We start from the raw sequence: 57671 nt of genomic DNA, 5'->3' as shown, positions 1-57671 counted from the left end.
AACTACCCGCACGCGATCCTGGGCCTGGCCCAGATGGTCGCCCCGGTGGGCGCGTGGCTCGCGGTGACCGGCACCTTCGAAGGCTCGGCCCCGTCGATCGTCCTCGGTGCGGCCGTTGGACTCTGGATCGGCGGCTTCGACCTCATCTACGCCTGCCAGGACATCGACATCGACCGCGAGATCGGCGTCCACTCCACCCCGGCCCGCTGGGGCGTCAAGGCCGCTCTCCACGCTTCCACCGTGACCCACGTCATCGCCTGGGGAGCCTTCGCCTGGTTCGGCGCCTTGACCGGCTTCGGCTGGATCTACTGGACCGGCCTCGCAGTGGTCGCGATCGCCCTCGCCTACGAGCACGCGGTCGTGAAGCCCAACGACCTCTCGAAGGTCAACCGTGCCTTCTTCACCGCCAACGGCTTCGTGGCAGTGGCCCTCTTCGCCTTCGCCCTGGTCGACCTCCTCCTCCGCTGAGCTATGCAGCTCATAGACATCCAGAAGCACGAATACGGTTTCTCTCTGGATCCGACGCGATACCTGGATTGGCTTGAACGGTTCGGTGATCAGCTCCCCCGCGGGGCCGCCGCGTTTGCGAGCGATCCGGGGCATTACGCGTTCGGCGACCGGTGCCTCAAGTCCCTGGTGCTGGATTCGGTGAGTCTTGGCCCTGGCGACGGCCGCTCCGGCGCTCAACTGGTCTTTCGAGCGTTCGCGGGCGGCGGCGAACCGATACTGGTCATCCGCTATCTCGGTATCACCGAGTTCTCGGTGAAGCTGGATCCTGAAGCTCAATCGAACCTGGAAGTACTCCTCGATGAGATCCTCCCGGCCGATTCGGGCTGTTCCCATGAGATTCGGTTGACTGTCGGCTCCATCCTGATTTCCTGCCGTGACCTGGACGCCGAGTGGCACGTTGACCCCTTGCGGAGTAGTCCAGGCGTAGATCGTGATCTTCATGGGTGAAGGGCGAATTGGCGGCGGTGCCACACCCTTGCACATGACTGACCATCCTGTCCAAGGACGACCTTGTCGGCGGGCGGGCGCGCTGTCCTCCTCGAAACTCAGCGAGATTGAAGACGCCCTCCCACTGAACTAGTCCATGAAACTATGGTTCATGCAAGTATACTTGCATGAACCATAGTTACATGAAATGAGGGACAGTAGTGGACAAACCTTCCTCCCTCTTCGCGCGCGACCGCGAATGGGGCGCCCTCGACCGGTTCGTGAACAGCCCCGAACCCGACCTGACCTTGGGCATCCTCAGCGGCCGCCGCCGCCAGGGCAAGACCTTCCTTCTCCAATCACTGACCCGGGCCACCGGCGGGTTCTATTTCGCGGCGGAGGAGGCGACCGAGGCCGAATCGCTCGCCCAGTTCGGCCAGGCGCTTTCCGACTACCTCCAGACCCCTGGTTCCTTCACTTTCACCTCGTGGAGGGAAGCCTTCGACCAGGTCTTTGACCACTGCCGCGGCCGCACGGTCGTCATCGACGAGTTCCCCTACCTCCTCAGCGCTTCCCCCTCCCTGGCCTCAGTGATCCAGCACCAGGTCGACTCGCGCCAGCAGCCGTGGAACGACGGCGGCCGCACCCGCCTCATCCTCTGCGGCTCGGCGATGTCGGTCATGGGCGGGCTTCTGAACGGCAACGCGCCCTTGCGAGGCCGCGCCTCGCTCGAGATGGTCGTCAAACCGTTCGACTACCGCACCGCCGCCCGATTCTGGAACGCCGACGACCCGCGCCTGGCGATGCTCCTGCACTCGATCACCGGCGGCACGCCCGCGTACCGGACCCGCTTCGTCGGACACCAGGCCCCGGAATCACTCGAGGGATTCGACCAATGGGTGATCGACAGGGTCCTCGACAGGGAATCGCCGCTCTATCGCGAAGGGCGGTACCTCATCGCCAGCGAAGGCGGCGTGCGGAACGCCTCGCTGTACCACGCGGTCCTCGGCGCGATCGCCGCCGGCCGCCACACCCGCGCCGGCATCGCTGAACACTGCGGACGCCAGGCATCCGACCTCACCCACGCGCTGTCGGTCCTGGAAGACTGCGACCTCATCCGGATCGAGCCCGATGCCTTCAAGGCGAACCGGCACCTTTTCCGCATCAGTGAGCCGCTGATCCTCTTCTACGAAGCGGTCATGCGCCCAGCCTGGTCGCGGCTCGAACTCGGCCAGGCCGAAGCGGTGTGGCGCGAGAGCGCACCGAAATTCGACAGCCGGGTCATGGGGCCGCACTTCGAACAACTCTGCCGTGCCTACGTCGCCACGACCGACCGCTTCGGCGCCTACCCCGCCGAAGTCGCCTCGGGAACCTTGACCGACAAGGCGACCAGGACCCCGATCGAGGTCGATGTCGTCGCAACGACAGCGGCCGACGCCAATCGGCCCAAGCGACTACTGTGCGTCGGCGAGGCCAAGTGGGGCACGCGCATGGACTTGCACCACCTCGCGCGCCTCGCCCGGGTCCGAGACCTGCTCGCGGCCAAGCACGATATGTCGGAGACCGCATTGGCATGCTTCAGCGCCAAGGGCTTCAGCGACGACCTCGTCGCGGCCGCGTCGAAAGACGCGCGAGTTCACCTGATCATGCTCGAAGACCTCTACCGCTAACCCCCCGCTCTGCGGAGCCAGTCGGCGAGCGCTTCGAGATCGCGGTGAGTAATGCCCCGGGAAGGGTCGACGGGGTGCAGCAGTGCGCGGTCATCGTGACGTGCGGCGACCCAATCGATGTCAGCGTCAGTGATCTCGTCGTCGACCCAGGCGAACGGACGCCCGCTTGCCCATGCGGCCAGCGGGCGAGTCTTCCAGTGCAGGCTGAACCACCGGTCTTCGAGCTCTTTCTCAGTTGACGGTTCTGGCCAGTGCACCACCCGCAATCGAGCGAGACCCAGCAATGGCGCCAGCACCGTGTTGGCCTCGTCTTCCCAGGTTGTGGCCCAGACCAATTCGCATGGTAGCGCTGCCAGTCGATCTCCCAGGTCGGAGCGCATCGCTGCGAGGTACGGGTCTGAAGCGCCCGCCGCCGATCGGTCTCCGCCCTGCCGGCTGAAAGGGACCACGGTCCCATCGACATCGAGGAAGAGGAGCGGCTTCTCAGCAATCCCGGTCATGTCCTGCTCATCGTAGGTGCCGCAACGTGATCGGTCTGCCTGGACAACCAGCCTAGATAGTCGCGTTGTACTCGAGCTCGTAGGCGCTGCTGTCGAGGACCATTTCGGTGACTTCGACGCAGCGGTCTTCGGTGTCGAAGGCCGTGCGGAGGATCGCGATGATCGGTGTGCCGCCCGGGAGTTCGAGGGCCGCGACTTCGGCTGGGAGCGGCATTCGCGAGCGGAGGCGCTCGGCGAAGCGGACCGGTTCGCGGCCGATTTCGGCGAGGCGCGCGTAGACGCCGCCGGGTCCGGTGTCGGTGTAGACGATCGCGGTGGATCGGACTACGTCGAGCAGGTAGTAGGAGTCGGCGAGCTGGACTAGACGATCGTCGACCGCGAACCGGCGCGAGCGGCGCAGGACCGGATCGCCTGGTGCCAAGCCGAAAGCGGAGGCGAAGGCTTCGTTCGCGGCGGTCTCATCGACGGTTACTTCGACGATGCGGGCGCGCTTGCCGGTGTCGGAGTCCTGGATCGCCTGGCCTCTGCGCCAGGCGCGCATGCGGGTTGGGAAGGATCGAACGATCGGATCGAAGGTTCGCATGTTGCCCCCCCAGCTAGACGGTTACGGAAAAGGCGCGCTTCCCCTTGCAGTGGGAAGCGCGCCGTGTCTTGCGGGCCGGGTGGTCTAGGCGATCTCGCCGGACTTGATCCCGGCGAGCAGGCCGCCGAGGTCGGCGGTACTCACGCGGAGGTGAGAGTAGGTGTCGGCGACGGGAGTCTTGGTGTCCCCCACCGCAACCTCGCTCCCCGAGACGGCCACAGCCACGCATTGACCGCTGCCGCCCCCGTTGCTGCGACTGCTCTTCCGGAACACATCACGAGCCCAGCGACCATCGGTGCCAGCACCATGACTCATCGTTCCACTTCCTTCAACTTCTCCGATAGATAGGCGGATGTCTGCTTTTCATCCATCGCATCCTGCCAAAGCCGCTCGTAGATACCAGTAAACGAGTCTATGTCAGGGGTCTCAGCGACCACCGCGCCCACGGGCGTCTCGACATGCACCAGGGTTGGCCAGGACTCATCCATCTCCAGGATGGTGAATCCCCCGTTGACCTCGTAGATCGTAGGACTGGGTGATGTCAGAGGCAGGAGCCGCAGCTGCACATTGGTATACGCAGAGACTCGCAGCAGGTGTTCGAGTTGAGCCGTATGCACTTCGTCCGGTACACCAGGGAGCCGGTGGAAAAGCACCGCTTCATGGATGACGAACCTTGCTGTCGGACCCGACTGCTTGCGGAGTAGCTCGGCGCGCAGCAGTCGCGCTTCGATGAACTTCGCAGCCTCGGCCTGTGAATCTCCTGGCAGGCCTAGCTTGATCAGCGCAGCGGCATAGTCCGGGTGCTGGAGGAGGCCTGGGTAGAACGAGACCTGGTAATCGGCGATCCGGCGCGAGTTGTGCTCGGCCCAAAGGAAATCGGCGAAATCCTGATCCGATACCAGCGTGTCCCACCAGCCACGTTGGGCGACGTTCTCGGCGATGTGGACGAGCTTTGCGCGCTCGCCCCGCTCGGCCACACCGTACAAGTTCATCAAGCTGAGCAGTGCATCGCTCTTGACAGGGAAGGTCCCGATCTCGAAGCGGTTCACCGTGGTTGTGCCGCATTCGAGGTAATCGGCGACATCCTTGATGCTCAGGTCCTTGTTCTTCCGCAGATCACGGAGCTTCTGCCCGAGCCATTTCGCCCGCCAAGTGGGGCCTTTCGGTTCCGTCATCGTCGTCCTTCCGCCCATGCAGCTCCGGGGGTCTTGGCCGCCTCAGCGCGACTGTAGCACCCAAAAACCTCGAAACACGCGCGAGTTGGTCTTGACACTGATAGTGGTACTACACCATTATTGTGGTTATCGCGTCGCAAGACGCGGGACGAGACCTAATTCGGGCGCTCGGGCGGGCAGACTTGCAGGGCAGGGTCCTGCTGGTGGGGCAGGACTGCTGCCGCCCTCTTGAGCCAGCCCGCCCGGCCCGGTGATGATCATCGACGCGGCTGGGTCGGGCGGGCATCTACAACTGCACCAACCAAACAGCACAAGGCCGCACACAGACAGCGGCCCGCCGGTCATAAAACTTTGGCGAGTTCTCCGGCGGGCCGCGCTACCTAGAGAAACCGAGGCTTCTCATGGGTCTTCTCAGCGTACCCGTCGATCGCGTGCCCGCCTGGGCCAAGATCGACCTGCAACTTCACCAGCCGTATCGAACCTTCCTCGGCCTCGGCCGTCTTCGCTGCGACTGGTGCGGCGAGCGGTGGGGCCGTCACGGCTGCCTCATCCGCGAGTCAGCCGCCAAGCTTTTCGTCTACACCGCCAGCGAGGCCCAAAAACAGGCCGCGCTCGACTCCGGCGACCTCACCTCCGACGATCTCAAGCTCCGGCGTCGCCGACCCGCCCGACACCGCCGCAAACCGCGCCCGTATCCGGTCGCGGCATTCGGGCAGGTGGCGTGACCATGCCCGACACCGCTTCGACCGATCGCTCGGTCGTGATTCGCCGTGGCGGGCATTGCTTCCGCTTCATCCCCGACCTCGCCGCTGGCGAAGTTCGCATCATGCTGCTGTTCAGCGCGGAGACTGCTCCCGTGGGAGTCATTCGGTCCCTCCGGGAAGCACCGACAGCGGAGTTGGCGGAAGGGTGTCCGGCCGAACTGCAAGACGATGCACTGCGGCTCGCCCGCGAGGTGTTCTTTCGGGCCGATTTCCAGCAGACCTGTTTTGACCAAGCTCTCGCCGGGATCAGGGCGCGGGTGAACCGGCCTGAGTCCGCTTTAGATCAGGCGCCTTTCTGGCTGTGAGCCAAGGCCGAGGGGGTCTGGGCTCCGACGATCGCCGGAGCCTCCTGGATCAGGTTGTCGTCGTTGGCGGCTTCGACCATGAAGAGGGCGAAGTCGGTGCGGCGGGTGATGTTGCTGTCGAGGATGGGGTCGCCGACGTGGCGGCTCCATACCGGGAGTCCCTGGCTCGGGCCCTCTTCGAGGTCGGAGCCGCGCACGACCGTCCAGCGGGTGCCGCTGTTGAAGATCAGGTCGGTGGCGCGGTACTGGTCGTCGAGGTCGATGAGGCGGGTGACCTTCATGAAGCGGGCGAAGGCGACCTGGGCTTTGAGCAGCCGGGAGTACTTGTCCTGGCCGTCGCGGGTGATGTGCCAGCCGCACGAGAAGATCAGGCGCGCATCGGGTTTCGCGAAGTCAATCACGGCTTTGGCGGTGCCCGAGGAGTAGTCCTGGACGCCCCACGGCACGAGCACGGACAGGACCGCGTCGCAGCCCTCCACGGCCTTCTTGATGACCTCGCGGTCGTTCGTCTGGCCGCCGTGGATGGTGATGCGGTCGGCGTAGTCGGCGAGCTTCGGGATGCTCTTCTCGCGGCAGACGCCGACGACCTCGTAGCCGCGGTCCAGCGCGTGCTGCACCATATAGCGCCCCAGCTTGCCGGAGGCGCCGACGATGCAGAGCTTCTTCCCCGTGTGCTGCTCGATGGGTTCCATGACTTGCTCCTAAGGGTGAAGGGTGGTTCTTCCTTTACACTGTACAGGAGAACTGTACGGTGTACAGTACGGCGGGAAGTTTTCTTGGAATGGAGCGCTGGATGGCGGAGGACGCTGCACCTGCCCGTGGTCGCGGCTCGTTGAGCAGGGAGAAGGTCCTGCGCGAGGCCGTCGCGATGGCCGATGCGGCGGGCGGCGAGGTGCCGAGCACCCGCAAGCTCGCCGAGCGGCTCGGGGTGCGGGCCATGGCGCTCTACCACCACTTCAAGAACAAGGACGAACTCCTCGACGGCATGGTCGACCTCGTGTTCGCCGAGATCGAGCTGCCTGAGGACGGCGTCGCCTGGGACGAGGCGATGCGGCGTCGCGCCTCCTCGATGCGCGACGCGCTCAACCGGCATCCGTGGGCCGTCGCACTCATGGACTCGCGGGCCAACCCCGGCCCGGCGACGCTGCGGCACCACAATGCGGTGATCGGCTGCCTGCTCGCGGGCGGGTTCACGATCGCCGGCGCGGCGCACGCGTTCTCACTGCTCGACAGTTACGTCTACGGGTTCGCGATCCAGGAGCAGGCGCTGCCGTTCGAGGACGGCGCCGACATGGAGGAGGTCGCTGCGGGCCTCGTGACCGAAGAGGCCGCCGCAGCGTTCCCGCACCTCGCGGCGATGGCGCTCGAGCTCACCCTCAAGCCGGGGTACCGGTACGGCGACGAGTTCGCGGTCGGTCTGGGGCTCATCGTGGACGGGCTCGCCGCACGCCGCGAATCCTGGTAGGGCGAGACGGGAGGGCATATCGGCGGGCAGGGCCGCCGCGGCGGCGTCCATTCGTTCCCTGCCGCGCCTGCTGGTTTTTCGACCGCATCGACACGGCCCCGGGTCTGGACTTTCGCAGGCCGCGTGGTCCAAGATGGGGCCATGTGGCCCCGATCGACCGATCCCTTCCCCTCGGGGAGGATCCAGTGCACCCGCTTATCGGGTTCCTGATCGCCGTGGGGCTGTTCGCGATCGGCCTCTACGGAGTCCTCACGCGCCGCAACGCCGTCCTCCAGCTCGCCGCCGCCGAACTCATGCTCGGCGGCGTGCACCTCGTGCTCGTGACCGCCGACCTCGTCCACAATGCCTACACCGGGCAGAGCTTCGCACTGTTCATCGTGGTCATCGCCGCCGCCGAGGTCGGGGTCGGGCTCGCGCTCATCCTCAACCTGTGGCGCGAGCGCGCCACGATCGACACCGACGACCTCCCCGAAGAACCACCGCACGACACCGGGAGCGGCCGATGACCCCCGGACTGCTCCTCATCGGCGTCCCCGCCGCGGCGGGCCTCGCCGGGCTGCTCGTCCGCCCCCGCGGCCTCGCGCGCGTCCTCGCGGTCGCCGGCCCCGCGGTCGCGCTGCTCCTGGCGGCCTGGTGCGCCGTCGTCAACCCCCGGTTCGCCTTGACGCTCGCGGACTTCGACTCGATCCAGGTCGACCTCGCGCTCGACCTGTCAGGGACGGCGAGCGCGGTGGCGCTCGCAAGCGCGTTCGTGACGCTCCTCGTCCAGGTCTACTCGGCCGCTTATCTGCGCGACGACCCCCGGTATGCGCCGTTCGCGGCGCAGGTCAACCTGTTCTGCGCCGCCATGCTCCTCGTGGTCGCCGCCGACGACCTCGTGTTCCTCCTCATCGGATGGGAGGTCATGGGCGCCTGCTCGTACCTGCTCATCGCCCACTACGCGAAACTGCCCGAAGCGCCGGGCGCGGCGGCGAAGGCGTTCCTGGTGACGCGGTTCGGCGACGTCGCGTTCGTCCTCGGCGTGATGGTCCTCGGCGCGGCCGCCGGGTCGTTCCGGATCGAAGCGGTCGCGGCCGTGCCCGAAGGGGCCGCGACGGCGGGGATGCTGCTGATCCTGTTCGGCTGCATCGGGAAGTCGGCGCAGTTCCCGCTGCAGATCTGGCTGCCCCCGGCGATGGCCGGCCCGACGCCGGTGAGCGCGCTCATCCACGCGGCGACGATGGTCGCGGCGGGCGCGTACGTGCTGACGCGGCTGGCGCCGGTCTGGCCCGAGCCGCTGCTCCTCGTGGTCGCCCTGGTGGCGGCGGTGACCATGGTCGGGGCGGGGCTGTGCGCACTGGCGGCGAGGGACCTCAAGGGCGTGCTGGCGTGGTCGACGGTGAGCCAGGTCGGGTTCATGTTCGCGGCCGTGGCGGTGAGCGCCGGCGACGCGGCGCTGTTCCATCTCGTCTCGCACGCGGCGTTCAAAGGGCTGCTGTTCCTCACTGCGGGCGTGATCATCGCGGTGGCGGGCACGAACGGCTCGCTGCTGACGACCCGGCTGCGGCCGGGCGACGCGCCGCTGGCGTTCGCGGCCATGACGATCGGGCTCGGAGCGATGGCGGGACTGCCGCCGCTGGGCGGCTTCTACAGCAAGGAGGCGGTCCTCGGCGCGGCGTACGAGGCCGGGAGCCCGGCCGGAGTGGTCGTGTTCTGGGCCGGGGTCGGGGCGAGCATCCTGACGGCGGCGTACTCGGCCCGGTTGTGGCTGCTGCTGTTCTGGCGCGGCGCGCCCGAGCGGGAGGCGCGGGCGGCCGTGCCGGGCGCCGAGTCGTTCAGCTTGTGGGCGTTGATGATCGCGACCGTGGCGGTCGGGGCGGTGTACTACGCGGGGCCGTTCGAGGTGCCGGAGCTGCACCTGGACCTGATGGCGCTGCTGCTGCTCGTGACGGCCGGCGGGTTCGCGGTCATCGCGGACGCGTGGCGGCGACGGCGGCGGGCGACCGGGATCGACCGCGACCCGGCGGGCGTGCTGGGCCGGACGCGGCCCGCGTTCGCGGAAGGCTTGTATGCGGAGCGGTTGGCGGGCAGGGCGACACGGGCGCTGGCGCGGGGCGCGAGCGCGGCGGCGCGGGTGCTCGATGAGCGGCTGGTGGACCGGACGGTCGTCGAGGGGTCGGCGCGGGCGACGCTCGCGGCCGCCGAGGACACCGCGGCCGGGCACCGGGGCGGGCTGGTGCGGTACCTGCGGTTGAGCGCGGCGGGGACGCTGCTGGTCGCGGTGGTGGCGATCGGGGTGAGCCTGTGGAACTGATGCTGGTGCTGGCGGTGGCGGCGCCGCTCTTCGGGGCGGTGCTGGTGTGGGCGTGGCGCGAGCGGGCGGCTGCGCATTGGGTGGGAGTAGGTGCGGCGGCTGCGGCGCTCGTGGCGGTGGCGGTGCTGCCGATCGGGCGCGGCAACGGCAACTGGATGACCTACGGGGCGAGCCTCGAGGGCGGCTGGTGGCACCAGGTCGATTTCGCCTGGGCGCCTTCGCTCCACCTGGACTTCGCGATCGCGGTCGACGGCATCTCGTGGCCGCTCGCCCTGCTGACGGCGCTGCTCGGCCTGTTGTGCTGCCTCCACAATGCCTTGGGTGCGGAACGGCACACTTCAGGTTCCCTTCAGGTCGGCGCGGCTAGCGTTGGAACCGGGGGCCCTTCCCTAGCCGCGGGCGATGCTTCCAGGGTGCCCGGCGAACCGTTCGCTTCCGGTGCACCCGGCGAACCGCTCGCACCCGGCGCGCCCGGTGCGCTCGGTGTGCCAGGCGCGCCCGGGGGATCGGCGCCCGGCGCGGCAAGCGCTGAAGCCTCAGGCGGATCGGCAGGCGGTGCGGGAAGTGCCGAAGCCTCAGCCGGATCGGCACTCGGTGCGGGAGCCGAACCTCACGCTTCAGCTGCGCTTCAGGTTCCCGCCGATAGCGTTGCAACCGGGGGCCCTTCCCTGGCGCCGAGTGGGACGGTCGGCGTGCCCGGGAAACCGTCGCCGATGTTGACCGTGCTGCTGCTGGCGGTCCAGTTCGCCTCGACGCTCGTGTTCTTCGCGGACAACCTGATCCTGTTCTTCATCGCGTTCGAGGCCGTGCTCCTCCCGATGTGGGCGATGATCCGCCGGTACGGCGATCCGGCCGCGCGGCGGCATGCGGCCGCGAAATTCGCGCTGTTCACCGTCGCCGGGTCGCTGCTCATGGCCACCGGCCTGTTCGTCGCCGTCGCCGACACCGGGACCGCCGATCTCGGGGCGATCATCGTCGCCGGAGGCGTCAGCCCGGGCCTCTCGGTCCTCGTGTTCGCCTTGCTGGCCATCGGGTTCGCGGTCAAAGCCCCGCTCTGGCCGCTCCACTCGTGGCTCCCCGACGCGCACACCGCCGCGCCCACGGTCGGCTCCGTGCTCCTCGCGGGCGTGCTCCTCAAACTCGGCACCTACGGCCTCATCCGCGTCGCCGGCGGCATCGCCCCCCAAGGCGCGGCCGACGCCTCACCCGTGCTCGCGGTGCTCGCCGCGCTCGGCATCCTCGTCGCCGGCCTCGTGTGCCTGAGCCTCCCCGAGCTCAAGCGGCTCATCGCGTACTCCTCGGTGGGCCACATGGGTTTCGTGGTCCTCGCGTTCGCGACCGGCACCGAAGCCGGCGTCAACGCCGCGCTCTTCGGGAACCTCGCGCACGGCCTCATCACGCCCCTCCTGTTCTTCCTCGTCGGCGCCCTCAAAGCCCGCACGCGCACCGGCCTCCTCGGCTCCCTCGGCGGCCTCCGGCTCGCCGCGCCGATACTCGCCGGGGTGCTGGGCTTCGCGGCGCTGGCATCGCTCGGGCTGCCGGGCCTCGCGGGATTCTGGGGCGAGGCCTTCACCGTCTACGCGGCGGCCGAGCGCGGCGGCGCGTGGTTCGCGCTCGCCGCCGCGGCGGCGTTCGGGGCGTTCCTGGCCGCGGCGTACCTGCTGCGGATGCTGCGGCGCGTCAGCCACGGCCCGGTCGCGCCCGCGACCACGGGCATCGGCGATGTATCCACTGTGGAACTCGTGGTGTGGGCGCCGCTCGTGGCGGGGACGCTGCTGCTCGGCCTCATGCCGGGGCCCCTGCTGGACCTGTTCGCGGAGGGGCTGCTGTAGATGCGGGTGCAGGCGATCGACCACGTGGCGCTGCTGCCGCTCTACCTCGCGGCCGGAGCGGCCGTGCTCGCGCTGTTCGCGGGCCGGGCCTCAAAGGGCTGCATGATGATCGGGCTCGCGGCGGCCGCGGTCGCGGCGCTGTGGGCGGGCGGTGGCGAGGACCGGTCGACGTTCGCGGTCGGCGCCTGGCACTCGTTCGTCGCCGACGACGCCGCGATGGGCGCGGCGGCCCTGTTCGCCGGGTTGAGCGTCCTGGTCGCGGCGGTGAGCGGGCGGCAGTCGGGCGAGTACTGGTTCCTGCTGGCGGTCTCGGCGGCGGGCGGGATCACGCTCGCGGGGGCGCGGGACCTCATCACGCTGATCGTCGCGCTCGAGACGCTGACCGTGCCCCTGTACGTGCTCGTCACCAAACCCGGCCGGGACGGCGCCGAGGCGGGCGTGACGTTCCTGATCGCCTCGATCGCGTCCTCGGCGACGGCGCTCATGGGCGCGGCGTTCCTTTACGCCGCAGCGGGAACCGTGCACCTCGAAGGGCTCGCGGCGGGCCTGGCGGAAGCGGACCCGGCGCTCGTGGCGGCCGGGGCGGCGCTGCTGCTCGGCGGGCTCGCGTTCAAGCTCGCGGCCGCGCCGCTGCACGCCTGGGCGCCCCTGGTGCTCGAGCGGGCGCCGCTGCCGATCGCGACGTACCTCGCGAGCGCCTCGAAGCTCGGCGGCGCGATCGCGATCATCTGGGTGGTCTTCTTCGGACTCGAGGCCGGCGCGGGGAGCGCCACCGGGATCGTGGTCGCGGCACTGAGCGTCGCCTCGATCGCCATCGGGAACCTGGGCGCGCTCGTGCAACGCCGGACGGTGCCGCTGCTCGCCTGGTCCGGCATCGCCCACGCCGGCTACGCGCTCGCCCCGCTCGCGGTCGTCACGACGGCGGCCGGCCGCGAGGACGCCGCGGCCGCCGCCTCGGCGGCCCTCGCCTACGCGGTGTTCTTCGTGCTGCTGGAGGCCGGCGCGTTCGCTTCCTTGACGGCGGTCAGACCGGCCTGGACTTCGGACCGGGCCGCCGGGGTGGAAGCACTGGCTGTCGGCGGGCACGGCACGGAAGAAAGCCGAGATGAGCTCGCTATCGGCGAGCGTCGCACCCCTCTGGAAGCATTGAAAACGGGGGGTCCCAGTCTCGGCGAAGCTCGCGAGTCGTCAATCAATGGAGTGTCCGATTTGAAGGCTGGCGCCGGGAATGTCCCCGACCAGGAGTCGGGTGAAGGCGGGACTATCGCTGAACTCTCCGGGCTTTGGCGCTCCGCTCCCCTGCCCGCTTCGCTCTTCCTCTTCTCGGTGATCGGGCTCGCCGGGCTGCCGCCCGCACTCGCAGGGACGTTCGCGAAGGTCGCGATCCTGGAGGTGCTGGCCTCGTCCGCGCTCTGGCTGGCCGTGATCGTCGCCGCAGGGGCGGTCCTCGGGCTCGCCTACTACCTGCCGCTCGCGCGCACCGTCCTGCTCGGCCGCGGGCCGTCGACCGCCAAGGGCCGCTTCGCGATCGCGCTCGCCGCGGTCGGGCTCGCGCTCCTCGCCGTCACGCTCGCGCCGCAGGTCGTGTTGGACTTCACCGCCGTTTCTCGGTAAATTCCCAGCTCACAAGGAAATACTGGCCGTAACCAGGATGTTGCATTTCCCACAAGGAGGGAAACCAACCACCATGAAGCACCACAACGGCCTCAAAACGGCGGTGCTGCTCGGCGCGATGTCGGCGCTCGTGATCGCCGTCGGCTACCTGCTCGGCGGCTCGACCGGCATCCTCATCGCCGGTGTCATCGCCGTCGGCATGAACGCCTACGCCTACTTCAACTCCGACAAGATCGCGCTGCGCGCCATGCGCGCCCGGCCCGTCGCCGAAGCGCAGGCCCCGCAGCTGTACGCGATGGTGCGCGAGCTCGCGCACCGCGCCGGCCAGCCGATGCCGCGCCTGTACCTCTCCCCCACCATGCAGCCGAACGCGTTCGCCACGGGCCGCAACCCCGAGAACGCCGCGGTCGCCGTCACCGAGGGCATCCTGCAGCTGCTCACCCCCGCCGAGCTGCGGGCCGTGATCGGGCACGAGCTGTCGCACGTCTACAACCGCGACATCCTCATCTCCTCGGTCGCCGGGGCGCTCGCCGGCATCATCACGATGCTCGCGAACCTCGCGATGTTCCTGCCGTTCTTCGCCTCCGACGACGAGGACCGGCCGAACCCGCTCGTGCTGCTGCTGACGATGATCCTCGGCCCGCTCGCGGCCGGGCTCATCCAGATGGCCGTCTCGCGCTCGCGCGAGTACGAGGCCGACGCCGACGGCGCCCGCCTCACCGGCGACCCGCTCGCGCTCGCGAGCGCGCTCGAGAAGATCTCGGCCGGAATCGACCGGATGCCGGCGCGCGCCGACAGCCGCATCGCGGAGCAGTCGCACCTGATGATCGAGTCGCCGCTGCGCGGCGGCGGTCTCGCCAGCCTGTTCTCGACCCACCCGCCGACGGCGGACCGGGTCAGGCGGCTGCGGGAGATGGCCCGCGGCATCGTCCGCTAAAAGGCGCAGCACCGAAGCAGGGCATGGCGAAAGCCGCGTCGACGGATGTCGACGCGGCTTTGTCACGGGTGCGGGCGGCACCGCTCAGTACGAGGAGCCGCCACCGTGAAGGTCCTTGAAACCGGTCCGCACGTCCAGGAGGTACACCAGCGCCGCGGCGATCGCCACCAGGGTGAAGATGAGCCCCGATCCGGGGCTCGTCAAGCCGAACAGCAGGGACAGGCCCAGGCTGACCGCCAGGATGCCGAGCCAGGCGCCCTTCGAGAGGGTGCCGACGGCGTTGAACGCGTCGGGCTTCTGCACCGCGCAATGGGTGAGAGCGATCACCGACAGCAAGGCAGATCCAAGTGAGATCGCCAAGTAGACGTAGGCGCGTACATCGAAGGCGAACGCTGCTGCGAACTCTGGCATGCGAACAGCCTACCCGCAGGTACTCGGGAGCCGGTCGACTCGGTTACTTGCCGAGCTTGCGACGCTGCACGCGGGTCTTGCGGAGCAGCTTGCGGTGCTTCTTCTTCGCCATGCGCTTGCGCCGCTTCTTGATGACCGAGCCCATAGAGCTTCCTCACAGATGTTCACTAGACAATTTTTCGAGCCCGACCAGCCTAACGCGCCCATCCGGCGGCCCCCGCGCCGGGCGAGCGGAACCGCAGGCCCCGTCACAGCTGGCGCGTGGCGGGACCTGCCGGGCCGAGGGGGATCAGTCGTCGGTCTGGAGCGCTTCGGAGAGGTAGGACTTGACGGCCGACTCGGGCACGCGGAAGGAGCGCCCGACCCGCACCGCCGCGATCTCGCCGTTGTGGACGAGCCGGTACACCGTCATCTTCGAGACGCGCATCAGCTCGGCCACCTCCGTCACCGTCAAGAACTTGACCTCGTCGAGGAGGTCCCCGGGTTCGCTCATGTGTCTCACCGTTCTGTCGAGGGCTGTTGCGAGCACTGCTGCAAGGACGTGGGGTTGTGTGATGTGTTTGAGGTGCGGCGGACGCGAATGCCCATATGAACCGAAACAAGTCGGTCGTCACAGACTGTGACGTTGATGTCTTTCGATTGGGATGAGGCTCATGTTACGGCAGTCCGGGCCACCCGGCAACACCCGATCTCACACGGTCTGGGCAATGAAGGCCGTAATCTCCTCCATCAGCTCCGCATAGCTCTTCCCGTAGATCTCGGGCGCCATGTCCACCGCCGGCTCGCCCTCACGCGCCGTCGCCCCGAAGAACTCGGTGAACTTCTCGACCCCGTACTCGTCGATCATGTAGTGCACACCGAGGAACCCGCACCCGTACTTGCCGGAGCCGGCGAGCGTGTCGTCATCCCCGTCGGGCGGGAGGATGTCGGTCTCGCAGCCGCCCTGCTCGACGTAGTCGCGCACGTCGAGCGCGCGGTCGTACTCGTCGAGCGAGCGGTCGCCGTGGTCGATGTACTCGGCGACACCCTCGACCATCCACCACGTGTCGTCCGCGTACCGCTCCGACGGCGCGGCCCACAGCGTCACCGCGTGCCCGAGCTCGTGCCGGATCACCGAGGTGAGGCCGTAGCCCCAGCCGGTGCGGTCGACGCCCATCACCGTGGCGTAGGTGGAGGGCTGGCGCTCGCCGTTCACCGTGCCGTTGAGGGGCAGCGCGAACCCGAGCACGTCCTCGGAGTCCCAGAACCCCCCGAACCACGACTCGAACTCGGCGTCGCTCGCGATGTAGACGACGTACCGGTCGGGCTTCTCCCAGTACGCCCACTTGTCGGCGTTCACCGCGGCGGCCTCGGAGACCTCCAGGGCCTCGTCGAGGCGGTCGGCCATCTCCAGCGGCACGGCGGTCACCGTGCGTTCACCAACGGCCGCAACGAGATCGGTGACCTCCCACGGGTGCGGGCCCTCGCCGTACTCGGAGTTGGCGACCTCGACCATGACCAGCCCGTCGTCGCCGGCGCGCCAGCGCGAGTCGAAGACGATGTCCGCGGCCTTGCAGGTCTCGGCCGGTTCGACGAAGCAGTAGGAGAGCGCGACGGAGATGTCGTAGAGCGGGACGGCGCCGGACGCGTCCTCGATCGGGCCCGAGGCGATCTGGTAGTCGAAGCGGGAGACCTGCATCGAGGTGAGCGAGTCGAAGCGGCGGGTCATCTGGTCGTGGATCGTCGGGTCGTACGCGGCGAGCCAGCCGTCGAGGCTGTTGTTGAGCAGCGACTCGCTCTGGGCGTCGAGGACGAGCTGCGCCTGCTCCTTGAGGTAGGCCAGGATCTCCGCTTCGGAGGCGTTCGGGCCGGGGCTGGGGACGGTGCCCTCGCCGGGCTGGACCGCGAGCCCCTCGATGGTGCCGGTCTCGGCGGCGGGCATGCCCGGGCGCCAGCCGTTGACGAGGGCCCCGCCGAAGACGGAGCCCGTGACAAGGAGGAGGACGACGAGGATCGTGCCGAGCGGCGATCGTCGCCGGTCGGGCCGCGGCGGGGGGAAGTGGACGTGGCCGCCGGGCCAGGGCGGCATGGCGCTGACCGGGATCGGGCCGGGCGGGACCTGGCCGGGCGGGACGGCGCCGCCCTGGTGCGGGACGGCCGCGTACGGCGCGGTCGGGTACCCGGGCGGCATCGGGCCGGGCATCTGCCCCGGCATGGGGGCCCGGGGCGGGACGGCGCCGGGCGGGAGCATGTCGACCGGGAGCGCCGAGGGCGGGGCGGTCGGCTCCGGGAGGGGAGGCATCGGGGCGGCCTGCGGGATCGCCGCGTTCCCCGTGTCCGCTTGCGGCAGCACCGGTTCCGGTGAGGTGCCGAGCGGCGTCTCGGACCCGGAGCGCTGACCGGGCACGAGCGGGGCCGAGGCGGCCTGCCCGGGGCGGGGTTCGCCGGGGCGGTCATTCTCGGGGGTGTCCGGGGTGAAGTCCTCGGGGGCTTGAGTCACGTTCGCAACTGTAGTCGCCGATCGCTACCCGTGCGAGACCCGAACTGCGGGTGTGGCCTGGGCGTCCAGGGCTTGGCCCGTGGGTCGGGGCGAGGCGGTATCCGAGTCCGTTCGTTCTCTCGCAAGGCGGAAGGTCCTCCGAATACCGGTGTTGTACTCGGAGGACCGACAACGCAGCGAGCGAGCGAACGGGCCGGATACCGGCCGGCCTGACCCACGGGCCAAGCCCTGACTGTGACCAGGACGGGGCCGGGGCCGCTCTGGTACGGCACGGTTCCTCAGAGGACTCCAAGGGACGCGGCGGGCGCGTCTCCGGCGGAGGGGCGCCCGCGGCGGCTTCGAGCGCGCCCTAGGACTTCGTCCACAGTGAGCGGGCGAAGACGGCGAGGTTCGCGGGGCGTTCGGCCATGCGGCGCATGAGGTAGCCGTACCACTGGTCGCCGTAGGGCACGTAGACGCGCATGCGGTAGCCCTCGGCGGCGAGGCGCAGCTGCTCGGTGGGGCGGATGCCGTAGAGCATCTGGAACTCGAAGGACTCCTTGCCGCGGTCGTACCAGCGGGCCCGGTCGATGCCGATCTCGATGAGGCGCGGGTCGTGGGTGGCGAGCATGGGGTAGCCCTCGCCGGCCATGAGCGCGTTGATGCAGCGCACATAGGACCGGTCGACGTCGAGGCTGCGCTGGTAGGCGACGGACTCGGGCTCCTTGTAGGCGCCCTTGCAGAGGCGGATGCGCGAGTCGGCGACGGCCTGGGACTTGCAGTCGTCCTCGGTGCGGCGCAGGTAGGCCTGGAGGACGGCGCCGGTGGAGGCGTGCGTCTCGCGCAGGCGCTGCACGATCTCCAGGGTGGAGTCGGTGACGGTGTGGTCTTCCATGTCGACGGTGACCGTGGTGCCGGCGTCGGCGGCGGCGACGCAGATCTCGCCGGCGCGCTCGTAGGCGAGTTCGGGGTCGATGCGCTGGCCGAGGGCGGAGAGTTTGACGCTGACCTCGGCGGAGGCGGAGAGGCCTTCGGCCTTGAGGGCGGCGAGGAGGCCGAGGTATTCGTCGCGGGTGGCGTCGGCCTGTTCGACGACGACGGTGTCCTCGCCGAGGTAGTCGAGGGTGGCGAGCAGTCCGTCGGCCGCGAGGGTCCTGGCGGTGGCGACGGCGTGGGCCGTGGTCTCGCCCGCGACGTAGCGGCGGACGAGCGATCGCGTCACCGGCGCGGTGCCGACGAGCCGCTCGATCTTCGATGACCGGGCGGCGGCGAGAATGACAGAACGCAGCATGCCTGCAGCGTAGCCGCCCGCGGCGCGCGGCCAGGTCACGGTGGCGTAACACGTGCGCCGCAACATTGGAAACCGCGCCTCAGGACGAGAATGATCGTCTCATTCCAAGGTTCTGAGGCGCGGATACCTGTGTTCGTGTCGAGTATTGGGTGGGTTTCAGGTGGTTCGGGGGTTTCGCGGGTCTTAGAGCTGGCGGTAGGGCCGGGGGGCGGCGGGGCGGTCGGGGCCTTCGGGGACCGGGGCGATCACCGGGCGGTCCTGGTAGGGGCCGAGGTGGAGGGAGCGGGTGACGTCGAGCCGGGGGTGGCGTTTGGCGAGGGCCCAGCCGAGGGGGACGGCGGCGTCGTCGGCGAGGACGAGGCGGGCGGCCGTGTCGAGTTCGAGCGGGCCGAGCCGGCGGAGGGCGGCGCGGCGGACCGCGTGGGACCGCAGCGGCCGGTAGACCGGCCAGAACACGCGGCGGCGGAGCTTCCCGGCGATCGTGCGCTGCGCCCGGCGCGCTTTGCCTGCGGCGCGGCCGAGCGGGCCGGGCAGGCGCTCGAGGCGGCGCAGGGCGCCGCCGGGGAGGCGTTCGACGAGCGCGGTGTACGTCCACACGAAGGGCCGGCGGGTTTCGGCCCGCCCCAGGGAGTAGACGTCGACGCCGGCGGGGAGCGGGGGCGGGTTGTGCCAGCCGAGGCCGTCGGCGACGAGGGCGCTCACCCGCACGCCGCGGGAGGCCACGGCGTCGATGAAGGGCACGGCGCGGCGCACGGAGTTCTTGTGGAAGAGGACGAGGACCACCCGGTCCGGGCCGGCTGCGAGGGGATCGGTCATCGGGGCTTCCTCTCGGCCACGGTGTCGCGGGCCCACTGCTCGAACCCTTCGAGGGCTTTGCCGCGGGTGAACGCGGCGGCGTGGGCGCGGGCCTGGGCGGTGACGGCGGGGTCGGCTTTGCGGGCGGCGTCGCCGGCGTCGGCGAGGGCCGCGGCGATGTCGGCGGGGTCGAGGCTGGCGGGGACGAACCACAGCGGGTAGCCGCGCAGCACTTCCTCCGCGGCGCAGCCGGGTTCGTGGATGGAGACGATGGGTTTGCCGGAGGCCATGTACTCGAAGACCTTCCCGGTGGTCACGTACTTCGAGCCGCCGGTGACGAACAGCAGCACGTCGGTGGCGTCGTAGGCCTCGGCGATGCGGGGCTTGGGGACCGCGCCGCGGTAGTTGACGCCGTCGACGGGGTCGGCGAGGCCGAGTTCGGTGCGGAGCACGGTCTCGCCGCCGGCGAAGAATCCGTAGTGGCCGTAGAGGTCGAGGAAGGCGTCGGCGTGGCGGCCGGACTCGCGCATGAGCCGGAAGGCCTCGAGCATCTCGCGGATCGGCTGCACGAGGGTGATGGTGCCGATGAAGGAGAACGCGAGCGGCCGGTGCTCGTCGGCGGGCGCGGGGTCGGCGGTCTCGGCGAAGACCTCGGGGTCCCAGCCGTTGAGGACGACCTGCATGCGGTCGGCGGCCTCGGGGTACCGCTCGGCGTACCAGTCGAGCATGTTCCGGTTGACGTGCAGGGAGGCCGCGGCCGTGCGCAGGATGCGCCGCTCCCACTTCCACGCCGGGTGGTCGGGCGGGAAGGCGGGCTCGTTCTTGAACTGGCTGAGGGTCCACGAGTCGCGGTAGTCGACGACGAAGGGGCGGCCGGTGAGCTTCCCGAACGCCCACGCCGCGCCGAAGGCCGCGAACGGGTTGCCGGTGGCGACGACCATGTCGAAGGGGCGCTTGCGGTGGCGGCGCAGGGCCTCGCGCAGTGAGGAGAGGCCCCAGGACAGGTAGTTGTCGGGGAAGACCTTCAGGTGCAGGAAGTCGTTGAGGCGGCGGGCGAGGACCGGGAAGTTCCCGCGGAAGCGCCCGTAGCGGCGCACGTCCGTCTCCCACTTGAAGTGGCTGACCGGCGGGGCCGCGATCTCGACGCGGGGGTCGACGGACGCGGCGAACTCGGGGTCGATGGAGCCGGTGACCCGCTCGTAGTAGTCGTCGGGGGCTTTGAAGACGGTGACGTCCCAGCCCTTGGCGGCGAAGTGGTCGGCGGTGGCGCGGGCGCGGAAGACGCCGCTGGCGCGCGAGGGCGGGAAGAAGAACGCCAGGTACAGCAGGCGGGGGCGGTCAGATCGCATGGGGGGCTCGCGGTTCGTAGGAGAACGTGGTGGTCAGCGCGGGCTTGGCGTCGAGCACGGCGGGGAGCCAGTCGACGGCGAGCTCGACCGCCTGGGGTTCGCACAGGACGATCCAGTCCGCGTCGTACTCGGCGACGGCGGCGCTGATGCGCTCGATGCGGCGGGCGACGCGCAGCGCCTCGGTGGCGCGGCGGCGGTCCTTGTCGCGCGGGTCGATGACGGTGCGCTTCCAGCGGCGCGCGACCTTCTCGGCCGGGCGGCGCAGCGGGCCGCGGCCGATGCGGCGCAGGCCGCCGAGCGGCAGGCGGCGCAGCAGGAGCCGCTGCAGGCGCGGCTCGGGGGTGTGCAGTTCGCCCGCGCTGATCCAGCGGACCTCCACGCGCGGGTCGAGCGCGAGCCCCGGGTGCTCCTCGGCGACGACGCGCACGGTGTGCCCCTCGTCGAGCGCGAGTCGGGTCTCGAGGGCGAGGGCCTTGCGCCACACGCTCCTCGGGGCGATGAACAGGAGCTTCACCGGTGGCCTCCGTCGGTCCGGTCCCAGATCTCGAAGTGGCGCTCGGCCACCGTCGCATAGGAGTACTTGCCGCGCAGGTGGTCCCGCGCGGCCTTGAGGTCGGTCTTCTCGGGGTGGCGCTCGCACAGGTCGCGGTAGGCGGCGACGAGCACGTCCGGGTCGTCGTCCACGTCGTACATGCCGCCGGCCTCGGTCTCGATGCCCTGCAGCACCTGGTCGGAGCCGCCGCAGCGGGACACGAGGACGGGCAGGCCCGCGGCGACCGCCTCGACCACGACCACACCGAACGTCTCGTACCGGCTGGTGTGGACGAACAGGTCGTGCGAGGCCATGAGCGACGGGACCGCCTCGGGGGCGACCGCGCCGAGGAACCGCACCGCGTCGGCGACGCCGAGTTCCTTCGCGAGGGCCTCCATCTCGGCGCGCTGCTTGCCGTCCCCGGCGAGGGTGAGGGTGAGCTGCGGCCGCTGTTCGCGGCAGCGGCGGAACGCCTCGAGCAGGTAGTCGATGCGCTTGCGCTCGGTCATGCCGGCCACCGACAGCCAGCGGTCGAGCGAGACGGGGGGCGCGGCGCGCGGCCCGTCGAACGCGATCGGGTTGGCGATGTACTCGAGCTTGTGCGCCAGGTGCGGGAACGCGGCGGCGATCTGGTCGTGCAGGGGCTCGCCGACGACGAAGAACCCGTCCGCGCGGTCCAGGACCTCCTCGTACCGGGCCCGCGCCTCGGGCTGCTCGAGGACGCGGTCGAGGAAGGACGAGTGCTCGGTCATGTAGACCTTCGCGTCCGGGAGGGCGTTCTCGAGCGCCGCCCAGCCGCCGGTGATCGGCACGTGCGCGTGGACGATCGGCGCGTCGAGCGGTTCGCCGCGCAGGGCGGCGGTGAGCCACCGCGCCGAGGCGTCGGAGTGCGCGATCCACGCCGGGTCGCGCGGGGTGAGCGTTACGACCCGGTGCAGGACGGCCCCGCCCGCGGTCGCCAGCGGCGCGTCGGTGCGGCCCAGGAGCCGGGTGTGCAGGTCGATGAGCGCCGGGTTCGCGTCGAGCGCGGCCCGCGGCGTCCCGACCGGCCAGGACTTCAGGTGGTAGACGGTGAGCTCGTCGCAGCCGTGCGCGACGGCCTCCACTTTGGCCTGGACGAACGCGCCGCCGTAGGCCACCTCCGGGTCGGGGTACCAGGGGGTGACGACCGCGACCCGCCGCCCGCTCACGCCCGGCCTCCCACGAGGCCCCGGTACACGCCGTCGAGCACGCGGGCCTGCGCGGCCCAGGTCCACTCCTCGAGCGGGACCTTCTCGGCGTACGCCCGCCGGTACGACTCGGGGTCCTCGAGGACCTTCGCGACCGCCCTGACGAAGTCGGCGGTGTCCTCGGCGCGGAACACCTCGCCCTGGCCGGTGCGGCGCACCTCCGCGGCGATGGTCTTCACGTCCGAGACCACCAGCGGGAGCCGGGCGTGGGAGTAGTCGAAGAACTTGGTGTTCAAGGAGATCTCGTGATTCTGGTGGTGGTGGTTGGGACTGACGCCGATGTCGGCGGCCGCGACGAACCGCACCACCTGGTGGTGCGGGACGTGGTCGAGCAGGTGGACCCGGTCGGCGACCCCGAGCTCGTCCGCGCGGGCCATGAGGGACCGCACGTACGCCCAGTGGTGCTTCGAGAGCACCAGGGCCGCATGCACTTCCGGCAGCTGCGGCAGCGCCTCGACCATGATGTGGATGCCGCGCTGGACGAGCGGGACGCCGCTGTAGATCATGAGCGGCACCGTCTTCCCGATCCCGCACAGCTCGCGCAGGTCGGGGACCTCGTCCGCGTCCGACCAGTCGCCCTGCGCGGGGATGTCGGGGGTGTTCATGACGACCGCGGGCCGCGTCGCGAGGCCGTGCTCGGCGACGAGGAGGTCGGCGAGGGGTTCGGAGACGGTGACGACCGCGTCGGCGAACGGCGCGAACTCGCGCTCGTGCGCGACCTGCGCGGCGTGCCACCACGGGTGGTCCTTCCACGGCTTCATGCCCGGCAGGAACTCGTGCGCGTCCCACACGAGCTTGACGTCCCGTCCGGCCGCGGCCGCGCGCGCCTTGGCGCGGGCGCCGACGCCGAGCATCTGGAAGTCGTTGGCGTGGATGAGGTCCGGCTCGAGCGCGTCGACGACCGGGGCGAACGCGAGCTCGAGGTCCCACAGGGCCGGGTCGAGCCGCCGCCAGGCCCGGTCGCCGAGCGCGGCCTTCCAGAACCGGAACGCGATCCGGTCGACCGGGGCGGTCGCCCGCTCGCGGCGCTCGCGCACCCGGCGGCTGAGCCGGGTGCGGGCCTTGATCCAGCCGCTCGCGACCTTCACGGCGAACGTGCGGCCCGCCAGCGCGAGCGAACCGGCCGCGCTCGGGTCGGCCTTGAGGCGCGCCTTCTCGTACGCGAGGTCGGCGTTCCAGGCCTGGACCTGCTTGCGGCGGTACGACTCGAGCGGCCCGGGCGGGTACGCGAACGGGCTTCTCAGCCAAGGGCGGCGCACTTCGTGGCGGCGCTTGTCGAAGTCGCGCCCGGTGGGCACGAGCCGCACGGTCGCGCCGCCGAGGTCCCATTCCTCGGCGCGTTTGTCGGTGCGTCCCAAGAGGAACACCTCCCAGCCCGCGGCGGCGGCCGAAGCGGCCTCCTTCTGCACGCGGGAATCACCGACGACGCCGTTCTGGACCAGCATCACGATGCGGCCGGCGCGCTGAGCCATCATGTTCCTCCGAGGGTTCCGGCCGGATTCGATCCGGCCGCGTTGCACACCAGATGATACGAAACCACTTGATTCACCTTTCGTTTTCCCGCAGTTGGCCGCCTATGCAAGTGGCGTCCGAATGACGTTCTCTCACATTCGATTGGGTCGGATCCGAATCGGCGATCCGTATAATTCGCCCAGCGGGCGCGCGCCCTCGGCCGCGCCATTTCTCTATCGAAAGCAGCAAATGCCTTACAGGATTCAGGAATCCGCGCAAGTCGACCCGACGGCGAGCGTCGGCGACGGCTCCGCGGTCTGGGAGCTGGCGCAGATCCGCGAGGGCGCGAGCCTCGGCAGGGACTGCGTCGTCGGCCGCGGCGCCTACATCGGCGCCGGCGTGCGCATCGGCGACAACGTCAAGATACAGAACCTCGCCCTGGTCTACGAGCCTGCGACACTCGCCGACGGCGTCTTCGTGGGCCCCGCCGCGGTGTTCACGAACGACCACCAGCCGCGCGCGGTCGCCCCCGACGGCACGCCCAAGCGCGCGGCCGACTGGAAGCCGGTCGGCGTCGACGTCGCCGAGGGCGCGTCGATCGGGGCCCGCGCGGTGTGCGTGGCGCCGGTGCGGGTCGGCCGCTGGGCGATGGTCGCCGCCGGGGCCGTCGTCACGAAGGACGTGCCCGATTTCGCGCTCGTCATGGGCGTCCCGGCCCGGCAGGCGGGCTGGGTGGGCCGCGCGGGCGCGCGGCTCGAGGAGGACGGGCAGGGCCGCTGGCGCTGCCCCGAGACCGGTGCGGTGTACCGGGAGTCGGGCGGCGCGCTGTCCGAGGGCGAGGAGGAGTCGTGAAGGTCGTCAGCATCGTCGGGGCGAGGCCCCAGCTGGTGAAGCTCGGCGCGGTCGCGCAGGCGTTCGCGGGCACGGACCACGAGCATGTCGTCGTGCACACCGGGCAGCATTACGACCCGGAGCTGTCGGACGTGTTCTTCGCCGAGTTCGGCATCCCCGCGCCCGACTACCACCTGGGGATCGGCTCGGGCGGGCACGGCGCGCAGACCGGCGCGATGCTCGCCGCGATCGACCCGGTCCTGGACGGCGAGCGCCCCGACTGGGTCCTCGTCTACGGCGACACCAACTCGACGATCGCGGGGGCGCTCTCGGCGGTCAAGCAGCACCTGCCGGTGGCGCACCTGGAGGCGGGGCTGCGCTCGTTCAACCGGCGCATGCCCGAGGAGCACAACCGGGTCCTCACCGACCACTGCGCGGACCTGCTGCTCGCACCGACCGAGGAGGCCGTGCGGCACCTCGCGGCCGAGGGGCTCGCGGCGCGGGCCGTGAACGTCGGCGACGTCATGGTCGACGTGTGCCACCGCACGCGCGACGCGGTGCTCGCCGCGGGGCTGCGGCCCGAGCTCGGGGTCGACCCGGACGAGCCGTTCCTGGTGGCGACGCTGCACCGGGCCGAGAACACCGACGACCCGGAGCTCCTCGCGGCCCTGCTGGAGTCGATGGCGGGCCTGCCGGTGCCGGTGGCGCTGCTGGCGCACCCGCGGCTGCGCGCGAAGGCGGACCAGTTCGGGCTCAAGCTCACGCAGGGCTCGCTGGCGGCGGCGAAGCCGCTGCCGTACCGGGAGCTCGTGGCGGCCGTGCTGGCCTCCGCGGGGGTGCTCACCGACTCCGGCGGCCTGCAGAAGGAGGCGTACCTGCTGGGGCGCCCGTGCACGACGCTGCGCACGGAGACCGAGTGGGTCGAGACCTTGGAGGACGGCTGGAACGCGCTCGTGCCGCGGCCCGACCGCCTGCCGGTCGCGGAGTGGCACGCCCTCGCGGTGCGGGCGGCCCCGAGCGAGCGGCGCGGTGAGCCGTACGGGGACGGGCACGCCGGCGCCGCGGTCGTCGCCGCGCTGGAAGCGCACTTGCGCTGAGCCGCAGTACGAAGGAGGCCCCGCCGTCACCGGCGGGGCCTCCTCGCGTTCGCGGTCCTGTCGTGTGCACCAGGGAGCGGCGGTATCCGAGTCCGTCGGTTCGCCCGCAAGGCGGAAGGCCCTCCCGGTACCGGGGTGGTATCGGGAGGGCCGACGACGCGGCGAGCGGGCGAACGGGCCGGATGGCGACCGGCTGACGCACCGGACCGGCCCTAGGCGCGTTCGGCGAGCGGGGTCGGCGTCATGCCCAGCAGTTCCTCGTAGAGGCGCTGGTAGTGGACGGCCTGGCGCTCCCACGTGTACTCGGCCATGAGCGCCTCGTCCTGGTAGGAGACCCGGTAGGCGTCGGGGTCGACCAGGACCTTCTCGATGGCGGCGACGAGGCTGCCGAGGTCGCCGGAGGTGAAGACCTCGCCGTTGCCGAGGCGGCGGACCTCGGCGGCCATGGTCTTCACGTCGGAGACGACGAGCGGCAGTCTCGCGTGGCTGTACTCGAAGAACTTGTTGGGCAGCGCGATCTCGTGGTTGATCGGGCCGGTCTCCATCGGGTGGATGCCCATGTCCGCGGTCGACAGGTAGCGCGGCAGGTCGGCGTACGCGACGTAGTCGAGCCAGTGGAGGCGGTCGTCGATGCCGTACTCCTCGCCGAGCGCGACGAGCGACTTGAAGTACGGGTCGTTCGGCCGGCTCGTCAGGAACGCGACGTGCAGCTCGGGGATGAGCCGGGCGGCCTCGATGATCGTCTCGATCTTGCGTTCCGGTGCGACCCAGCCGGAGTAGACGGCGAGCGGCGTCTCGGCGTCGAGCCCGCACGTGGCGCGCACGTTCCCGGGGTCGGGCCGGGAGGCGTCGGCGGCGAGCGGCGCGTTGAGGACCACCGTGGGCAGCCGAGGGAGCCCGTGGCGCTCCTGCAGCAGTTCGGCGAGCGGCCCCGAGACGGTGACGACCGCGTCGGCGTAGGGCATGTAGCGGCGCTCGTACCGGGTCATCCCCTCGAGGCGGTTCGCCGGGAGCGAGTCGCAGCCGGGCACGAACTCGTGGGCGTCGTAGAGGAACTTCACGTCGCTCCCCTTGCGGCGCATGGCGAGCACCGCGCGGGCGCACAGGCCCACCGGGATCATGTCGTGGGCGTGCACGAGGTCCGGTTCGAGCCGCATGATCTCGGGGCGCAGGGCCGCCTCGATGCGGATCGCGTCGAAGTCGAGCTTGCGCCAGACGCGGTCGCCGAGGAGCATGACCCACCAGCGGCGCGAGAGCCGGTCGAGGAACCGGTCGTCGTCCTCGAGGGACCGGGCGCGGGCGCGGGTCTGGTCGATGCGGCGGCCGATCCAGAACCGCTGCACCTTGCGGCCGAGCCGCCGGGCCGGGCGCGGGACGCGCAGCAGGCCGTCGCGGCCGCCGCGCCCGGCCTCGTCGCGGCTCGCCTCGAGCTCGATCCGCTCGACCTTGATGCGGGTCTGGCGGTGGTTGGCGCGCAGCGAACTCGGGTACGCGAGCGGGTACCGCAGCCGCGAGAGCCGGTTGCGCAGGCTCTTGGGGGCGTTCATCTTCGGCACCTGGATCTTGTGGTACTCGACGTCGCCCTGGCGGTAGTGCTGGTGCTTGGTGGTGGTGAGGCCGACGAGGTGGACCTCCCAGCCGTGCTCGGCCATGGACTGCGCGGACTTCTGCACCCGCGAGTCGCCGTCGATCTGGTTGGCGACGACCATGACGACGCGCCCGGGCGCGCCCTCCGGCCGGGGGCCCAGCGGCCCGGTGTTGCGCGTCCCGGCGGCGCCGCTCATGCGCCGAGCACCAGGTGCCGGACGCCCTGCCAGCGCTCGGGGTCGGTGACGCGCCGCCCGTCGAGCAGCACCCGCGCCTCCGGGAAGTCCTCAGAGGACAATCCACGGTACTCGGCGTGGTCGGCCTGGACGACGACGGCCGTGACCGCCTCGCCGCGGTGCGCGGGCAGGCCCTCGCGCTCGAGCTCCTCCACCGAGTACATCGGGTCGGACACGAACGGCACGGCGCCCTTGGCGCGCAGCGACGCCACCAACGGGAACACGCCCGAGAACGCCGTCTCCTTCACCGCGCCCCGGTAGGCCGCGCCGAGCACGAGCACGCTCGCGCCCGCCAGGTCGCCGTAAGCGGCGGCGAGCACGTCGACCGCATAGGACGGCATGGCCGCGTTCGCCTCGCGGGCCGCGCGCACCACCGTCGCCTCAGGGTCGTTCCACAGGTACATCTGCGGGTAGATCGGGATGCAGTGCCCGCCGACCGCGATGCCCGGCCGGTGGATGTGGCTGTACGGCTGCGAATTGCACGCCTCGATGACCTTCATGACATCGAGCCCCTGCTTGTCCGCGAAACGCGCGAACTGGTTCGCCAGGCCGATGTTCACGTCCCGGTACGTCGTCTCGGCGAGCTTCGCCATCTCCGAGGCCTCGGCCGAACCGAGGTCCCACACGCCGTTCGCCCGCGGCAGGTCCTCGCGCTCGTCGAAGTCGAGCACCGACTCGTAGAACGCCACCCCGGCCTTCGCCGACGACTCGTCCACGCCGCCCACGAGCTTCGGGTACCGGCGCAGGTCCGCGAACACGCGGCCCGTCAGCACCCGCTCGGGACTGAACACCAGCGGGAAGTCCACCCCCGCGCGCAGGCCCGAACCGGCCTCCAGCATCGGCGCCCAGCGCCCCCGCGTGGTCCCCACCGGCAGCGTCGTCTCGTACGACACCAGCGTCCCCGGGCGCAGGCCCGCCGCCACGGCCTTCGTCGCCGCGTCCATCCACCCGAAGTCGGGCGTGCCGTCCGCGTCCACGAACAGCGGCACGACGATCACGACCGCCTCCGACTCGGCCACGGCCGCCGTCGTGTCGGTGGTGGCCCGCAGCGTCCCGTCCGCGACCGCCGCCGCCAGGAGCTCCTCCAGGCGGTGCTCGCCCGGGAACGGCTCGCGCCCGGCGTTCACCGCCTCCACCACGGCCGGGTTCACGTCGGCCCCGACGACCTTGTGGCCCTTGGACGCGAACTGGACCGCAAGCGGCAGCCCGATCTTGCCCAGGGCGACCACGCAGATGTTCATGTGATCCATTCTCTCGATAGCGATGTCAAATGCCGGCGGGCGCGGCGTCGGCCAGCGCCACCGTCGAACCGGTCTCGGCCGACAGCAGCATCTGCTCGGAGACCTCCACGGTCGCCAGCCCCTGCCGCAGCCCCACGATGTCGGACTCCAGGCCCAGCACCGCGTCCCGGAAGTGCTCGTGCTCGACCAGCAGCGGCTCGCGCTTGCGGATCGCGTACCGCACCATGTCCCCTTCGGACACGCCGCGGAACGCCCGCAGGGCCTCCCACTCAGTGTCGACCACGCCGTTGGCGTAGAACGTCAGGTCCGCGGTGAGCGTGTCGGCGATGAAGCAGCCCTTGTCGCCCGTGACGACCGCCGTGCGCTCCTTGAACGGGCTCAACCAGTTCACCGAGTGGTTCGCGATCGCCCCGCCCGACAGGCGCCCGATCGCCGACACCAGGTCCTCGTGCTCGCGCCCCGACCGCGACACCGTGCTCGCCGCGATCGACCGGTACGACTGGCCCGTCACCCACGAGGTGAGGTCGATGTCGTGCGTCGCCAGGTCCTTCACGACCCCCACATCCGCGATGCGGTGCGGGAACGGCCCCTGGCGGCGGGTGACGACCTGCAGGATCTCCCCCAGCTCGCCCGCCTCGAGCCGCTCGCGCAGCGACATGATCGCCGGGTTGCACCGCTCGATGTGCCCGACCCCGCCCACGAGGCCCCGCGACTCGAACGCCTCCGCGAGGCGGCGCGCCGCCTCCGTCGTGTGCGCCAGCGGCTTCTCGACGAGCGCGTGCACGCCCGCCTCGGCCAGCGCCAGGCCCACCGGCTCGTGGTACGCCGTCGGGCACGCCACGACCGCGTAGTCCAGGCCGAGCGCGATCAGCTCCTCCACGGTGGCCACCAGCTTCGCCCCCGACGGCACGGCGGAGCCGTCCGCGACCGGGTCGGCGATGCCCACCAGGTCGACCCCGTCGAGGCCGCCCAGGACGCGGGCGTGGTTGCGGCCCATGGCCCCCAGGCCGATCAGGCCCGCTCGCAGCGTGCTCACAGCCGCCCCTCCAGTCCGGTCAGCGCCGCGGCGATCCGCTCGAGGTCGAGGTCCGTCAGCGACGGGTGGATCGGCACCGACAGCACCTCCGCCGCGGCCCGGTCCGTCTCCGGCAGGTCCGCGCTCAGGTGCGCGTACGGCGCGAGCCGGTGGATCGGCGTCGGGTAGTACACCGCCGACCCCACGCCCGCCTCCGACAAGAGCGCCTGCGCGCGGTCGCGGCCTTCGGGGATGCGCACCGTGTACTGGTGGTAGACGTGCCGCGCGCCGTCGGCGACCGGCGGGGCGACGACCGCGGTGAGCCCCTTGAGGGCCGCGTCGAGCCGCGCCGCGTTGCCCCGCCGCGTCTCGGTCCAGCCCTCCAGCTGCCCCAGCTGGACCCGGCCGATCGCGGCGGCCACGTCGGTCATGCGCATGTTCGCGCCCACGATCTCGTTCTGGTAGCGCGTCTCCATGCCCTGGTTGCGCAGCAGCCGCAGCGTGCGCGCGAGCGCGGCGTCGTCCGTGGAGACCATGCCGCCTTCGAGGGCGTGCATGTTCTTCGTCGGATAGAAGCTGAACGTGCCGGTCGTCCCGAAGGCGCCGACCGGCTTCCCGTCGACGGCCGCGCCGTGGGCCTGGCAGGCGTCCTCGATGACCGCGAGCGAGTGCCGCCGCGCGATGGCGGTCAGCGCCGTCATGTCGGCGGGGTTGCCGTACAGGTGGACCGGCATGATCGCGGCGGTCGCGGGGCCGACGAGCGCTTCGACCGCGGCCGGGTCGAGGTTGAAGCTCGCCGGGTCGATGTCGGCGAACACGGGCTCGGCGCCGACGAGGCGGACGGCGTTCGCGCTGGCGGCGAAGGAGAAGGAGGGGACGATGACCTCGTCGCCGGGGCCGATGCCCATGGCGAGGAGCGCGAGCTGGAGCGCGGAGGTGCCGGAGTTGACCGCGACGCAGTGGGCGGTGCCGGCGACGGCGGTGAAGCCCGCTTCGAACGCGGCGACCTCCGGTCCCTGGACGACCATCCCGCTGCGGAGCACCGCGACGGCCGCTTCGATCTCGGCTTCGCCGATGTGGGGCCGGGCCGGGGGGATGACCCCGAGTTCACTTGGCATCGGATCGCGCCTCTTCCTGTCGACGACGGCGTCTTTCGCTCCGTTATCTTTGCCAGGCGAGGGTTACATCGGGGGGAACGCCACCAGAAAAACCCGTGGCACGTGAATGTCGCGGCGGTGGCGACGGTCCATGAAGGATGTTCAACGGCAAGGTTCGGCACCGCGTGTCACGCGGCGGGAGGCCTTGGCGCGGTGCGGCAGACGGGTCGCTCAGGGCCGCTTGTCGGCGTTGAGGGCGTCGCGGGCGAACTTCACCGACTCGTAGAGGTCTTCGGCGCGCCGCGTGCGGTTGCCGCTCTTGCGGGTGCTCACTTCGACGGTGATGGAGCCGTCCCAGTCGGAGGCGCCGAGGGAGCCGAGCAGTTCGGCGCACGGCTGCGTGCCGCGCCCGGGGACGAGGTGCTGGTCGGCGCCCGGTTCGGTGCCGTCGCAGAGGTGGATGTGGCGCAGGCCCTTGCCCATCCGCTCGGCCATGGCGATCGCGTCGGCGCCGGAGGCGGCGCAGTGGGAGAGGTCGAGGGTGTAGGAGTCGTAGCCGTGCCGGGTGGGGTCCCAGTGGGGCCGGTAGGGCACGAGCTTGCGCTTGCCGAGCTTGAGCGGGAACATGTTCTCGACCGCGATGGTCACGTGCGGGTAGCGGGCGCGCAGCCCGTCGAGGACGGTGGAGAACTTCGCGGCGTAGTCCTTCTGCCAGGAGAACGGCGGGTGGATCACGACGACGGGCGAGTCGAGGTACTCGGCGGCCTGCACGGAGCGGCGCAGCCGCGTCCACGGGTCGGCGCTCCACACCCGCTGGGTGACGAGGAGGCAGGGGGCGTGGACGGCGCCGATCTTGACGCCGTAGTGCTTGGCGAGGCTGGCCGCGGCCGCCGGGTCCTGGGAGACCCGGTCGGTGAAGACCATCAGCTCGACCCCGTCGTAGCCGAGCTCGGCGGCGAGCTCGAAGCCCACGGCGGTGGGCTCCGGGTAGACGGAGGTGGTCGACAGCAGAACCGGGACGGACTGGGTCACGAAGTCCAGGGTACGCCGTATGCCCGATCGCGGTCGCGCGTCCCGTTCGAGACGAGTCCGGGCGGGTACCTTGGTGGGATGACCGACGAGGTGGCGCAGGACTTCGACCGCGAATGGGTGGAGTTCCTCGATCCCGACGACCCCGAGACGATGGTCCGGGCCGATCTCACCTGGCTGCTGTCGCGCTGGGGGTGCGTGTTCGGGAAGCATCCGAGCGAGGGCGGCTGCCCCGGCATCGAGGCGGACCAGCCCGCCGACGGCTGCTGCCTGCACGGGGCGTTCTACACCGACGAGGACGACATCAAGCGCACGCGGCAGATCGTGAAGAAGCTGACGCCGGAGACATGGCAGCTGCACCGGCGCTGGAAGGACACGATCGTCGACGACACCCTCGAGAACGAGGACGGCGAGGAGGAGCCGGCGAAGAAGACCGCGGTCGTCGACGGCGCGTGCGTCTTCCACAACCGCGAGGGCTTCCCGGCGGGCGCGGGGTGCGCGCTGCACCAGCAGGCGATGCGCGACGGCGTCCACCCGATGGCGTACAAGCCCGAGGTGTGCTGGCAGCTGCCGGTGAAGCGGGACTTCAAGACCGAGCACCGGGCGGACGGCACGGACGTGTCGGTCACGCTCATCACCGAGTTCGACCGGGCCTCGTGGGGCCCGGGCGGGCACGACTTCGACTGGTGGTGCACCGCCTCGCCGACCGCGCACACGGCGGCGGAGCCCGTATACCTCTCTTATGCGGTGGAGCTGACCGAGCTGCTCGGCCCGGCGGCGTACGAGAAGCTCGCGGACCTGTGCGACGCGCGCGCGAAGCTGGGCCTGGTCGCGCCGCATCCGGCGACGGTCAAGGCCGCGACGGCGCTGGGGATGCCCGTCCGCCTCTGAGACGCCGCGTGAGGTCCCGCGCGCCCGGCGCGGCGGCCGGTTGTGAGCCTGTTCTCGCATCGAAGGCCGGTGCGTGTCGGACAACCGTGCGAGCGAGTAAATTCACGGCAACATCCGGGAAAACGGACATCGTCGCGATGCTAAAATCCACCGCGACCCGGGGCCGTCGGTTTCCGGCGCCTCCCGGCCGCCCCTGATCTCGCGACGCACCGGCCCGACCGCACCCGCGGGCCGTCCCAGGCGGCGACTCGCCGCCCCACCGAGCAACCGTACGAGGCCTCCGGCCGCTCCAGTCCGGCCGGGCCGCACACCAGAGGAGGACTTGACTTGTCGAGTCACGGAGACAGCCGGCGCCCGGGGACCACCGCGGTGATCCTGGCGGGCGGCACCGGCCAGCGGGTCGGGCTGAGCATCCCCAAGCAGCTCATCAAGATCGCCGGCAAGCCCGTGATCCTGCACACTCTCGAGGCGTTCGAGGCGGCCGCCGAGGTCGACGACATCCTCGTGCTCATGGCCGAGGGGTACATCGACGAGGTCAAGGCCATGATCGCCAAGGCCGGGCTGCAGAAGGTCGCCGACGTCATCCCCGGCGGCTCCACCCGCTCCGACTCGACCAAGGCCGCCATCGCGCACGTCGAGGCCCGCCCCGACGCCGACGAGCGCCACCGCCTCGTCTTCCACGACGCGGTCCGCCCGCTCATCTCGCGCCGGGTCATCGCCGAGACCGTCGCCGCGCTCGACCGCTACGACGCGGTCGACGTCGCCATCCCGTCCTCCGACACCGTGATCGTCACCCGCACGCACGGCGACGACGGCGAGTTCATCACCGACGTGCCCGAGCGGGCGCGCCTGCGCCGCGGCCAGACCCCGCAGGCGTTCACCCTCGCGACCATCCGCGCCGCCTACCAGGCCGCCGACAAGGACCCGCAGTTCGAGGCCACCGACGACTGCTCCGTGGTCCTCAAGTACCTGCCGAGCGTCCCGATCCACGTCGTCGCCGGCGACGAGTGGAACATGAAGGTCACCCAGCCGGTCGACCTGTACATCGCCGACAAGCTGTTCCAGCTCGCCTCGACCGCGGTGCCGTCCCCGGACGACGCCTCGTACCGGGAGCGGCTGACGGGGAAGACCCTCGTGGTCTTCGGCGGCTCGTACGGCATCGGCGCCGACCTCGCCGACCTCGCCGAGTCCTACGGCGCGGACGTGTTCCGCTTCGGCCGCTCGACCACCGGCACCCACGTCGAGGACCCCGCCGAGGTCGAGGCGGCCCTGAAGACCGCGCACGGCGAGACCGGCCGCGTCGACTACGTCGTCAACACCGCCGGCATCCTCCAGATCGGACGGCTGAACGAGACCTCGCAGGAGGACATCGACCAGACGTTCAAGGTCAACTACCTCGCGCCCGTGCAGATCGCCCGCGCCGCCTACCCGTACCTGGCCGCCACCCAGGGCCAGCTGCTGCTGTACACCTCCTCGAGCTACACGCGGGGGCGCCGCGACTACAGCCTCTACTCGTCCACGAAGGCCGCCATGGTGAACCTCACCCAGGCCCTCGCCGAGGAGTGGAGCGACGACGGCGTGCAGGTCAACTGCGTCAACCCCGAGCGCACCGCGACCCCGATGCGCACCAAGGCGTTCGGCTCGGAGAACCCGGACACGCTGCTGGCCTCCGAGACCGTGGCCCGCACCTCGCTCGACGTGCTGCTCTCGGCGCTCAACGGCGCCGTGATCGACGTGCGCAAGGACGACCCGACGACCGGCGGCTTCGAGCAGGCCATCGCCCGGGTCCTCGACACCGGCATCGAATAGCCCGACCGCTGCGGCCCGGCGCGGCCAAGCGCCGGGCCGCAGCGACCTCCAGCCAGACAGGAACCGACCAGCCCATGTCAATGCGCGCACTGTGGAACAGCCCCGCGGTCCAGGAGGCCGGGCGAGCCGGGCTCGGACTCACCGTCCTCATGCTGCTCACGTACCCGGCGATGCTCATCGCCGCGCTCGTGCCCTCCCCGGCCGCGTTCGCCGCCGCGCTCGTCGTCAGCTACGCCACCGACATCGTGCTCCACAGCCGCTACCAGGACCTCATCGTCCGGCTGCGGCAGCTGCGCTTCGGCATCTCGAACCGGTTCCTCGTCCGCGAACTCCTCGTCATCCTGCTGGTCAGCCGCCTCGCCGGGTCGCACGGCCTGAGCTACCGGGCGGTCCTGCTCGCCACGCTCGCGTTCGTGGCGCTCGTCGCCGTCCAGGTCCTCCACGGCGGCCTCACCGCGATGGTCCGCAAGACCCGGTCGCTGCCGTTCGCGGCCCGCAACATCGACCTGTCGACCCTGAAGATCTCCGACGCGCCGCCGCCGTGGCTGGAGAACCGCGCGGGCGAGAAGGTCCTGCACACCGACGTGCCGCTCGTCATCGGCCTCGTCGTCTCCTCGTTCACCCTCACGAACACGCCCGGGTACCTCGGCGCGGCCGTCACGTTCGCGCTCGCCCTCGGCTACCTCGCGGTGCTCAGCGTCTGGGCGGGCCCGTACCACCAGGTGCCGAGCCCGGGCCGGGCCATGAAGTGGCTGAACCAGTGGCTCACCGAGGGCTACCGGCCCACGGTCGCGCTCTCGTTCTCCGGCACGAGGGACGCGACCTACCAGGTCAACATGTGGCTCGAGACGCTCGAGCGCATGGAAGGCGAACGGCCCCTGGTGATCCTGCGCGAGATGCACTCCATGCCCGACCTCGCGCGCACCACCGTCCCGGTCCTCGTCGTGCCCAGCGCCGTGGACCTCATGAACATGGACTTCTCCACGGTGCGCGTCGCGCTCTACCCCGCGCACGTGGGCAAGAACCTGCACCTGCTGCGGGTCCCGACCATGAAGCACGCCTTCATCGGGCACGGCGACAGCGACAAGGTCGCCTCCATCAACCCGTTCGGCAAGGCCTACGACGAGCTGTGGACGGCCGGGAAGGCCGGGCGCGACCGCTGGGCCCTCGCCGACGTCGGCGTCCGCGACGAGGACGTCGTCGAAGTGGGCCGCCCTCAGCTCGACGTGATCGCGACCGAGCCGCCGGGCCGCGACCTCCCCACGGTGCTGTACGCCCCGACCTGGGAGAACTGGACCGACGAGCCGGGCACGACTTCCGTGATCGTCCAGGGCGAGATCATCGTCAAGGCGCTGCTCGAGGCCGACCCGCCCGTGCGCGTCGTCTACAAGCCGCACCCGTTCACCGGCACCCGCTCGGCCAAGGCCCGCGCCGCCGACCTGCGCATCAAGGCCCTCATCGAGGCCGCGAACCTGGCTTCCGGGGCCGTCCCGACCGCCGAGGTCCCGCCGCCGCCGGGCCAGGTCGACACCGACGCCGCCGGTCTCAAATGGACGGATGCGGCCGCGTCGCGCGACGCCGTCGCCTCTCCTGAGCACGTCGCCGCCGAACGCGACGCCGCCCGCGCCTGGAACACCGCGTACTGGGCCGCCCAGCCCGCGAACCGGCACCTCGTCGTCACCGGCTCCCAGCCGAACGTCTTCGACTGCTTCAACGAGGCCGACGCGCTCGTCTCCGACATCTCCAGCGTCGTCTCCGACTTCATCGCCAGCGGCAAGCCCTACGCCGTGGTCGACTCCGCCGGCGTCGGCGAGAAGGCCTTCAAGGCCGCCAACACCGCCGTCCGCGCCGCCTACATCCTCGACCCGAAGGCCGAAGGCCTCGACGAGCTCCTCGCCGCCGTCCGCGACCCCGAGCGCGACCCGCTCAAGGCCGAGCGGACCGAGCTCAAGACCTACCTCCTCGGCCCTGCGGAGCCCTCCTCGCAGGAGCGGTTCAACGCCGCCTCCCGCGACCTCGCCCGCCGCGCCGAGCAGCGCAACCGCGCCCAGGACGGCGACACCCCGGCCGACGAGGAGCCGGTGAGCCACGACGCCGAGACCGCCACCGCCCCGGCCACCGAGATCATCGCGCCCGACCCGGCCCCGGCCGAGACCAGCATCGACTAGGACGGCCGTGAACCTGCTCCGCAAGCTCCTGTCCCGCACCGCGACCACCGGCCTCGCCGCCGCCGCGCTCGCGGCCGCGCTCCTCCCGTGGGACTGGACCGCCTGGGCCGCATGGGCGTGCGCGACCGCCGCCCTCGTCCTCGCGTGGCGGGCGCACCCCGAGCTCGGCCCCGACCGGGACCGGTTCGCGCGCGGCGTCGCCATCGCGGCCCTCGGCGTGCTCGCGGCGCAGCAGGGCGCGGTTCCGGCCGCGATCGCCGCGGGCGCGCTCCTCGTCGTCGTCGGCTTCGAACCGCTGCTCGCCGTCGCCGTCGCCACCGGGCACATGACCACCGCGAACCTCGCCGTCCAGCGCGACCGGGCCTGGTTCACGCCGCGCGTCACCGGCGAGGCGATCAGCGCCGGCGGCGGCGTGCTCGCGCTCGCGGCCGCCGGGTCGATCATCACCGGGTCGGCCGGGCCGCTGTGGATCGCGGCGGCCGCCGCGCTCGCCACCGCCGGCACCGCCGCCGCGGGCGCGGCCGGGGCCCTGCTGCACCGCCGCCGCTCCGCGCACGCCGGGGACGGAGCCGTCATCGCGGCCCTCGAAGCGCTCGAGCCGGCGTTCATCGTCCACTTCTCCGGCCCGCCCGGATCGGTCTACCAGCTCGACATGTGGCTGCCCTACCTCGACCGGCTCGGCGACCCGTACGCCATCGTCGCCCGCGAGAAGGTCCACCTCGAGGAGCTGCGCGCCCGCACCGAGGCGCCGATCATCGTCGCCCCCTCCATGTCCGAGCTCGAACGGCTCCTCGTGCCCGGCGTCAAGGCCGCGTTCTACGTCAACGGCTCCGCGCTCAACACGCACCTCGTGCGGTTCGGGCACCTCAAGCACCTGCAGCTGTTCCACGGCGAGTCCGACAAGGCCTCGAGCTTCAACAAGGTCACCGCGATCTACGACGCCGTGTTCGTCGCCGGGCAGGCCGCCGTCGACCGCTACCGCGCCCACGGCCTCGACCTCGACTTCCGCAAGGTCGGCCGCCCCCAGCTCGCCGCCGTCGCCACCGGCCCCCGCACCGCCTCCGGCCCGCGCCCCGTCCTCCTCTACGCCCCCACCTGGACCGGGCTCACCAGCGAATTCGACTACTCCTCCCTCGCCATCGGCAAGCGGATCGTCGAAGAGGCCCTGCGCCGCGACCTCGCCGTCATCATGCGCGCCCACCCCTACACGCGGTTCAACCTCGCCGCCGCCCGCCGCCTCGACGAGATCGAACGCCTCCTCGCCGACGACGCCGAACGCACCGGCCGCGCCCACCTGTGGGGCACCCAGGCCACCGGCCCCAGCCTCGTCGACTGCGTCAACGCCGCCGACATCGCCGTCTGCGACGTCTCCGGCGTCGCCACCGACTGGATCGCCTCCGACCGGCCCTTCGCCGTGACCGACATGGCCGGACTCGGCGAACGCTTCCCCGACGAGGCCTGGATCGCCAAGGGCGCCTACCGCATCGACCGCGACGCCGCCAACCTCGCCGCCGTCTTCGACGAACTCCTCCACACCGATTCGAAGGCCCCCCAGCGCAAGGAGACCCGCGAGTACTTCCTCGGCGCGACCACCGGCGACGCCGCCGTCGAGCACTTCATCGCCGAAGCCCGCCGCGCCTACCGCGGCTAGCGCGCGGCCACCACCGCATATAGACCGTCTTCATTAGGCAGCCGGCGACCCCCGGACCAGGCCGAACTCCAAGTCACCCGGAAGAAATGCAACCTTCCGGGGGTGCTCGCGCGTATGCTCCTTAGGCCCCGCGATCCCGCAGGCCGCGAGCAACCGTACGGGAGAGTCGTGAGACCGCCAGTCGTGTCAGTGATCATGCCGGTGCACAACGCCATGCCATACCTGCACAAGGGACTGTCCTCCGTCACCAGCCAGACCATCGGGGTGCGTAACCTCGAGCTCATCGCCATCGACGACGGCTCCACCGACGGCAGCGGCGAGGCCCTCGACGCCTTCGCAGCCGAGCACCCCGGCCTCGTCCAAGTGCACCACCAGGAAGCCAGCGGCACCCCGAGCGCCCCCCGCAACCGCGGCATCGACCTCGCCCGCGGCGAATACGTGTTCTTCCTCGACGCCGACGACTACCTCGCCGACCGCGGCCTCGAACACATGGTCGCCATGGCCGAGGAGCACCAGTCCGACGTCGTCCTCGGCAAAGTCGTGGGCCACGGCGGCCGCGGCGCGCCGCGCTCGATGTTCCACCACGACCAGCCCCGCGCCGACCTCTACACCTCCCGCGTGTACTGGACGCTCGGCCCCTGGAAGCTCTTCTGCCGCAGCCTCCTCGAAGACCACCACGTCCGCTTCCCCGTCGACCGGCGCACCGGCGAGGACCAGGTGTTCACCTTCCTCGCCTACTTCCACGCCCGCAACATCTCGGTCGTCGCGAGCCACGACTGCTACCACATCGTGCAGCGCGACGACGGCGGCAACCTCACCAGCGGCGGCATGAGACTCCCCGCGCACCGCGAATTCAACTGGCAGACCACCCTCGAACTCATGGCCGACCTCGTCGGCGCCACCGTCCCCGCCGGACCCGGCCGCGACCACCTCATGAAACGCCACTGGGAGGTCGAGGGCGCCAACGAACTCGCCCGCCTCCTGCGCCTGCGCACACCCGAGGAGCAGCAGCGCCACTTCGAGAAACTCCGCGACCTCCTCGAACGCTGGTACACCCCCGGCACCGCCGCCAGACTCCACCCTGACCTGCGCCTCGCCTACCACCTCATCCTCACCGCCGGCCTCGACGACGTCCTCGAAGCCCGCCGCCGCAAGGACGACATGGACCTCACCGGCGCCGCCGGCCGCCTCTGGGCCGCCCTCCCCGGCCGCGGCCCCGACGCCCTCGCCAAAGGCGACACCACCACCGGCCCCTGGGTCGAGGTCACCGACGGCGTCCCCGTCATGCAATGGCTCGACGACGCCGCCGCCCGCGGCACCCGCCTCCACCTGCGCGGCACCGGACGCCTCGACGGCGTCCCCTCCGACCGCCTCACCCTCCACCTGGAACTCGCCCACACCGGCACGGGCGAGACCCACCGCGTCCCCGCCCCCCACGAGGACGGCAAGTTCACCGCCGAATTCGACCTCTGCGACGCGATCGGCCCGCTCGACGACGCCGACGGCGTCTGGGAGGTGCGCCTCAACGTCGCCGTCGGCGGCTACGAGACCACCGTCCCGTACGGGGTCCGGCTCGGCGGCCCCATGCGCCGCTACCGGCGCCTGCGCGTCCACCTCATGCCGCGCTGGCGTGGCCGGTTCGGGCGCGTGCGGGCGGAGCTGGGGTTCGGTCCGGACGGTGCGCTGCAGCTGCGCTGCGGCGACCGGGCGGTCCCGGTGCTGCGCGGCATCGCGCGGCGGCTGCGCGCCACTGGCGAGTCGCCCCACCAGGTCTGATCAGGCAATTCCGGTTATCATCGATAGCCGCCCCCGCCACCCCCCAACGAGGAAAGTACGGAGCCAGGAAGCCCACATGGCCACACCCATCGTCTCAGTCGTCATTCCCGTGCACAATGCGATGCCGTACCTGCTCAAGGGCATCGAGTCGCTGCTGGGCCAGTCCATCGGCAAGGACCGCCTCGAGGTCATCGCGGTGGACGACGGCTCGACCGACGGCAGCGGGGAGGCCCTGGACAAGTTCGCCGCCTCCGAGCCCGACTGCGTGCGGGTCGTGCACCAGGAGGCGAGCGGGACGCCGAGCGTGCCGCGCAACCGGGGCATCGAGCTGGCGCGCGGGAAGTACGTGTTCTTCCTCGACGCGGACGACTACCTCGGGGTCGAGGCGCTCGAGCGCATGGTCGAGATGGCCGAGGAGAACGAGTCGGACGTCGTGCTCGGCAAGCTCGTGAGCGTGAACGGCCGGGGCGTGGCACGCTCCATGTTCGAGCGGGACATGCCGAGCGCGGACCTGTACTCGACGCGCGTGTACTGGAACCTGCCGTGCCTGAAGCTGTTCCGCCGGTCCATGCTGGAGGAGCACGGGCTGCGGTTCCCCACGGACCGGCGGTTCATCGAGGACCTGCTGTTCACGATCCAGGCGTACTACCACGCGCGCAACATCTCCGTGGTGGGCGACTACGACTGCTACTACGTGGTGCTGCGCGAGGACGGCGGCAACCTCACCAGCGGCGGCATGAAGGCCCCCGAGCACTTCCAGCAGTCCGAGGGCACGCACCTGCAACTGCTCGTCGACCTCGTCGGCGACCTGGTGCCGGCGGGGCCGAAGCAGGACTACCTGATGCGCCGCCACTGGGAGGTCGAGGGGCTCAACGAGATCCGCCGCCTGCTCAAGGACCCCACGGACGAGTCGCGGCGGCTGCGGTTCGAGGCGCTGCGCGACCTGGTGCTGCGCCGGTACACGCCGGGCGCGGGCGCGAACCTGCCCGTGGTGCGGCGCGTGTACTACGAGCTCATCATCGAAGACCGGCTCGACGACCTGATGCGGCTGCTGCGCGAGCCCGCCGACCTGGTGTTCGCCGGGCGCGGCGACCGCGTGTACGCGACGCTGCGCGGCTACGAGGACGCCGTCGCGCCCGAGCCGGGCCCGTGGCTCGACCTGAGCGAGTCGCTGGAGGTCCGCCACTGGTTCAAGGGCGTCCGGTTCACGCCCGAGGCGCTGCGCATCGAGGGCACCGGCCGCATCGCGCCGATCCCGTCCGACCTCATCGGGGTGCGGCTCGAGGCGGTCCACTCGGCGACCGGCGAGGTCGTCGCGGTCGACGTGGCGCATGAGGACGGGCATTTCACGGCCGAGTTCGACCGGGCCGCGCTCCTCGCGCACGGCAAGGGCGCGTGGCGGTTCGAGGTCGTGGTCACCGTCGGCGAGACCGAGCGGCGGGCCCCGTTCGGCGGTCGCCTCGGCGGCGGCCTGCAGGGCAAGACCCGGCCGCGCCCCGCGGCCGTGGCGGGCGGGCGCCGCCTCGTGTTGGACTACGCCAAGGGCGCGAACCAGCTGCAGGTGAACGTGGAGGCGCGGTTCACCGCGCGGCGCATCGTGAAGTCGGCGGCGCGCCGGGCGGGCCTGGGCCGCGTGAAGGCCCGGCTCGCGAAGCCGCGGCAGCAGCCGAGCGGCGTGCAGGCCGTGCGGGTCGCCCGGCCGATCTAGGGCCGGTCCGGTGCGTCAGACCGGTCGCCATCCGGCCCGTTCGCCCGCTCGCCACGTTGTAGGCCCTCCCGACACCACCCCGGTACCGGGAGGGCCTTCCGCCTCGCGAGCGAACCGACGGATTCGGATACCGCCGCCCCCTGATGCACCGGACCGGCGCTAGACGGACGCCGCCGCGGGAGGCCGGAGCCCCCCGCGGCGGGCCGCTACGCGTTCAGCTCGGCGTAGTACGCCTGGCAGGCGTCCCACGTCGGGAGCAGTCCCTGGGCCTCGGCTTCGGCCAAGGTCGGGGCGGCGGCGTCCTTGTCGGACAGCAGCGGCTCGAACCCGGACGGCCATTCGATCCCGATCGCGGGGTCGAGCGGGTTGACGCCGTGCTCGCGTTCGGGCGCATACCCTTCCGAGCACAGGTAGACCACGGTGGCGTCGTCGGTGAGCGCCATGAAGCCGTGCCCGAGCCCCTCGGACAGGTACACCGAGTGGTGGTCCTGGTCGTCCAGGCGCACCAGCTCCCACTGCCCGAAGGTCGGCGAGCCGACCCGGATGTCCACGATGAGGTCGAGGATCGCGCCGCGCACGCACTTGACGTACTTGGCCTGGCTCGGCGGGACGTCCGCGAAGTGGATGCCGCGCAGCGTCCCCTTGCTGGAGACCGAGCAGTTGGCCTGGACCAGGTCGAGCTTGTGGCCGACCGCCTCGGCGAAGGCGGGCGCCTTGAACCACTCGTGGAAGGAGCCGCGGCTGTCGCCGAAGACCTTGGGTTCGAAGACCCAGGCGCCGGGGATGTCAAGCTGTCGCATGTGGAGTCACTTTCCGGTTCGGTGGGTTACAGCCGGGCGGCGAGGCCGCGCAGGCGCTTGCGCGCGGAGGCGGGCAGCTTGCGCGCGATCGGGACGCCGACGCTGCGCACGGCCCGCTTGAACAGGTCCTTGCGGCGCTTCGCGGCGATCTCGGCGAGCGTCGCCGGGTCGAGCAGGTCGACGCCGGTCACCGCGAGGCGGCCCGAGCCGTCCACGGTCGCCCCGCACAGCCGCACCCCGGGCTTCTCGGGGTTGGTGAGCAGCGCGGTCAGGTCGTACTCGCCGGCGGGCACGCCGCGGACCTTCCCGGGCAGGCGCAGGTGCGCGCGGTCGAGCGCGGGCACGAGGGACGCCTTGACCCGGTGCGCGCCTTCGGCGTTCGCGAGCTCGACGACGGTGTCGCGGGGCGCGGTGCGCGCCGACGTGTAGATCTCCAGCCGCAGCTCCGCCGGGTGCTCCGCCGCCAGGTGCAGCGGCTTGCCCTCCATGACCTGCGAGAGGTCGCGGGCGCCGCGGGAGACGTCGAGCGTGAGGTTCCCGTACGGGTCGGTGAAGTAGGGGATGACGCGGCGCGCGGGCGAGCCGAGCAGCGCCGGGAAGCATTTCACGTCCAGGGCGGTGTCGCGGTCGGCGCCGATGCGGGCCTTCTTGACGACGCCGAGGCCGCGCACGGGCGCCCACACGTCCCACATGCCCTTGCCGATCCGGCCGCGGCCCTTGACCGCCTCGGTCGGCAGGTAGCCGGTGCCGCGCAGGACCACGCGCTTGCGGCCGTCGGCGGCGTCCTCGAGCTCGGCGGCGAACGTCGCCGGGCACGGCCACTCGACGGCGCTCTCGCGGTTGCGCAGCGACAGCTCGGCGGCGAACCCGTCGAGCTCGCCGGTCACGTCCACCGGCTCGTCCGAGCCCAGCAGCTCCCGGGTGAGGTCGGGCGAGAGGAAGTAGCGGCCGTCCTTCTCCTGGAACTCGAACGGGACCTGCTCCTCGCCGTGCACGAGCTGCGCGCTCAGCGCGACGCGCATGCGCCCGTTCCCGGTCCACTCGGCGTCCTCCAGGCGCGCGGTCGCCTTCACCGAGGCGGAGAACCGCGCGATGCGGATGAGGCCCTCGCGGTCGTTCGAGCGCAGCAGGCTCGAGCGCATCCGCTGGATGGCCCCGAGCCCGTCGTGGACGCCCTCGGTGACGAAGTCCCGCTCCAGGGCCTGGATCTCGTCGATCATCTCGTCGCGGTAGTCGTCCTCGTAGCGCAGGATCGCCGGCTCCGAGATCCGGCCCAGCATCTCCACCCGGTAGAAGCGGCGCAGCAGCTTGTCGCGGAACTCGCCGGGCTCGGTGTTCGCCACGACCACGTCCAGGACCTCGCGGAGGTTCTTGTAGTAGCCCGAGGGCACCAGCTTCGCCGAGCCGGCGTTCTTGCCGTCGTCGCGCTTCGAGTAGTAGTAGCAGGTGTACGAGCCCAGGATCGAGACGACCTTCGCGGGGAAGTACGTCTCCATCATGTACAGCTGGTCCTCGAGGCGCCGCTTGCCCTCGGGGTAGGCGATCTTGTTCTCGCGCAGGAACGCCGTGCGGAACATCTTGTGCGGGGTGAGGCTGTCGTACAGCGGGAAGTTCGTGATGTCGACCTTGTCGCGGTCGGCCTTGAACACCCCGTGCGGCACGCCCCGGAAGTTCGAGGCGACCTTGCCGATGACGATGTCCGAGCCGTTGCGGTGGCCCATCTCGTACAGGCGGCGCAGCGCGTCCGACGCGAGGTAGTCGTCCTGGTCCAGGAACTGCACGTACTCGCCGCGCGCCTCGTCGACGCCGACGTTCCGCGGCTTGCCCGGCCATCCCGAGTTCGGGATGTGGATGGCCCTGAAGTGCGCGTGCTCGGCGGCGAGCTTGTCGAGCATCGCCGGCGTGTCGTCACTGGAGCCGTCGTTCACGAACAGCACCTCGAACTCCGACGCCGGCAGCGTCTGGCGCAGCAGCGAGTCGATGGCCGGTTCGATGTACTTGCCCGGGTTGTAGACCGGGATGATCACGCTGACCTTCACCGTCATCGGTTCGAGTCCTTCCGTTGGCATGGCATGGGTGGCTGCGGCGCCGCGCGCGGGCGCCGAGCGCTAACAGGTTGTCGGGCCCCGCAGGCAGGGCGAGGGCGCCATCCGATCCGATACGGACGGCGCCGAGCGGCAGGGGCGGCACACCGCCCGGGTCGAGGCGCGCGAACAGCCGCCCGTCCCCCGGCGCGAGGCCGGCCACGGGGCCGGGCAGCTCCAGCCGCCAGCGGCCCTCGAAGGGGCGCACGGACGCCGGCACCTCGTACCAGTCCCCCGCGCCGTCCTCGACGAGCAGTTTCGCGCCGACCGGCGCGGTCGACGGCGACGTCGCCGCGTCCAGCAGCAGCGCCCGGTCGCCGTCCCGCGCGACCGCGCGGCCCGACAGGTGGTCGCCCAGGGCGCGGGCCTTCTTGCCGACGTCGATCGTCAGCTCGCCCTTCACCGCGGTGAAGAACGGGAGCACGCCGCGCGCGGGCGCGCCCAGCACCGCCGGACGCAGATCGATGCCCGCCTCGCGGTCGGCGCCGAGCCGCAGGTCGCGGGCGAGCCCGAAGCCGGACAGTTCCAGATGCGCGTCCCACAGGCCGCGCGACAGCCGCTCCCGCGCGCCGTCGGCCTCGGTCCGGATCCCACCGGACACCTTGAACGCCACCGTGACCAGGCCCTCGGCGTCCGCGGCGAGCGTCCGCTCGAACACGGCCGGGCACGGCCAGCGCAGGCCCTCCTCGCGATGCGACACCGACAGCGCGCCGGTGTACGCCTCGAACTCGTCCGTGACATCGAGGAGGTCCGCCTCGAGCGCGAACCGGTCCGCGAGCGACCGGTCGAGGCACACGCGCCCCTCGACCCGCTCGAAGCGGATCGGCGACCCGTCGGCCCACACGAGCCGCGCGGTCGCACCGAGCTCCAAGCCGCCGTCGGCGGACCACTCGGCCCGCTCCAGGTGCGCGTCGACCCGCACCGCCCGCGCCAGCCGGTACCACTCGGCGAGCCGGTCGCGGTCCCCGCGCTCCAAGAGCACGCTCGCGACCCGCCCGAACACGCCCAGGCTGCCGCCCACGGTGGACGGCATGTGGGCGGCGACCGTCTTGCGCGCCGCCTCGAACCACGCGTCGAACCCCTGCCCCGCGTCGACCCAGTCGATCCGCCGCGACAACTGCCCGTGCACCTCGGACTCGTACACGCGCCCCAGCGCCCGGTCCCGCGCGGGACCGGCCTCCAGCTTCGACGCGAACACGTCCGTCAGCGCCGCCACATGCGCGAACCAGGACTCGACCTCGTGCAGGCCGCCCGCGCCGCGCACCGCATGGTGCCGGCTGCGCCACTGGTACACCGGGTAGTCCGCGTACACCGCGATCCGCGCCGTCGCGCAGTACGCCTCGGCGGCGAAGACCGCGTCCTCCAAGACCCGCTTGGACTCGTCGAACCGCAGCCCGCGCTCGGCCAGGAACGACCGCCGGAACAGCTTGTGGTCCGTCAGCGCCCACGCCAGATCCGAGTCCCCCAGCCCGCACCGGCCCGCCGTCCGCCGGTACACCGGGTGCGCCGCCTCAGGGAACCCCGCGACGAGCTTGGGCTGCACGATGTCCGCCTCGTGCTCGACGGCGAACTCGTACAGCCGCCGCAGCGCGTCCGGCTCCAGGAAGTCGTCGTCGTCGACGAACAGCACGAACTCGCCGCGCGCCCGCTCGAGCCCCAGGTTCCTCGGCCCCGCGTACGAACCCGCGTGCTCGGATCGGATCACCTGCAGCTGCGCGTGCCCCGCGGCGGCCTTCTCGAGCCGCTCCGGCGAATCGTCGGTCGACCCGTCGTCGACGTACAGCACCTCGACATCGCTGCCGGGCATCGTCTGGGCCAGCATCGACTTGACGTTCCGGCCGATGTCACCCCCGATGTTGCGCACGGCCACGACGACGCTGACCTTGATCGCCAAGAGCTTCAGTCCTTCGGGAGGGCGGGGAACGCCGCGTCCAGGGCCTCGCGCCAGTCGCGGATCGGGTCGATGCCCGCCGCCTGCCACCGGTCGTGCCCCAGCACGCTGTAGGCCGGGCGCGGCGCCGGGCGCTTGAACGCCTCGCTCGTGGTCGGGCGCACCCGCTCCGGGTCGGCGCCCAGCAGCTCGAAGATCCGCCGCGTCAGCCCGAACCAGGTCGTCTCGCCCGAGCTCGTGCCGTGGTACACCCCGGCGGGGGCCGTCCCGGCGAGCGCGCCCTCCCCGAGCCGCACGAGGCGGTCGGCGAGGTCCGCGGTCCAGGTCGGCTGCCCGCGCTGGTCGTCGACGACGTCGAGGGTGTCCTTGACGCCTTCGAGTCTGATCATGGTGCGCACGAAGTTGCCGCCGCCGGCGCCGTAGAGCCAGGCGGTGCGCACGACGTATCCGGTGTCGGGGAGCAGTTCGAGGACGGCTTCCTCGCCGGCGAGCTTGGTGCGGCCGTAGGCGCTGCGCGGGGCGGTGGGGGCGTCTTCGGCGTAGGGCGCGGTGGCGTCGCCGGCGAAGACGTAGTCGGTGGAGACCTGCAGGAGCACGGCCCCGGTCTCGCGGCAGGCCTCGGCGAGGCGGCGGGGGCCGTCGCCGTTGACGGCGAGGGCGGCGGCCTCCTGCTCCTCGGCGTCGTCGACGGCGGTCCAGGCGGCGCAGTTGACCACGACGGCGGGGGCGTGCTCGGCGAGGGCGGCGGCCACCGACGCGGGGTCGGTGATGTCGAGTTCCTTGCGGGACAGGACGACCGCGCGCTGCCCGGCGGCTTGGACGCGGGCCTCGACGTCTTGGGCGAGCATGCCCGCGCCGCCGGTGATCAGCCAGGTGCTCACAGGGCGGCCTTGTCCTTCAGGGGCTCCCACCACGCGCGGTTGTCGCGGTACCACTGGACGGTCTCGGCGAGGCCGGCCTTGAAGTCGGTCTTGGGCTGGTAGCCGAGCTCGGTGCTGATCTTGGTGCAGTCGACGGAGTAGCGGCGGTCGTGGCCCTTGCGGTCGGTCACGTACTCGACGGACTCGTCCCAGTCGGCGCCGCAGGCGTCGAGGAGGAGCTGCGTGAGCTCCTTGTTGGAGAGTTCGGTGCCGCCGCCGATGTTGTAGACCTCGCCGGCGCGGCCCTTGGTGCGGACGAGTTCGATGCCCTGCACGTGGTCGTCGATGTGGAGCCAGTCGCGGATGTTGCCGCCGTCGCCGTACAGCGGGACCTTCTTGCCGTCCAGCAGGTTCGTGATGAACAACGGGATGACCTTCTCGGGGAAGTGGTGGTGCCCGTAGTTGTTGGAGCAGCGGGTGACGCGCACGTCGAGCCCGTGGGTCCGGTGGTAGGAGAGGGCGATGAGGTCGGAGGAGGCCTTCGCCGCCGAGTACGGCGAGTTCGGGGCGAGCGGGTCGGTCTCGGGCCAGGAGCCCTCGTCGATCGAGCCGTAGACCTCGTCGGTGGAGACGTGCACGAACGTGTCGATCCCGGCGAGGTGGGCGGCGTGGATGAGGGTGTGGGTGCCGACCACGTTGGTGCGCACGAACTCGGCGCCGCCGTCGATGGAGCGGTCCACATGGGACTCGGCCGCGAAGTGGACGACCTGGTCGTGGTCGGCCATGAGCTGCGCGACGAGCTCGGTGTCGCAGATGTCGCCCTGGACGAACGCGAAGCCGGGGTGGGAGCGGACCTCGTCGAGGTTCGCCGGGTTGCCGGCGTAGGTGAGCTTGTCGAGGACCGTGACGGCCACGTCGGCCGGGCCGTGCTCGCCGAGGACGGTGCGCACGTAGTGGGAGCCGATGAAGCCGGCCCCGCCGGTCACGAGGATCTTCGTGGTCATGAGGAAATCTGCACCTTGCTGTAGTCGCCGATGACGAGCCGGTGGGCCGCGGGGACGCGCGGCGCCGGGGTGATCTCGACGTTCCGTCCGATGAGCGAGGCCTCGATGCGGCGGACGCCGACGATCGAGGACTCCTTGAGCAGGATCGAGTACTCCACTTCGGCGTCCTCGATCCGGCAGTCGTCCGAGATGGACGTGAAGGGCCCGACGTACGCGTCCGCGACGACGGAGCCGGCGCCGACGATCGCCGGGCCGACGATGCGGCTGCCGGTGACCTTGGCGGTCTTGTGGATCTGGACGCGGCCGATGATCTCGCTGGCCTCGTCGATCTCGCCGTCGAGGGAGGGTTCGAGGGTCTCGAGCACGGTCCGGTTGACCTCCAGCATGTCGGTGACGTTGCCGGTGTCCTTCCAGTACCCGTGGATGGTGGTCGAGCGGACGTCCTGGCCCTGCTCGATGAGCCATTGGATGGCGTGCGTGATCTCGAGCTCGCCGCGCCACGACGGCTTGATGGAGCGCACGGCCTCGTGGATGTTGGGGGTGAAGAGGTAGACGCCGACGAGGGCGAGGTCGCTCTTGGGCTCTTTGGGCTTCTCCTCGAGGCCGATCACCTTGCCGTCCGCGTCGAGTTCGGCGACGCCGAACGAGCGGGGGTCGGAGACCTGGGTGAGGAGGATCTGCGCGTCGGGCTTCTCGGCGCGGAACTGGTCGACGAGGCCGGAGATGCCGCCGACGATGAAGTTGTCGCCGAGGTACATGACGAAGTCGTCGTCGCCGAGGAAGTCCTTGGCGATGAGGACGGCGTGGGCGAGGCCGAGCGGCGCGTCCTGGGGGATGTAGGTCACCTTGATGCCGAGCTCGGACCCGTCGCCGACGGCTTCGCGGATCTCCGCGGCGGTGTCGCCGACGATGATGCCGACCTCGGTGATCCCGGCCTCGGCGATCGCCTCGAGGCCGTAGAACAGGACCGGCTTGTTCGCGACCGGTACGAGCTGCTTGGCCGAGGTGTGGGTGATCGGCCTGAGGCGGGTGCCCGCGCCGCCGGAGAGTACAAGAGCCTTCATGTCGCCCACCCTAACAGTTCACGCCCAGGCCACCGCTCGTTCCCTCTCTCGTTCGAGCGATATTCACATCCCGTGGATTCCGCAGGTCACCGGTGCCGTGGAGGGTCTTCGGAGGGTCTCCTTAGGGGGTCCGCGGCGGGGTTCGCCGGGGACTGCGGGCGGGGCGGGGCGGCTAGCGGAAGCGGCGGTTGGCCTCGGTGAGGTCCTCGGCGAAGTCGATCTCGATGACGTCGTGGGCGGAGATGTCGATGGCCTCGAAGTGGACGCCGTCGTGCTCGATGGCCAGTTCGATGCCGCGTTCGAAGTAGTCCTGGTCGCCGACCTCGGCGAGCCGCTTGGCGAGGATCGCCCGGTCGCCGGAGGAGACGTAGTTGACGCCGACGGCCTCCCCGAGCGCGCCGTCGCGGACCTCTTTGGACAGGCGGCGGATGTACCCGTCGGGGCCGAGCGTGTACTTGATCTCCTCTTCGGCGACGGAGGCGGTGTTCACCGAGATGAAGGAGCGGTCCATGGCGATGTGCGGCAGGAGCGCGTCGAGGACCCGCGGGTCGAAGACGACGTCGCCGTTGAGCCACAGCACCCCGCCCGGGCCGAGGATGGTGAGGGCCTTGAGGAGGCTCTTCGCGGTGTTGGTGTCCCCGTACGCCTGGTTGTAGATGAAGCCGACGTCGGGCACCTCCTCCATGATGACCTCTTTCTTGAAGCCGACCACGAGGTGAATGGAGTGGCGGGAGAAGCGGGAGGTGAGCAGCCGCAGCGACCGGCCGAGGATGGTCTCCCCGGAGGCGAGCGGCGTCAGGGGCTTGGGGTGCGGCTTCCCGAGGCGGGAGCCGACGCCGGCCGCCAGGATCACGATGTTCGTCGACACGGCGCTCTCATCCGTTTCAGTCACTCTGGCCTCAAACAGCACGAATGGCCCTCACGCTACCAGTGCGGGAGCGGGAGCCGTTCAGCCCACTGTACGGCTCCGCCGTGACTCGGCCGCCCGCCGCAGGAGCGTCTCGTGACGTCCGACCACCGCGTCGGGCTCGTATTCGCGGGCCTTGGCGCGCCCGCCCTCGCCGAGCGCGGCGCGCAGGTCGGGGTCGCCCATGAGCCGGTCGAGCCCGGCGGCGATCGCCGCGGGGTCTTCGGGGGCGACGAGCAGGCCGTTCTTGCCGTCTTCGACGATCTCCAAGGGGCCGTGCGGGACGGCCGTGCACAGCACGGGCAGCCCGGCGGCCATGGCTTCGACGATGACGAGCCCGAACGGCTCGAACCGGGAGGGCACGACGGCGATCGACGCGCCGGCGCGGGCGGCGTCGAGCGGCGCGACCCCGCCTTTCAGCACGATCCGGCCCTGCATGCCGAGTTCCTTGACGCGCGCTTCGAGGCGTTTGCGCTCGCTGCCGCGCCCGTAGAGGTGCAGGGACCATTCGGGTCGGGCCGCGGCGAGGGACGCGAAGGCGTCCACGAGCAGGTCGAAGCCCTTCATGCGGGTGAGGCGGCCGACGGCCATGACGACGGGGCCGCGCTCGGCGGCGGAGGGCGGCGCGGCGGGGATCGAGTTGGGGACGTGCGCGACGATGCCGGCGCGGGCGGGCGCGGCCTCGCGGTAGGCGGCGGCGTCGGCCTCGGTGATGGTGGCGACGGCGTCGAAGCGGCGGCAGTCGCGCAGGATGCGCCGGCGGACGCGGGGCCGGTAATGGTCGAGGAAGAGGTGCTCCTGGGCGACGACGGGCATGCCGCGGCGGGCGTAGCGGGCGAGGTAGGAGTTGAGGTTGGCCTGGGTGCCGATGAGGACGTCCGTGTCGGCGGCCCGCACGTACCGCTTCACGCGGCGGTCGAGGAGCATCGAGACGTCGTCCATGTTGACGGCGCGCTGCCAGTGCAGGAACGACGGGAGCCGGCGGCGGATCCGGTCGGCGCGGGACAGGGTCTCGCCGCCGTGTTCGGGCTTGCGGATGTCCCAGAGGGATTCGACGCGGATGCGCGGGTCGGTGTCGAAGTCGGGCCGGTCCTTGTGGCGGGTGCAGGAGACGATGGTGACGTCGTGGCCGCGCTCGACGAGGGCGTGCGCGGTGTTCAACGTGGTCTTGATCGTGCCGCCGAGGCCCCAGGCGTTGCGGAGGAGAAAGGTGATGCGCACTCACCAAGCCTAGGGCGGCTCGGCAAGGCGCGCTCGGTTCCTCAGTCTTCCTGTGGCGCACCCGTTTGCTTCGCGGCCTTCTTGGCGGCGGCCTTCTTCACCGTCTGCTTCGCCGCGGTCTTCTTCGCGGCGGCCTTCTTCACCGTCTTCTTCGCCGCGGTCTTCTTCACCGTCTTCTTCGCCGCGGTCTTCTTCGCGGTCGTCTTCTTCGCGGCTTTCTTGGCGGTCTTCTTCGCGGGCACGGCCCCGGAGGCGACCTTCTCGCGGCGTTCGGCGAGGAGCTCGGCGGCGCGGTCGATGGTGAGGTCCTCGATCGAGTCGGTCTTGCGGATCGACGCGTTCGTCTCGCCGTCGGTCACGTACGGGCCGAACCGGCCGTCCTTGAGCGTGACCTCCTTGCCGGTGACCGGGTCGGGGCCGAGCTCTTTGAGGAGGGTCTGGGCGCGCTGCTGGCGTCCGCGCGTCTTGGGCTGCGCGAGCAGCTTCTCCGCTTCGTCGAGGGTGAGGGTGAACAGCTGCTCCTCGTTCTCGAGGGACCGGAAGTCGCGGTTCTTCTTCACGTACGGGCCGTGCGGGCCCAGGCCGGTGCGGATCTCCTCGCCGTCGGCGGCCGTGCCGACCAGGCGCGGCAGCGTCAGGAGCTTGACGGCGTCGGCGAGGGTGATCTCGGAGAGCTTCTGGCCGGTCAGCAGGGACGAGGACTTCTCGCCGCTGGTGACGTACGGCCCGTACCGGCCGGTCTTGGCGAGCACCGGCTCCCCGGTCTCGGGGTGGGTGCCGAGTTCGCCTTCGTTCTCGGCGAGTTCGAACAGCTCCTGGCCCCGCTCCGGGGTGAGCTCGTCGGGCGCGAGGTGCTCGGGGATCGAGGGCCGCTTGCCCGGCTCGGCCCCGTCCTCCTGCCCGGGCGTGGTGCGCTCGAGGTAGGGCCCGTACCGGCCGACGCGGGCGACGACGTGGCGTCCCTTGTCGTCGGTGTACAGCGGGATCGAGTTGACCTCGCGGGCGTCGATCTTCGCGAGTTCCTCTTCGATCATGTGCCGCAGCCCGCCGGAGGCGGCGACGGTGCCTTCCTTGTCCTGCCCGCCGAAGTAGAACTTGCGCAGGAACTCCTCGCGGGACTCCTGGCCGGCGGCGACCTCGTCGAGCTCGTTCTCCATGCCCGCGGTGAAGTCGTAGTCGACCAGGCGCGGGAAGTGCCGCTCCATGAGCCCGATGACGGCGAACGCGCGGAAGGCGGGCACGAGCGCCTGGCCCTTCTTGAACACGTATTCGCGGTCCTGGATGGTCTGCATGATCGACGCGTACGTGGAGGGCCGGCCGATGCCGCGCTCTTCGAGGGCTTTGACGAGGCTGGCCTCGGTGTAGCGGGCGGGCGGCTGCGTGGTGTGCCCGGCGGCTTCGAGGCCGCGCTCGGCGAGGTGCTGCCGCTCGGTGAGCTCGGGCAGGCGCTTCTCGGCGTCGTCGGCGTCGCCGTCGTCGATGGACTCGACGTAGGCGAGGAGGAAACCGGGGTTGGTGATGGTCTTGCCGGAGGCGCCGAAGTCGGCCTCTTCCCCGTCGGCGGTGGTGGCGCGGGCGCGCACCGAGGTCGAGTTCCCGGTGGCGTCGACCATCTGGGAGGCGAGCGTGCGCCGCCAGATGAGATCGTACAGCCGGAACTCTTCGGCCGAGAGCTGGCTCTTCAACTGGTTGGGGGTCTTGAACCGGTCCCCGGAGGGCCGGATGGCCTCGTGGGCCTCCTGCGCGTTCTTCACCTTTCGCGCGTACCGGCGCGGCTCCGAGGGCACGTACTGGGCGCCGTAGAGTTCGGCGGCCTGGGCGCGGGCGGCGTTGATCGCGGTGTTCGACAGGTTCGTCGAGTCGGTCCGCATATAGGTGATGTGGCCGTTCTCGTAGAGCCGCTGGGCGACCCGCATGACCTGCGCGCTGGAGAGGCGGAGCTTGCGCCCGGCCTCCTGCTGCAGCGTCGAGGTGATGAACGGCGCGTACGGCTTGCGCCGGTACGGCTTCTTCTCGACTTTGAGGACGGTGAAGTCGCGGCCTTCGAGGCGGTGCGCGAGCCCGCGGGCGCCGGCCTCGTCGAGGTGGACGACGTTGCCCTTCACCTGCCCGGTGGCGGCGTCGAAGTCCTTGCCGGTGGCGACCCGGTCCCCGTCGACGGCGATGAGCGTGGCCTTGAACACCTGGTCGTCGTCGGTCGCCAGATTGGCGGAGACGTCCCAGTAGTCGGCGGCGCGGAACGCCATGCGCGCCCGCTCCCGCTCGACGACGAGCCGCGTCGCGACCGACTGCACGCGCCCGGCCGACAGGCGCGGCATGACCTTCTTCCACAGGACCGGGGAGACCTCGTACCCGTAGAGGCGGTCGAGGATGCGCCGCCCCTCCTGGGCGTCGACGAGGTCCTGGTTGAGCTCGCGCGGGTTCGCGGCGGCCTCGGCGATGGCCTGCGGCGTGATCTCGTGGAACACCATCCGCTTGACCGGGACCTTCGGCTTCAGGGTCTCGAGCAGGTGCCAGGCGATGGCCTCCCCCTCGCGGTCCTCATCGGTGGCGAGGAAGAGCTCGTCGACCTCCGCGAGGTAGCCCTTGAGCTTCTTCACATGCGCGGACCGGTCCGGGTTCACGATGTACAGCGGCGCGAAGTCGTTGTCGACGTCCACGCCGAGGCGCGACCAGGCCTTGTCCTTGAATTTGGCCGGGATCTCCTTCGCGCTGCGCGGAAGGTCCCTGATGTGCCCGAGCGAGGAGTCGACGATGTAGCCGGGGCCGAGATAGGAGGCGATCGTCTTGGCCTTCGCCGGGGACTCCACGATGACCAGGCGCTTGATGTCCGCCACTGCTCCCACCGTTCACTCGGAAAATGCACTCGATTCGTTACGGTAGCTCACGCTTCCGCATTGCGTCCCCTGAGTATGGGTGTGCCCCGGTCCGATCGACCGGGGCACACGCGGACGTGATCCCAGATTCAGCGAAGTTCCGGGCTGGGCGCGCGCTCAGCCGCTAGCCGACGTTGACCGACTCACGCTGCTCCGGGGCGTGGGCTTCCCCCGCCTCCACCACCGCGGAACGCCGCTTGGAGACGAGGATCGCCGCGACGAGGGCGGCGAGCGCGACACCGGCGATGATCCACCGGACCGGGCTGTCGGCCTGGTCGCCGACGCCTTCGACCGTGTACACGACGACGGCCGGGGCGATGATGAGGCTCACCAGGTTCATGACCTTCAGGAGCGGGTTGATCGCGGGCCCGGCGGTGTCCTTGAACGGGTCGCCGACGGTGTCGCCGATGACCGCCGCGGCGTGGGCCTCGGAGCCCTTGCCGCCGTGGTTGCCGTCCTCGACGTCCTTCTTCGCGTTGTCCCACGCCCCGCCCGAGTTCGCGAGCATGACGGCCATGAGCACGCCGCACGCGATCGCGCCCGCGAGGTACGCCGCGAGCGGGCCGACGCCGAGGCCGAAGCCGACCGCGATGGGCGCGGTGATGGCGAGGAGCCCGGGCGTGACGAGTTCGCGCTGGGCGTCGCGGGTGCAGATGTCGACGACGCGGCCGTACTCGGGCCGCTGCGTGCCCTCCATGATCCCGGGGAAGCGAGCGAACTGGTCGCGGACCTCGGTGACGACGGCGCCGGCGGAGCGGGCGACGGCGTTGACGGCGAGGCCGGAGAACAGGAACACGACGCTCGCGCCGATGATGAACCCGACGATGTTGACCGGGTCGGCGATGTTCAACGTCTCGAAGAGCGCGCCGCCGGCGAGGCCCTCGGAGACCACCGCGTCGGTGTAGGAGCCGAACAAGGCGGTCGCGGCCAGGACCGCGGTCGCGATCGCGATGCCCTTGGTGATCGCCTTGGTGGTGTTGCCGACCGCGTCCAGGTCGGTGAGGGTGCGCGCCGCGTCGCCTTCGACGTCGCCGGACATCTCGGCCACGCCTTGCGCGTTGTCGCTGATGGGCCCGAACGTGTCCATGGCGACGATGACGCCGACGGTGGTGAGCAGGCCGCAGCCGGCGAGCGCGACCGCGAACAGGCTCACGAGGAACACGCCGCCGCCGAGCAGGTACGCGCCGAGGACCGCGACCGCGATCGTCAGCGCCGTGTACACGGCCGACTCCAGACCGAGCGAGAAGCCCGACAGGATGTTCGTGGCCGCGCCGGTGCGGGTCGAGGCCGAGACGGTCTTCGTCGGCTTGTACCGCGTGTCGGTGTAGTAGCCGGTGAGCGCCAGGATCGCCGCCGCCAGCGCGATGCCGATGACGACCGCGACGACCGCGAGGACCTGCGGGTTCACGGGGATGCTCGCGATGTCCTCGGCGGCGATCTTCCCGCCGAGCTCCGACCAGGACGAGGGCACGTACCAGAACACGGCGACCGCGGTCAGGGCCGCGGCGACGACCGCGGAGATGTAGAACGCGCGGTTGATCGCGGTCAGGCCCGACGCGTCCGAGGCGCGCATGCGGGTGATGATGACGCCGAGGATCGCGCACACGATGCCGACCGAGGCGACCAGCAGCGGCAGGACCAGGCCGGTCTCACCGAACGCCGCGCGGCCCAGGATGAGGCTCGCGACCAGGACCACCGCGTACGACTCGAACAGGTCCGCGGCCATGCCGGCGCAGTCGCCGACGTTGTCGCCCACGTTGTCCGCGATCGTCGCCGGGTTGCGCGGGTCGTCCTCGGGGATGCCCTGCTCGACCTTGCCGACGAGGTCCGCGCCGACGTCGGCGGCCTTGGTGAAGATGCCGCCGCCGACGCGCATGAACATCGCCAGGAGCGCCGCGCCGAAACCGAAGCCCTCCAAGACGACGGGCGCGTCGCCCTTGTACAGGAACACGACGACCGCCGCGCCCAGCAGGCCCAGGCCGACGGTGAGGAACCCGACCACGCCGCCGGTGCGGAAGGCCAGGTGCATCGCGGCGGTGGGCTTGCCGTCGCGGGCCGCGGCGGCGACGCGCACGTTCGCGCGCGTGGCCATGTTCATGCCGGCCCAGCCGATGAACGAGCTGAACAGCGCGCCCACGATGAAGAAGGCGCTGCGCCCGATCCGGACGTCCGTGCCCCCCTCGGCCGGGAGCAGGAACAGCAGGACCACCGCGATGACGACGAAGACGCCGAGCGCTTTGAACTGGCGGTTGAGATAAGCCGAGGCGCCCTCCTGGACGGCCCCCGAGATCTCCCGCATCTTGTCGGTGCCGGTGCCGGCCGCCAGGATGCTCTTCACGAGCGCGGCGGCGCCGCCCAGGGCGACCAGCGCGAGCGCGGCGGCGACCACGACGAGGCTCAGGTTCGAGCCCGCGAGTTCGCTTACGCCCTCGTCGCCGTTGGCGAGCAACGTATGCATGTAGTTCCTCCATATGCAAGACAGGTCCATGGCCCGGAGCCATGCGTCCCGCGGGGCACCGCGGGACCGGTATCGCAGTCACGTAGGGGGCCGCGGGACGGGTAGGACGGCGCGGCCGGGAGCCGGGCCTGCGGCCCGGCAGACTTAACGTGCGGAGTGTAACGATGTGAGCGCTTTAGCAGTGGGGACGGTCACGCGCGCCCGCGGGCGTGTCCAATCCCTCAGTGATCGGCGCCGGAACCCGATCCCGGCAGCGGCCACGACATGCTGACCGTCGTGCTCCCGTCCGCCCCCGGACCGGTCACGACCAGGTCTTCGACCAGTCCGCCCAGCACGATCAGGGTGATCTCCTCCGAGAGGGTGTCCTCTTCGATCGCATCGTGATCGTTCGCTCGCGCATCGCCGCCGCCCACCCCCGCGGGGACCCGCCCGTCCGAGCGCGCGCGCAGATCCTGCGCGTTATCCGTGATTTTCGCAACAAAACGATCACCGATCGCGAACTCTACGCGCACGAGATCCTCGATCCCCCGGTCCCGATGACGCAGCACCGCGCGCGTGCACGCCTCGCCCACCGCCTGCCGCACCTCGTCCAGCAGCCCCGTCGCCACCCCCGCATGCGCCGCCACGTCGGCCGCCACCAACCGCGCCGCCCGCACATACGCGGCCGCGGGCGTGAACGCGAACCGGACCGTCACCGCCTCGGCCCGTCCCGAGCGGTCGTGCCTCGAGCCGTTCACTCCCCGGGCACCGCTTCCCGGACATCGAGCACCTTGTCGAGA

51 protein-coding genes (2 of these 51 running past the window's edge) are annotated in these 57671 nt (G+C 71.0%); 19 read left to right on the top strand and 32 right to left on the bottom strand.

Annotated elements, in window-relative coordinates:
* From mqnP to AB0K52_RS17185, 3 genes are all read left to right on the top strand, one after another.
* Positions 1-468: the 3' portion of a menaquinone biosynthesis prenyltransferase MqnP gene (gene mqnP / locus AB0K52_RS17195; RefSeq protein ID WP_363532865.1), read on the top strand. The gene continues 420 nt to the left of window position 1, outside the view; the window shows 468 of its 888 coding nt (coding positions 421-888); its start codon lies beyond the left edge, outside the window; the stop codon is at positions 466-468.
* A gap of 3 nt (positions 469-471) precedes the next feature.
* Positions 472-957: a hypothetical protein gene (locus AB0K52_RS17190; protein ID WP_363532862.1), complete on the top strand. Its 486-nt coding sequence runs from the start codon at positions 472-474 to the stop codon at positions 955-957.
* Between the two features lie 200 nt (positions 958-1157).
* Positions 1158-2606: an ATP-binding protein gene (locus AB0K52_RS17185; protein WP_363532859.1), complete on the top strand. Its 1449-nt coding sequence runs from the start codon at positions 1158-1160 to the stop codon at positions 2604-2606.
* On the opposite strand, the gene AB0K52_RS17180 is transcribed toward AB0K52_RS17185, so the two are convergent.
* The 4 genes from AB0K52_RS17180 to AB0K52_RS17165 all read right to left on the bottom strand — a co-directional run bounded on the left by AB0K52_RS17180 (position 2603) and on the right by AB0K52_RS17165 (position 4864).
* On the bottom strand, positions 2603-3106 hold the full coding sequence (locus tag AB0K52_RS17180) for an HAD domain-containing protein (RefSeq protein ID WP_363532856.1): 504 nt from the start codon (positions 3104-3106) through the stop codon (positions 2603-2605). The two genes, AB0K52_RS17185 and AB0K52_RS17180, sit on opposite strands and share 4 nt — an antisense overlap.
* Positions 3107-3158: 52 nt before the next feature.
* Positions 3159-3647: a UTRA domain-containing protein gene (locus AB0K52_RS17175; RefSeq protein WP_363532853.1), complete on the bottom strand. Its 489-nt coding sequence runs from the start codon at positions 3645-3647 to the stop codon at positions 3159-3161.
* Between the two features lie 126 nt (positions 3648-3773).
* A complete protein-coding gene (locus tag AB0K52_RS17170; RefSeq protein WP_363532850.1) occupies positions 3774-4004 on the bottom strand; it encodes a DUF397 domain-containing protein in 231 nt (76 codons plus the stop codon).
* Positions 4001-4864: a helix-turn-helix transcriptional regulator gene (locus AB0K52_RS17165; RefSeq protein ID WP_363532847.1), complete on the bottom strand. Its 864-nt coding sequence runs from the start codon at positions 4862-4864 to the stop codon at positions 4001-4003. The genes AB0K52_RS17170 and AB0K52_RS17165 overlap by 4 nt, the downstream gene beginning before the upstream one ends.
* 401 nt (positions 4865-5265) lie before the next feature.
* Here AB0K52_RS17165 and AB0K52_RS17160 point away from each other — a divergent pair, with 401 nt between their 5' ends.
* Both AB0K52_RS17160 and AB0K52_RS17155 read left to right on the top strand, forming a co-directional pair.
* Positions 5266-5589 (top strand): hypothetical protein, encoded by a 324-nt coding sequence (locus AB0K52_RS17160; protein ID WP_363532845.1) that lies wholly within the window; start codon positions 5266-5268, stop codon positions 5587-5589.
* A gap of 2 nt (positions 5590-5591) precedes the next feature.
* Entirely contained in the window at positions 5592-5933 is a 342-nt protein-coding gene (locus tag AB0K52_RS17155; protein WP_363532842.1) for a hypothetical protein, read from the top strand.
* Here AB0K52_RS17155 and AB0K52_RS17150 read toward each other — a convergent pair.
* Positions 5912-6625 carry an NAD(P)H-binding protein gene (locus tag AB0K52_RS17150; protein WP_363532839.1) on the bottom strand — a complete coding sequence of 238 codons (714 nt, stop codon included), beginning with the start codon at positions 6623-6625 and terminating at the stop codon, positions 5912-5914. The genes AB0K52_RS17155 and AB0K52_RS17150 overlap by 22 nt on opposite strands.
* 101 nt (positions 6626-6726) lie before the next feature.
* Between AB0K52_RS17150 and AB0K52_RS17145 the strand changes: the two genes are divergently transcribed.
* From AB0K52_RS17145 to htpX, 6 genes are all read left to right on the top strand, one after another.
* Positions 6727-7398 (top strand): TetR/AcrR family transcriptional regulator, encoded by a 672-nt coding sequence (locus AB0K52_RS17145; protein ID WP_363532836.1) that lies wholly within the window; start codon positions 6727-6729, stop codon positions 7396-7398.
* A gap of 185 nt (positions 7399-7583) precedes the next feature.
* On the top strand, positions 7584-7904 hold the full coding sequence (nuoK, locus tag AB0K52_RS17140; protein WP_363532833.1) for an NADH-quinone oxidoreductase subunit NuoK: 321 nt from the start codon (positions 7584-7586) through the stop codon (positions 7902-7904).
* The gene (locus AB0K52_RS17135; RefSeq protein ID WP_363532830.1) at positions 7901-9691 is read left to right on the top strand and encodes a proton-conducting transporter membrane subunit; all 1791 of its coding nucleotides are present in this window, start codon (positions 7901-7903) and stop codon (positions 9689-9691) included. The genes nuoK and AB0K52_RS17135 overlap by 4 nt, the downstream gene beginning before the upstream one ends.
* Before the next feature lie 713 nt (positions 9692-10404).
* The gene (locus tag AB0K52_RS17130) at positions 10405-11523 is read left to right on the top strand and encodes an NADH-quinone oxidoreductase subunit M (protein ID WP_363532827.1); all 1119 of its coding nucleotides are present in this window, start codon (positions 10405-10407) and stop codon (positions 11521-11523) included.
* The gene (locus tag AB0K52_RS17125; protein WP_363532824.1) at positions 11524-13137 is read left to right on the top strand and encodes a proton-conducting transporter membrane subunit; all 1614 of its coding nucleotides are present in this window, start codon (positions 11524-11526) and stop codon (positions 13135-13137) included.
* Positions 13138-13210: 73 nt separating this feature from the next.
* Positions 13211-14074: a zinc metalloprotease HtpX gene (gene htpX / locus AB0K52_RS17120; protein ID WP_363532821.1), complete on the top strand. Its 864-nt coding sequence runs from the start codon at positions 13211-13213 to the stop codon at positions 14072-14074.
* A gap of 84 nt (positions 14075-14158) precedes the next feature.
* Here htpX and AB0K52_RS17115 read toward each other — a convergent pair whose 3' ends face one another.
* From AB0K52_RS17115 to AB0K52_RS17070, 10 genes are all read right to left on the bottom strand, one after another.
* Positions 14159-14485, bottom strand: a complete 327-nt coding sequence (locus AB0K52_RS17115) for a DUF2516 family protein (RefSeq protein ID WP_363532818.1) — start codon at positions 14483-14485, stop codon at positions 14159-14161.
* A 43-nt stretch (positions 14486-14528) separates the two neighbouring features.
* Complete coding sequence (locus AB0K52_RS17110; protein WP_081687713.1) at positions 14529-14630, bottom strand: AURKAIP1/COX24 domain-containing protein; 102 nt, start codon at positions 14628-14630, stop codon at positions 14529-14531.
* A 144-nt stretch (positions 14631-14774) separates the two neighbouring features.
* Positions 14775-14978, bottom strand: a complete 204-nt coding sequence (locus tag AB0K52_RS17105; protein ID WP_208496988.1) for a helix-turn-helix domain-containing protein — start codon at positions 14976-14978, stop codon at positions 14775-14777.
* Between the two features lie 198 nt (positions 14979-15176).
* Entirely contained in the window at positions 15177-16964 is a 1788-nt protein-coding gene (locus AB0K52_RS17100) for a hypothetical protein (protein WP_363532815.1), read from the bottom strand.
* A 349-nt stretch (positions 16965-17313) separates the two neighbouring features.
* The gene (locus tag AB0K52_RS17095) at positions 17314-18234 is read right to left on the bottom strand and encodes a proline dehydrogenase family protein (RefSeq protein WP_363532813.1); all 921 of its coding nucleotides are present in this window, start codon (positions 18232-18234) and stop codon (positions 17314-17316) included.
* 183 nt (positions 18235-18417) lie between these two features.
* Positions 18418-19050, bottom strand: a complete 633-nt coding sequence (locus AB0K52_RS17090) for a hypothetical protein (RefSeq protein WP_363532810.1) — start codon at positions 19048-19050, stop codon at positions 18418-18420.
* Positions 19047-20378 carry a glycosyltransferase gene (locus AB0K52_RS17085; RefSeq protein ID WP_363532807.1) on the bottom strand — a complete coding sequence of 444 codons (1332 nt, stop codon included), beginning with the start codon at positions 20376-20378 and terminating at the stop codon, positions 19047-19049. The genes AB0K52_RS17090 and AB0K52_RS17085 overlap by 4 nt, the downstream gene beginning before the upstream one ends.
* The gene (locus tag AB0K52_RS17080) at positions 20368-20892 is read right to left on the bottom strand and encodes a hypothetical protein (protein ID WP_363532804.1); all 525 of its coding nucleotides are present in this window, start codon (positions 20890-20892) and stop codon (positions 20368-20370) included. The genes AB0K52_RS17085 and AB0K52_RS17080 overlap by 11 nt, the downstream gene beginning before the upstream one ends.
* The gene (locus AB0K52_RS17075; RefSeq protein ID WP_363532801.1) at positions 20889-22100 is read right to left on the bottom strand and encodes a glycosyltransferase family 4 protein; all 1212 of its coding nucleotides are present in this window, start codon (positions 22098-22100) and stop codon (positions 20889-20891) included. Before AB0K52_RS17075 ends, AB0K52_RS17080 begins: the two co-directional genes overlap by 4 nt.
* Positions 22097-23611: a glycosyltransferase family 4 protein gene (locus tag AB0K52_RS17070; RefSeq protein ID WP_363532798.1), complete on the bottom strand. Its 1515-nt coding sequence runs from the start codon at positions 23609-23611 to the stop codon at positions 22097-22099. Before AB0K52_RS17070 ends, AB0K52_RS17075 begins: the two co-directional genes overlap by 4 nt.
* Positions 23612-23840: 229 nt before the next feature.
* Here AB0K52_RS17070 and AB0K52_RS17065 point away from each other — a divergent pair, with 229 nt between their 5' ends.
* A complete protein-coding gene (locus tag AB0K52_RS17065) occupies positions 23841-24443 on the top strand; it encodes an acyltransferase (protein ID WP_363532795.1) in 603 nt (200 codons plus the stop codon).
* Positions 24440-25519 (top strand): UDP-N-acetylglucosamine 2-epimerase (non-hydrolyzing), encoded by a 1080-nt coding sequence (gene wecB / locus AB0K52_RS17060; protein WP_363532793.1) that lies wholly within the window; start codon positions 24440-24442, stop codon positions 25517-25519. Before AB0K52_RS17065 ends, wecB begins: the two co-directional genes overlap by 4 nt.
* A gap of 212 nt (positions 25520-25731) precedes the next feature.
* Here the strand turns inward: wecB and AB0K52_RS17055 are convergent, their stop codons facing one another.
* The 5 genes from AB0K52_RS17055 to AB0K52_RS17035 form a co-directional block, all read right to left on the bottom strand.
* A complete protein-coding gene (locus tag AB0K52_RS17055; protein ID WP_363532790.1) occupies positions 25732-27303 on the bottom strand; it encodes a glycosyltransferase family 4 protein in 1572 nt (523 codons plus the stop codon).
* Positions 27300-28583 carry a nucleotide sugar dehydrogenase gene (locus AB0K52_RS17050; protein ID WP_363532783.1) on the bottom strand — a complete coding sequence of 428 codons (1284 nt, stop codon included), beginning with the start codon at positions 28581-28583 and terminating at the stop codon, positions 27300-27302. The genes AB0K52_RS17055 and AB0K52_RS17050 overlap by 4 nt, the downstream gene beginning before the upstream one ends.
* A gap of 25 nt (positions 28584-28608) precedes the next feature.
* The gene (locus AB0K52_RS17045) at positions 28609-29619 is read right to left on the bottom strand and encodes a Gfo/Idh/MocA family oxidoreductase (protein WP_363532781.1); all 1011 of its coding nucleotides are present in this window, start codon (positions 29617-29619) and stop codon (positions 28609-28611) included.
* Positions 29616-30716, bottom strand: a complete 1101-nt coding sequence (locus tag AB0K52_RS17040) for a DegT/DnrJ/EryC1/StrS family aminotransferase (protein ID WP_363532778.1) — start codon at positions 30714-30716, stop codon at positions 29616-29618. Before AB0K52_RS17040 ends, AB0K52_RS17045 begins: the two co-directional genes overlap by 4 nt.
* A gap of 210 nt (positions 30717-30926) precedes the next feature.
* The gene (locus AB0K52_RS17035; protein ID WP_363532775.1) at positions 30927-31727 is read right to left on the bottom strand and encodes a sugar phosphate isomerase/epimerase; all 801 of its coding nucleotides are present in this window, start codon (positions 31725-31727) and stop codon (positions 30927-30929) included.
* 78 nt (positions 31728-31805) lie between these two features.
* Here AB0K52_RS17035 and AB0K52_RS17030 point away from each other — a divergent pair, with 78 nt between their 5' ends.
* From AB0K52_RS17030 to AB0K52_RS17005, 6 genes are all read left to right on the top strand, one after another.
* Complete coding sequence (locus AB0K52_RS17030; RefSeq protein WP_363532772.1) at positions 31806-32615, top strand: hypothetical protein; 810 nt, start codon at positions 31806-31808, stop codon at positions 32613-32615.
* Positions 32616-32942: 327 nt separating this feature from the next.
* Positions 32943-34424: a bifunctional cytidylyltransferase/SDR family oxidoreductase gene (locus AB0K52_RS17025; RefSeq protein WP_363532769.1), complete on the top strand. Its 1482-nt coding sequence runs from the start codon at positions 32943-32945 to the stop codon at positions 34422-34424.
* 74 nt (positions 34425-34498) lie between these two features.
* The gene (locus AB0K52_RS17020) at positions 34499-36592 is read left to right on the top strand and encodes a hypothetical protein (RefSeq protein WP_363532766.1); all 2094 of its coding nucleotides are present in this window, start codon (positions 34499-34501) and stop codon (positions 36590-36592) included.
* A 7-nt stretch (positions 36593-36599) separates the two neighbouring features.
* Positions 36600-38243, top strand: coding sequence for a CDP-glycerol glycerophosphotransferase family protein (locus AB0K52_RS17015; protein WP_363532763.1), 1644 nt, complete (start codon positions 36600-36602; stop codon positions 38241-38243).
* Between the two features lie 183 nt (positions 38244-38426).
* Positions 38427-40019, top strand: a complete 1593-nt coding sequence (locus AB0K52_RS17010) for a glycosyltransferase family A protein (protein ID WP_363532760.1) — start codon at positions 38427-38429, stop codon at positions 40017-40019.
* 76 nt (positions 40020-40095) lie between these two features.
* Complete coding sequence (locus AB0K52_RS17005) at positions 40096-41727, top strand: glycosyltransferase (RefSeq protein ID WP_363532757.1); 1632 nt, start codon at positions 40096-40098, stop codon at positions 41725-41727.
* Positions 41728-41933: 206 nt separating this feature from the next.
* On the opposite strand, the gene rfbC is transcribed toward AB0K52_RS17005, so the two are convergent.
* The 12 genes from rfbC to AB0K52_RS16945 all read right to left on the bottom strand — a co-directional run.
* Positions 41934-42527, bottom strand: a complete 594-nt coding sequence (gene rfbC, locus AB0K52_RS17000; RefSeq protein WP_208496967.1) for a dTDP-4-dehydrorhamnose 3,5-epimerase — start codon at positions 42525-42527, stop codon at positions 41934-41936.
* 26 nt (positions 42528-42553) lie between these two features.
* A complete protein-coding gene (locus AB0K52_RS16995) occupies positions 42554-44554 on the bottom strand; it encodes a glycosyltransferase family 2 protein (RefSeq protein WP_363533005.1) in 2001 nt (666 codons plus the stop codon).
* Positions 44436-46505, bottom strand: coding sequence for a glycosyltransferase family A protein (locus AB0K52_RS16990; RefSeq protein ID WP_363532754.1), 2070 nt, complete (start codon positions 46503-46505; stop codon positions 44436-44438). The genes AB0K52_RS16995 and AB0K52_RS16990 overlap by 119 nt, the downstream gene beginning before the upstream one ends.
* A 5-nt stretch (positions 46506-46510) precedes the next feature.
* The gene (gene rfbD, locus AB0K52_RS16985; protein WP_363532751.1) at positions 46511-47383 is read right to left on the bottom strand and encodes a dTDP-4-dehydrorhamnose reductase; all 873 of its coding nucleotides are present in this window, start codon (positions 47381-47383) and stop codon (positions 46511-46513) included.
* The gene (gene rfbB / locus AB0K52_RS16980) at positions 47380-48366 is read right to left on the bottom strand and encodes a dTDP-glucose 4,6-dehydratase (RefSeq protein WP_363532749.1); all 987 of its coding nucleotides are present in this window, start codon (positions 48364-48366) and stop codon (positions 47380-47382) included. Before rfbB ends, rfbD begins: the two co-directional genes overlap by 4 nt.
* On the bottom strand, positions 48363-49430 hold the full coding sequence (locus AB0K52_RS16975) for a glucose-1-phosphate thymidylyltransferase (RefSeq protein ID WP_208496963.1): 1068 nt from the start codon (positions 49428-49430) through the stop codon (positions 48363-48365). The genes rfbB and AB0K52_RS16975 overlap by 4 nt, the downstream gene beginning before the upstream one ends.
* 172 nt (positions 49431-49602) lie before the next feature.
* Positions 49603-50298: a phosphocholine cytidylyltransferase family protein gene (locus tag AB0K52_RS16970; RefSeq protein ID WP_208496962.1), complete on the bottom strand. Its 696-nt coding sequence runs from the start codon at positions 50296-50298 to the stop codon at positions 49603-49605.
* Positions 50299-50379: 81 nt separating this feature from the next.
* A complete protein-coding gene (locus AB0K52_RS16965; RefSeq protein ID WP_363532744.1) occupies positions 50380-51558 on the bottom strand; it encodes a glycosyltransferase in 1179 nt (392 codons plus the stop codon).
* Positions 51559-51599: 41 nt separating this feature from the next.
* The gene (gene topA, locus AB0K52_RS16960) at positions 51600-54395 is read right to left on the bottom strand and encodes a type I DNA topoisomerase (RefSeq protein WP_363532741.1); all 2796 of its coding nucleotides are present in this window, start codon (positions 54393-54395) and stop codon (positions 51600-51602) included.
* A gap of 163 nt (positions 54396-54558) precedes the next feature.
* Positions 54559-56892 carry a sodium-translocating pyrophosphatase gene (locus tag AB0K52_RS16955; protein ID WP_363532738.1) on the bottom strand — a complete coding sequence of 778 codons (2334 nt, stop codon included), beginning with the start codon at positions 56890-56892 and terminating at the stop codon, positions 54559-54561.
* Between the two features lie 221 nt (positions 56893-57113).
* Entirely contained in the window at positions 57114-57587 is a 474-nt protein-coding gene (locus tag AB0K52_RS16950; protein ID WP_363532735.1) for an ATP-binding protein, read from the bottom strand.
* A 38-nt stretch (positions 57588-57625) separates the two neighbouring features.
* Positions 57626-57671 carry the final stretch of an STAS domain-containing protein gene (locus AB0K52_RS16945; RefSeq protein WP_363532732.1) on the bottom strand. 269 nt of this gene lie beyond the right edge of the window, so 46 of the gene's 315 nt are visible here — the last part of the coding sequence; its start codon lies off the right edge, out of view; the stop codon is at positions 57626-57628.

Origin of the sequence: Glycomyces sp. NPDC049804, from assembly GCF_040674615.1 — a bacterium.
GTDB lineage: Bacteria > Actinomycetota > Actinomycetes > Mycobacteriales > Micromonosporaceae > Glycomyces > Glycomyces niveus.
Note: the sequence above shows the minus strand (reverse complement) of the source record. Positions and strands in the feature narration are given on the sequence as shown.

Bases quoted from the DNA above. Each gene is read 5' to 3' on its own strand.
- AB0K52_RS17050 (WP_363532783.1), bottom strand. From the start codon at position 28,583: ATGAACATCTGCGTGGTCGCCCTGGGCAAGATCGGGCTGCCGCTTGCG.
- rfbB (WP_363532749.1), bottom strand. From the start codon at position 48,366: ATGACCACGAAGATCCTCGTGACCGGCGGGGCCGGCTTCATCGGCTCC.
- AB0K52_RS17105 (WP_208496988.1), bottom strand. From the start codon at position 14,978: ATGAGCGAACCCGGGGACCTCCTCGACGAGGTCAAGTTCTTGACGGTG.
- AB0K52_RS17180 (WP_363532856.1), bottom strand. From the start codon at position 3,106: ATGACCGGGATTGCTGAGAAGCCGCTCCTCTTCCTCGATGTCGATGGG.
- AB0K52_RS17175 (WP_363532853.1), bottom strand. From the start codon at position 3,647: ATGCGCGCCTGGCGCAGAGGCCAGGCGATCCAGGACTCCGACACCGGC.
- AB0K52_RS16975 (WP_208496963.1), bottom strand. From the start codon at position 49,430: ATGAAGGCTCTTGTACTCTCCGGCGGCGCGGGCACCCGCCTCAGGCCG.
- AB0K52_RS17055 (WP_363532790.1), bottom strand. From the start codon at position 27,303: ATGAGCGGCGCCGCCGGGACGCGCAACACCGGGCCGCTGGGCCCCCGG.
- AB0K52_RS17145 (WP_363532836.1), top strand. From the start codon at position 6,727: ATGGCGGAGGACGCTGCACCTGCCCGTGGTCGCGGCTCGTTGAGCAGG.
- AB0K52_RS17065 (WP_363532795.1), top strand. From the start codon at position 23,841: ATGCCTTACAGGATTCAGGAATCCGCGCAAGTCGACCCGACGGCGAGC.
- AB0K52_RS17160 (WP_363532845.1), top strand. From the start codon at position 5,266: ATGGGTCTTCTCAGCGTACCCGTCGATCGCGTGCCCGCCTGGGCCAAG.
- AB0K52_RS17110 (WP_081687713.1), bottom strand. From the start codon at position 14,630: ATGGGCTCGGTCATCAAGAAGCGGCGCAAGCGCATGGCGAAGAAGAAG.
- AB0K52_RS17150 (WP_363532839.1), bottom strand. From the start codon at position 6,625: ATGGAACCCATCGAGCAGCACACGGGGAAGAAGCTCTGCATCGTCGGC.
- AB0K52_RS17090 (WP_363532810.1), bottom strand. From the start codon at position 19,050: ATGACCGATCCCCTCGCAGCCGGCCCGGACCGGGTGGTCCTCGTCCTC.
- AB0K52_RS17155 (WP_363532842.1), top strand. From the start codon at position 5,592: ATGCCCGACACCGCTTCGACCGATCGCTCGGTCGTGATTCGCCGTGGC.
- htpX (WP_363532821.1), top strand. From the start codon at position 13,211: ATGAAGCACCACAACGGCCTCAAAACGGCGGTGCTGCTCGGCGCGATG.
- AB0K52_RS17135 (WP_363532830.1), top strand. From the start codon at position 7,901: ATGACCCCCGGACTGCTCCTCATCGGCGTCCCCGCCGCGGCGGGCCTC.
- AB0K52_RS17040 (WP_363532778.1), bottom strand. From the start codon at position 30,716: ATGCCAAGTGAACTCGGGGTCATCCCCCCGGCCCGGCCCCACATCGGC.
- AB0K52_RS17115 (WP_363532818.1), bottom strand. From the start codon at position 14,485: ATGCCAGAGTTCGCAGCAGCGTTCGCCTTCGATGTACGCGCCTACGTC.
- AB0K52_RS17030 (WP_363532772.1), top strand. From the start codon at position 31,806: ATGACCGACGAGGTGGCGCAGGACTTCGACCGCGAATGGGTGGAGTTC.
- AB0K52_RS17095 (WP_363532813.1), bottom strand. From the start codon at position 18,234: ATGCTGCGTTCTGTCATTCTCGCCGCCGCCCGGTCATCGAAGATCGAG.
- AB0K52_RS16955 (WP_363532738.1), bottom strand. From the start codon at position 56,892: ATGCATACGTTGCTCGCCAACGGCGACGAGGGCGTAAGCGAACTCGCG.
- AB0K52_RS17130 (WP_363532827.1), top strand. From the start codon at position 10,405: ATGTTGACCGTGCTGCTGCTGGCGGTCCAGTTCGCCTCGACGCTCGTG.
- AB0K52_RS17005 (WP_363532757.1), top strand. From the start codon at position 40,096: ATGGCCACACCCATCGTCTCAGTCGTCATTCCCGTGCACAATGCGATG.
- AB0K52_RS17070 (WP_363532798.1), bottom strand. From the start codon at position 23,611: ATGGCTCAGCGCGCCGGCCGCATCGTGATGCTGGTCCAGAACGGCGTC.
- AB0K52_RS17125 (WP_363532824.1), top strand. From the start codon at position 11,524: ATGCGGGTGCAGGCGATCGACCACGTGGCGCTGCTGCCGCTCTACCTC.
- AB0K52_RS17020 (WP_363532766.1), top strand. From the start codon at position 34,499: ATGTCAATGCGCGCACTGTGGAACAGCCCCGCGGTCCAGGAGGCCGGG.
- AB0K52_RS17165 (WP_363532847.1), bottom strand. From the start codon at position 4,864: ATGACGGAACCGAAAGGCCCCACTTGGCGGGCGAAATGGCTCGGGCAG.
- AB0K52_RS17170 (WP_363532850.1), bottom strand. From the start codon at position 4,004: ATGAGTCATGGTGCTGGCACCGATGGTCGCTGGGCTCGTGATGTGTTC.
- rfbC (WP_208496967.1), bottom strand. From the start codon at position 42,527: ATGCGACAGCTTGACATCCCCGGCGCCTGGGTCTTCGAACCCAAGGTC.
- AB0K52_RS17190 (WP_363532862.1), top strand. From the start codon at position 472: ATGCAGCTCATAGACATCCAGAAGCACGAATACGGTTTCTCTCTGGAT.
- AB0K52_RS17085 (WP_363532807.1), bottom strand. From the start codon at position 20,378: ATGCGATCTGACCGCCCCCGCCTGCTGTACCTGGCGTTCTTCTTCCCG.